Genomic DNA, 57671 nt, shown 5'->3' on the forward strand with positions numbered 1-57671 from the left:
TTAAAGGAACAGTTACAATAACTCAACCAACAGCAATCGCAGTATCTGCGGCTCTAGTAAGTCCTAAATGTAATGGAGGAACCGATGGTTCAATCACTATTACGGCTTCAGGCGGCACAGGAATACTAATGTATTCTGCTAATGATGGTGAAACTTACCAAGCATCGAATGTATTCAGCGGCTTAGCTGCAGGAGAGTACAAATGGGCGGTAAAAGATGCCAATAACTGTATACTTAAAGGCACAGTTACTATCACACAACCAACAGCAATCGCTGTATCAGCTGCGCTATTAAGTCCTAAATGTAATGGAGGAACTGATGGTTCAATCACTATTACGGCTTCAGGCGGGACAGGAATACTAATGTATTCCGCTAATGATGGTGAAACTTACCAAGCATCCAATGTATTCAGCGGCTTAGCTGCAGGAGACTACAAATGGGCGGTAAAAGATGCTAATAATTGCGCGTTGAAAGGCACAGTTACTATCACACAACCAACAGCAATCGCAGTATCTGCAGCTCTGGTAAATCCTAAATGTAATGGAGGAACCGATGGTTCAATCACTATTACGGCTTCAGGCGGGACAGGAATACTAATGTATTCCGCGAATGATGGTGAAACTTACCAAGCATCGAATGTATTCAGCGGCTTAGCTGCAGGAGACTACAAATGGGCGGTAAAAGATGCCAATAACTGTATACTTAAAGGCACAGTTACTATCACACAACCAACAGCAATCGCAGTATCTGCGGCTCTAGTAAGTCCTAAATGTAATGGAGGAACCGATGGTTCAATCACTATTACGGCTTCAGGCGGCACAGGAATACTAATGTATTCTGCTAATGATGGTGAAACTTATCAAGCATCGAATGTATTCAGCGGCTTAGCTGCAGGAGAGTACAGATGGGCGGTAAAAGATGCCAATAATTGCGTGTTGAAAGGCACAGTTACAATAACTCAACCAACAGCAATCGCAGTATCTGCRGCTCTAGTAAGTCCTAAATGTAATGGAGGAACCGATGGTTCAATCACTATTACGGCTTCAGGCGGCACAGGAATACTAATGTATTCTGCTAATGATGGTGAAACTTACCAAGCATCGAATGTATTCAGCGGCTTAGCTGCAGGAGAGTACAAATGGGCGGTAAAAGATGCCAATAACTGTATACTTAAAGGCACAGTTACTATCACACAACCAACAGCAATCGCAGTATCAGCTGCGCTATTAAGTCCTAAATGTAATGGAGGAACCGATGGTTCAATCACTATTACGGCTTCAGGCGGCACAGGAATACTAATGTATTCTGCTAATGATGGTGAAACTTACCAAGCATCGAATGTATTCAGCGGCTTAGCTGCAGGAGAGTACAAATGGGCGGTAAAAGATGCTAACAATTGCGTGTTGAAAGGCACAATTACTATCACACAACCAACAGCAATCGCTGTATCAGCTGCGCTATTAAGTCCTAAATGTAATGGAGGAACCGATGGTTCAATCACTATTACGGCTTCAGGCGGCACAGGAATACTAATGTATTCTGCTAATGATGGTGAAACTTACCAAGCATCCAATGTATTCAGCGGCTTAGCTGCAGGAGAGTACAAATGGGCGGTAAAAGATGCTAACAATTGCGTGTTGAAAGGAACAGTTACTATAACTCAGCCAACAGCAATCGCAGTATCAGCTGCGCTAGTAAGTCCTAAATGTAATGGAGGAACCGATGGTTCAATCACTATTACGGCTTCAGGCGGGACAGGAATACTAATGTATTCCGCTAATGATGGTGAAACTTACCAAGCATCCAATGTATTCAGCGGCTTAGCTGCAGGAGAGTACAAATGGGCGGTAAAAGATGCCAATAACTGTATACTTAAAGGCACAGTTACTATCACACAACCAACAGCAATCGCAGTATCTGCGGCTCTAGTTAGTCCTAAATGTAATGGAGGAACCGATGGTTCAATCACTATTACGGCTTCAGGCGGCACAGGAATACTAATGTATTCTGCGAATGATGGTGAAACTTACCAAGCATCGAATGTATTCAGCGGCTTAGCTGCAGGAGACTACAAATGGGCGGTAAAAGATGCTAACAATTGCGTGTTGAAAGGCACAGTTACTATCACACAACCAACAGCAATTGCAGTATCTGCAGCTCTAGTAAGTCCTAAATGTAATGGGGGAACCGATGGTTCAATCACTATTACGGCTTCAGGCGGCACAGGAATACTAATGTATTCTGCTAATGATGGTGAAACTTACCAAGCATCGAATGTATTCAGCGGCTTAGCTGCAGGAGAGTACAAATGGGCGGTAAAAGATGCCAATAACTGTATACTTAAAGGCACAGTTACTATCACACAACCAACAGCAATCGCTGTATCTGCAGCTCTAGTAAGTCCTAAATGTAATGGAGGAACCGATGGTTCAATCACTATTACGGCTTCAGGCGGCACAGGAATACTAATGTATTCTGCTAATGATGGTGAAACTTACCAAGCATCGAATGTATTCAGCGGCTTAGCTGCAGGAGACTACAAATGGGCGGTAAAAGATGCTAACAACTGCGTGTTGAAAGGCACGGTTACTATCACTCAACCAACAGCAATCGCTGCCTCAGCAGTAGCCAATAATCCATCTTGCTTCGGTGTAGCTAATACAGGCTTTACCATCACAGCATCAGGAGGAACAGGTATACTGATGTATTCAAGTGATAATGGAGCTACTTATGTTGCTTCAGGAGTATTCACTGGACTTACCGCTGGAACTTATTCTTGGAAAGTAAAAGACGCAAACGGATGTATGAAATCAGGTACGGTGACAATCACTATTCCGCCAATGATTGCGGCAAATGTTACGCCAGTAAATCCAAAATGTTGTTATGAGCCAGATGGTTCAATTACAATTTCTGCAACTGGAGGTACAGGAACACTGATGTATTCCATCAATGATGGATCTAGTTATCAAACATCTAATGTATTCAGCGGATTACTAGCAGGTACATATAAATGGGTGGTAAAAGATGCTAATAATTGTATTTTGAAAGGTTCGGTTACTTTAACCAATCCTCCATTATTAGTAGCGTCATCAACTCTTGTAAATCCTAAATGTCATGAAGGAACTGACGGTTCGATTACTATTATCGCTTCTGGAGGTACTGGTACTTTAATGTACTCTATAGATCAAGGTGTTACTTATCAAGCTTCAAACGTATTTAATGGCCTTGCGGCAGGAGAATACAAATGGAGAGTGAAAGACGCTAATAACTGTCTGTTGAAAGGTACATTCATTCTGACTACTCCGCCAGCTGTTATCGTTACTGCCAATCTCGTTAGTCCTAAATGTCATGGAGGTAATGATGGTTCGATTACAATTAATGCAGCAGGAGGAAGTTCTCCTTTTATGTACTCTATAAATGATGGAGCTACTTACCAATCGTCTAATGTGTTTAATGCTTTAGTGGCAGGTCAATACAAATGGGCGGTAAAAGAGAACAATGGTTGTATTTCGAGAGGTATGGTTAATTTAATTAATCCTGCGTTAATTGTTGCATCGGCAACACCTACAAATCCTAGATGTAATGGAGGAGCCGACGGTTCATTTGCCATCACAGCAACAGGAGGAAAAGGGGTATTGATGTACTCTGCAGATAATGGATTGAATTACCAATCATCTAATGTATTTACTGCACTTATGGCAGGGGAATACAAATGGATGGTAAAAGATGCCAATGGCTGTATTATGCAAGGAACTGTCAACTTAGTAAATCCGAAATTAATTTCGGTATCTGTTGCGGCAGTAAACCCTTCATGTTGTGAAGCTTTAAGAGACGGTTCGATCACATTGAACGCCTCTGGCGGAACGGGTGCATTCATGTACTCCATCAATGGTGGATCTACGTATCAAACATCTAATTTCTTTGGCAATTTATCTGCTGGAGTTTACAATTGGATGGTAAAAGATGTTAACAACTGTGTTACTAGCGGTACGGTTACTTTACGTAACCCTAGTGATCCTCTAGCTAAACCAGCTGCAACAACTGTAAAAGCTAATTTTACAGCATATCCTGTTCCATTTAAAGATGTTCTTACTATCAAATATGATTTTGATTACATTTCTGATGTAAAAATAGAGATGTTTGATGCACAAGGAAAAGTGGTACTTACTAAATTGGACACAAATAGTTACTTAAACAAAGAAATTACCTTAAGACCTAGCTCTAACATTGAGCAAGAAAAGGTTTATATTGTGAAAGTGACTACAGACAGAGGATACACTACTAAAAAAGTGATGTCTGGAAAATAGTGTAATTCATTAATCTTAATTTAAAAGCATCCGTTTTCACGGATGCTTTTTTTATACAAAAAATTTGGAGTTATTCGATAGTCTAAAAATAGATAAAAGTATCGCAGTATAAAAAGTTTTTTTTTGATTTTACTAATTAGTCTTTCGCCAATTAGAATCAAAATACGAATAGTTTTTAACTGCTTTTTTTTAAAATATATTCTAATAGTAGTCTTTAAAGTAAGGTTATTTTTAAAAAAAATCATGTTAAAGAATAAAACAAATGTTAATTTTATTTGTGTGTTTTTTATTTTAAAATAATGGAATTAACTCAATTTTTCGACTTAATTTATATAGTTGAAGGCAGTTAATACGAATTGTATGAATAATAATTAAACTTTTCATTAACAGTATTATCATAGCTTTTTATGGTATTGTTAATTTAAATTTTTAATGCTGCAAAGTTGATCATAAAATAGTGTCATCATCTATTATTTGATAAAAAAAGGTAAAGTATATGTTCTTCAGAGTTTTTAATTATTAAAAAAACAGTTGTAAATTATTCACTAATAAACTGGAAATAAGGAAGTTAACAAGTAAATTAATGTTATAGTTTTTTATTTGTAAAGGGTTTCTTTATCCATTGTGTTGTTGGTCGGTTTTACTCGTTCGTTGTCTTGTATAGGCCTTTATTCCTCCTTTTTTTTCTGTTTTATATCTAACTTTGAGATAACATTTTACTATTACTAACTACTTTACTTCATAATTTTAAGTAGCTAAAATAGATACCTACTTACTGTTAATATTAAAGTTAGATCTAAATCTCTTCATCAATTTTGAAGATTTCGTTTTACTACAAGTTTTCTTCCCAAGTCTGAAAACATTGTTACAACCTACTTTTAATTTATAATAGAAGCTACCAACTAAAAACTAGTTTAAGAATTGAAATATCAATCAACTATTCAGCCTTTGTACATTATTTTATTCGATCCCGAACTTCAAATTTTTTTGAAGATGAATATTAGTCATTCTCCCAAATTTTTAAAAATTCCTACTTGATATAACTTATGGAATAAAAATACTATTATTATGAAAAAGAATAAAATTTCGAAAAATTTCGATGGTTTTTCTGGTAAAATAATAAGTTACCTTTTGATGAAAAATACTATTTCTAAATTAGATAATTTGAAATCTAATGAGAGAAATGTTATCGAGTTCCTAGCAAGTATGTGGGCCAGTTTTTGGCGCCGGTCACTTGCTATTACTTTTATTATGGCGTTAATATTGCTGGCGGGGTATACAGTGGAGGCACAGAATATAAAAGGAGTAGTTCCTGTACAATTTCCCATTGCAGGTTCTGGAGTTGATGGAGACGCTTGGGCACATGAGCCAAGTAATCCTAGCCCTTCCTTATATTTAAATGTAGGGGATTTGTTTGACAGACAGTTTGGTAATCCTGCTTATCCTTTAGATGTAACGAATAATGGCGTCCTTGACTTTACTACTGGTAATCTTCTTTACCCAGGGTTCACCTTTTTTTTACAAGATAGATATACAGACGATTTAACAATATTTACCTCTTCTAATAAAATAAATGATGACCCCAATACATATACTTGGGGACCAGGATCTTCTCCAAATAAAAATGAGATTCAAAATGCTGGAGCCCATTTCAGTTATGGAAGCGCAGGGGTAACAGGAGGAGAGAGTGTTGACGGAATAACTTTTGTCAGTGGCACTAGTAGACCGGGAAACCCCAATGATTTATGGTGTCTATTTGCAGGTGATCGTCAGGTTACAAACGGTAGTAGCTATATTGATTTTGAGTTTTTACAAAAACCATTAACAATAAATGGCGCTAGTTTTAGTCCCTTTGATCCTACCACAGGTACATCTCAAGTTTCTGGCGGTAGTGGTGGATTTACCAGTTTGGGTACTCAAGGCGGTCGTACAGTGGGAGACATATTGATTACTATAGAATTTACTCAAGGTGGTGGTGAGGCAACTGTGGTTATTCGAACCTGGAAAGCAAAAGCTGGGGGAGGTTATGAATATGTTGTTATCTCTAACAGCTCTTTCCCGGGGAATATTTTTTGTACAAACAACAATGTTACAACAACAGTTCCTTTTGATGCTTACGGTACAATCCCAGGCACTTATGCACCTAATCAATGGGCAGAAGGAGCTATTAATCTGTCTGAAGTATTTAGACAAACTAGTCCTAATGACCCATGCTTTAATGTTAGTACACTATTTATTAGAACAAGGTCTTCAGGAAGTTCTTCTCAATCTGAACTAAAAGATTTTCCAGGAGCACCAATTCAATTAAGTTTGAATTTAATTCCAGTCGCTAATGCAGGAGCAGACTTTACTAAAACATGTACAACAAATCCAAATGGTAAACAAATAGGAGAAACTCCAGAAGCAGGATTTACTTATTCGTGGTCGCCGGCTACTGGTTTGAGTAATGCCTCTATAAGTAATCCAATGGCTAATCCTCTAGTAAATACCACTTATACTGTAACTAAAACTAAGACAGGTACAGTTTGTAGTAATACTGATGAGGTCATGGTTACTGTGAATGTGACACCACCAAATGCAAATGCAGGTGATGATAAAGTGTTGACTTGCGCTATAACTTCAATCGCCTTGAGTGGTTCGTCTACAACAGCAGACGCTACTTTCTCTTGGGTTGCCAGCAATGGCGGAAACATTGTTTCCGGAGCTAATTCAGCTACACCAACAGTTAATGCAGCGGGTACGTATACCTTAACAGTTACTGATCCAGTAAATGGATGTACCGCTACTGATGTAGCCTTAGTGACGTTAAACAATACGCTACCAAATGCAAATGCAGGAGTCGATAAAGTCTTGACTTGTACGGTAACTTCAATCGCCTTGAGTGGTTCTTCCACAACGGCGGGAGCTACTTTCTCTTGGGCAGCTAGTAATGGCGGAAACATTGTTTCTGGAGCTACAACAGCTACACCAACAGTAAATGCAGCTGGTACGTATACCTTAACCGTTACTAATCCAGCTAATGGATGTACTGCTACTGATGTGGCCGTAGTAACTCTCGATGCTAATACACCAAATGCAAATGCAGGAGCGGATAAAGTATTGACTTGTACGGTAACTTCAATTGTCTTGAGTGGTTCGTCTACAACAGCGGGAGCTACATTCTCTTGGATTGCTAGCAATGGCGGATTTATCGTTTCTGGAGCTAATTCAGCAACACCAACCGTAAATGCAGCTGGTACGTATACCTTAACCGTTACTAATCCAGCTAATGGATGTACTGCTACTGATGTGGCCTTAGTAACCTTAAACAATACTGCGCCTAATGCTAATGCAGGAGCCGATAAAGTCTTGACTTGTTCCATCACTTCAATTGCTTTGAGTGGTTCGTCCTCCACAGCAGATGCAACATTTTCATGGATTGCTAGTAATGGCGGATTTATCGTTTCTGGAGCTAATTCAGCTACACCAACAGTTAATGCAGCTGGTACGTATACCTTAACCGTTACTAATCCAGCTAATGGATGTACTGCTACTGATGTGGCCTTAGTAACTTTAAACAATACTGCGCCTAATGCTAATGCAGGAGCCGATAAAGTCTTGACTTGTTCCATCTCTTCAATCGCCTTGAGCGGTTCTTCGACAACAGCGGGAGCTACTTTCTCTTGGGCAGCTAGTAATGGCGGAAATATTGTTTCTGGAGCTAATTCGGCTACACCAACAGTTAATTCAGCTGGTACGTATACCTTAACCGTTACTAATCCAGCTAATGGATGTACTGCTACTGATGTGGCCGTAGTAACTCTCGATGCTAATACACCAAATGCAAATGCAGGAGCGGATAAAGTATTGACTTGCACTGTTACTTCAATTGTCTTGAGTGGTTCGTCTACAACAGCGGGAGCTACATTCTCTTGGATTGCTAGCAATGGCGGATTTATCGTTTCTGGAGCTAATTCAGCAACACCAACCGTAAATGCAGCTGGTACGTATACCTTAACCGTTACTAATCCAGCTAATGGATGTACTGCTACTGATGTGGCCTTAGTAACCTTAAACAATACTGCGCCTAATGCAAATGCAGGAGCCGATAAAGTATTGACTTGTACCATCACTTCAATTGCTTTGAGTGGTTCGTCCTCCACAGCAGATGCAACATTCTCATGGATTGCTAGTAATGGCGGATTTATCGTTTCCGGAGCTAATTCAGCTACACCAACAGTTAATTCAGCTGGTACGTATACCTTAACCGTTACTAATCCAGCTAATGGATGTACTGCTACTGATGTGGCCTTAGTAACCTTAAATAATACTGCGCCTAATGCAAATGCAGGAGCCGATAAAGTATTGACTTGTACCATCACTTCAATTGCTTTGAGTGGTTCGTCCTCCACAGCAGATGCAACATTCTCATGGATTGCTAGTAATGGCGGATTTATCGTTTCTGGAGCTAATTCAGCTACACCAACAGTTAATGCAGCCGGTACGTATACCTTAACCGTTACTAATCCAGCTAATGGATGTACTGCTACTGATGTGGCCTTAGTGACTTTAAACAATACTGCGCCTAATGCAAATGCAGGAGTAGATACTCAGATTTTATGTAGTAGTACTACTGCAATTCTATCTGGTTCATCTACAACAGCAGGAGCAACATTTGCTTGGGTTGCAAGTAATGGTGGAAACATTGTTTCTGGAGCAAATACAGCTACACCTACAGTAAATGCAGCTGGTACCTATACACTGACGGTTACTAATCCAGCTAATGGATGTACTGCCACTGATATAGCTTTAGTAACTGTTCAAATTTGTGCCAAAGCCCTATGTACTTATACTCAAGGGTACTATGGGAATCTTGGAGGAATGTCATGCGCTCCTGATGGAGGTATTTTTAGTAAATACACTACAAAAGAACTAATAGCAAAAGCTTTAGCTTCTTATGGAGGTACTATGACAATAGGTTCCGTAACAAATAATTTAAAATTTCCAAATACTGTTGCTGGTGTACAAGCCATAATAGACCTTCTACCTGGAGGCGGTGGCGGCAGCTACGCATTAACTGGTAGTTATATCGTAAGCGTTGATGTGTTACCTGGTAGTTATTTGACTAAAAAAGGAACTCTAAACAATACTTTATTGGCTCAAACAACAACTTTAGGTCTTAATATAGGAATAAATGGAGCTCTTGGTGGTTTTGTATTGCAAGGAGGTATGTTGGTGACTGCTGATTCTGAAGGTGGTTGCGGTTCAGATATTCCGAAAACGCGTATTTGTAATTACGATGCATTAGGGAATTTTATAGGTGTGACTAATGATTACCATTACACTTCCATTGATGGAGCTGTTGTTACTGCCTTAGGTCCTAATCCAACAATTCAAAAATTATTTATTTTGGCTAATCAATCATTAGGAGGAGCAGAATTACCTGCAGGTGTTTCACTTTCACAAATAGCAAGTGTTGTAGATGCGATCAACAATGCTTTTGATGGTTGTAAAATATTTATGGGTTATAATGTTGAACGTTGTACAGGAGACTTATCTGGTATAAGTGCTAAAATTACAGCTGATAAAACAACAGAACTAGCTGGTTTTACAGCTAATCCAGTGCCTTTTGAAGATAAGTTAACCATCACTTATGGTTTCGATTATGTTTCTAAAGTGAAAATTGAAGTGTTTGATGCTCGTGGTGGTAAAGTGCATTCTCAATTAGATAACAATAGTTATTTAGGCAAAGAAGTTGTACTTAATCTTAATGTAAAAAGAGGTCAAGAACAAGTTTATATTGTGAAATTGGCTACTGATAGAGGAAGTAGTACTAAAAAAGTAATGTCTTCCAAATAAGTAATTTAACGAGTTTTTAATTAAAAGCATCCGTCTAAAGCGGATGCTTTTTTGGTCTTGTTCAGTTTTGAAATGGGTGGTTCCTCCTGAAATTTAATTTATAGTATCACAGTCAATACAATATTTGTCTCTTTTTCGTCTAAAGTCTGGATTCCCAAAAAGGATGAATGTCTTCAAGCGGTTTAGATGATGAAGTTTATTTAGCCAATTTACTTCAGCCCTCCAGTCTCATGAAAGAGGATTTAGTCGCATGGCTTTTAACTACAAATTTTTCATCTGGAAAATCAAATATTTTAGTGAATTACCAATTTCTGAAAAAAAATAGAACTACTTTGTAAGTCGATAATCCTTTGTAAAGACTAGCTTTAGCCAGCTTGGTTTGAGTTTTTTATCTATAATTTACAGTTGCATAATAATCACAAAATAAATTTTGGCACAATTCGTGAATATAGGGAAGAAAGGAAACCCATAATATTAAAAACATGAAAAAGATAATTACACTTTTAGCCATTGCAGGGTTGTTGACTTTGCAAAGTTGCACCACATCAGGTAGTTTTGAAATTGCGCCTGTCCCTACGACCGAAGTTTTCGAAGTAACCACTTCATTTAACTCGAATAATAATTTCAGTAGGTTTGTAACCCTTAATCCACCAATTTATTCTTCAGATGTGGTGCTAACGTATCGATTATCTGGATCTAATTCTCAAGGGGATGTATGGCAATTATTACCGGAAACCTATTATTTTAATGATGGAACATTGGATTTTGGGTATCGATTTGATTATACTAATCGCGATGTAAATATTTACATGATTGGAAATGATTTACAGTACGTGTCTACGAATTTTAGACTCAATCAGGTAATCCGAATTGTAATTGTACCGGGAAATTATGCTAAGTCAATCAACAAAAAAAGTTACTCGGATGTGATTACTACCTTAAATATAAAAGATAGTCAAATTCAGAAAATTGATCTTTAATAAAGTAAAAGTAAAAAAAGGGAACTCAAAGGTTTCCTTTTTTACATCATAAAGAAAAGGTAGGCAGGGTTCGTTGTAACTCTCAGTATAAATGCCGGATTAGATATCAGGTAATTGATTAAATAATTAACTTTGGTACAATTAATGAACCATATAATTTATAATAAAAACAACCATTTAAAAAATATAGTTATGAAAAAGATTAGCGCAATATTAGCAGTCATTGGAATGATTTTCATTTCAAGTTGTTCAGGACCAGAAGGTCCTCCAGGATTTGACGGACTTAATGGACAAGATGGATTACTAGCCGAAGTATTCGAACTTAAGAATGTTGATTTTAGTTTTAATGCGACCGACGGATATACGATCTATAGAACATTAACTCCCCAAATATTTGAGTCTGACAATGTACTGATATATAGAATGACTGGTACTGTTGATGTTAATACTCCAATTTGGCAGCTTATACCCAGAACTCTTTTTCTAACCGAAGGCGAATTAGACTACGATTTTGATTTTAGTAAAAAAGATTTTACGATTTATGCAGGTGGTAATTATAACATTAGTACAACACCGCAATACATAAAGAATCAAACCTTTCGAATAGTAATTGTTCCAGGTAGCTTTTCTACTTCAATTAACAAAAATAACTATGCCGATGTCATGGCCGCCTTAAATATAAAGGAAAGCCAAATACAGAATATTAATTTTTAATATTGTGAGTATAACAAAAAAAAGGAAATCCTCGGATTTCCTTTTTTTTATGCTTGTATTAAAAATTGCCAAAGAAAATTTTATTTGTTCTCTTCTACATTCTCCTTTTTACTCATTCTTAGGGAAACTACAATTCCCATAATCAAAGAAACGGCAATAAATGCTAGTGAACCCCATTCTGGGATTTCGATAAAATCATGCAGTAACATTTTAAGACCTACAAAACTTAGAATTGCAATAAGGCTAAACTCTAAATATTTGAATTTCTCCAGCATATTTGCTAAAAAGAAGTACATCGATCGCAAGCCTAGAATCGCAAAAATATTAGAGCTAAAAACTAAAAAAGGATCACTGGTAATCGCTAAGATAGCAGGAACACTATCTAAAGCAAAAATCACATCCATTACCTCAATCACAATTAACGCTACAAATAAAGGCGTGGCTGCCGTGATGTGTTTTCTTTTTACAAAAAAGTGTTCGCCATCTATATGAGTAGTTACAGGAATGACCTTTTTTAATACACGATAAACTAGGGATTTTTTAGGCTCAAATTCTTTTTCGTCGCCGTTAAAAAGCATTTTTACTGCGGTATAAAATAAGAAAGCACCAAAGAGGTAAGTGGTCCAAGCGAATTTGTTAATCAACAAAACGCCAAAGTAAATCATTATACCTCTGAAAACGATTGCCCCAATAATTCCCCAGAATAAAACCCGATGCTGGTATTTTTTAGGGATTTTGAAGGCAGAAAAGATGATTGCGATGACAAATATGTTATCAACACTTAGTGATAATTCGATTAAATAACCGGTAATAAACTTTATTGAGGCCGCTAAAGGTTTTAATTCATCTGGATTTGCAACGTAATTATTGCTGTACAACCAGTAAACTACTCCCGAGAAAAGAAAGGAGATGGTTACCCATATCCCCGTCCATTTACTAGCCTCCTTAGTACTAATAATATGAGGAGTTTTATTAAATACGCCTAAATCTAAGGCTAGAAATAGTAAAATTGCAATGATAAAGCAGATCCAGACAATCATAAATTGAGTTTTTTTATAGATTTACAAAGATACTTTTTGATTGTTAACTGCGATATTTATTTATATAAAGTTGAGTTTTTTTAAATATAAAGATTATTCTTATTTAATTGAAATAGCAATATGAAAATAGGAGAGTGTAAAATTAATAGGTTGTCATTAATTAATAGATATTTTAAGAATATGATAATTTTTCGAATTGCACCCTAAAAAAATGGAGGTAGTATATTATAAAAATCATTTTTAAATTATATTTGCACTATAATGATAGGGGTTTAATTTTATAAATATAATTTTTATGTCAACAATACGTTTCCAAGCTTTGAGAGAAGCATCAACAAGAAAGCCAATTAAATTTGAAGAAGCCGGTAGAAAATCGGAACTTTTCGGCACAAATGTGTTTAATGATAAAGCAATGAGGCAATATTTAACTTCAGATGCTTTTAAAGGAGTTCAAGGTGCAGTTCAGCATGGAACAAAAATAGATAGAAAATTAGCTGATTATGTTGCAATGGGTATGAAAGAGTGGGCCTTATCTAAAGGAGTGACTCATTATACACACTGGTTTCAACCACTTACAGGTACAACTGCTGAAAAGCATGATGCTTTCTTCGAAACTTCTTATGATGGAAGTGATCCTGTAGAGAAGCTAGGTGGAGCACAATTAGTACAACAAGAACCAGATGCATCTAGTTTTCCTAATGGAGGAATTAGAAATACTTTTGAAGCAAGAGGATATACAGCTTGGGATCCTACGTCTCCAGCATTTATTTTTGGAAGTACCTTATGTATTCCAACGGTTTTTATCTCTTACACAGGAGAAGCATTAGATTATAAAACACCTTTGTTGCGTGCATTACAAGTTATTGATGATGCAGCTACAGACGTTTGTAAATATTTCGATAAAAATGTAAAGAAAGTTACTGCAACCTTAGGATGGGAGCAAGAATATTTCTTAATCGATAGTGCGTTGGCACTTTCTCGTCCTGACCTTATGATGACAGGAAGAACATTGTTAGGGCATACTTCTGCCAAAGGACAACAATTAGATGACCATTATTTTGGTTCAATTCCTACACGTGCACTTACTTACATGAGAGATCTTGAGCAAGAATGTATGTTACTTGGAATACCAGTAAAAACCCGTCATAATGAAGTTGCGCCAAATCAATTTGAATTAGCACCTATTTTCGAAGAAACAAATCTTGCTGTAGATCACAACTGTTTGTTGATGGATGTAATGCAAAAAGTGGCGGAACGTCATGATTTTAAAGTGTTGTTCCATGAAAAACCTTTCAAAGGAGTAAATGGTTCTGGGAAACATAATAACTGGTCGCTAGCGACAGATACAGGTGTAAACTTGTTGAGTCCAAGTAAAACGCCAATGAGCAATTTACAGTTTTTGACTTTCTTTATCAATACGATTAAAGCAGTACACGATAATGAATCTTTATTAAGAGGAGCTATTGCAACTGCAGGAAATGACCATAGATTAGGAGCAAATGAAGCGCCACCGGCAATTATCTCTGTATTTATTGGTGAGCAATTGACAAAAGTTTTAGATGAATTAGAAGGTGTAACAGCTGGTAAATTATCTCCAGAAGAAAAAACAGATTTAAAATTAAACGTTGTAGGTAAAATTCCAGACGTTCTTTTAGACAATACAGATAGAAACAGAACTTCACCATTTGCCTTTACAGGAAATAAATTTGAGTTTAGAGCGGTAGGTTCAAATTCTAACTGTTCCAATTCAATGACGACATTGAATGCTATTGTTGGAAAACAATTGCAAGATTTCAAGAAAGAGGTTGATGCTCTGATTGAATCTAAAGACATGAAGAAAGACGATGCGATTTTCAATGTGTTGAGAGAATACATCAAGCATTCTAAAAGAATCCTTTTTGAAGGAGATGGTTATAGTGAAGCTTGGGAAATTGAAGCTGAAAAAAGAGGTTTGAGTAACTTTAAAACCACTCCACTGGCTTTGAAAGCTAGAGCATCCCAACAAGCCTTAGATTTGTTCGCTGGTCTTGGTATTATGAACCATGTTGAGGTAGAAGCTCGTTACGAAATAGAATTAGAAGAGTACACTAAGAAAATTCAAATTGAAGGTAGAGTTTTAGGTGATATAGCAACAAACCACGTAATTCCAACTGCTATTCGTTACCAAAATACCTTGATTGAAAATGTAAGTGGCTTGAAAAATATCTTTGGAGCTGATTTCGAAAAAATCGCTAAAGAACAAATTATTTTGATCAAAGACATTTCTAAGCATATAGAAGGAATCAATTCTAATGTAGTGAAGATGACTAACGAAAGAAAGAAAGCAAATGTATTGACTGATGGTCAGGAAATGGCTGAGGCTTATTGTGATAAAGTAAAACCATATTTTGAGATTATTCGCGAGCATTGCGATAAACTGGAGTTACTAGTTGACAATGAATTATGGACTTTAACTAAATACAGAGAGTTGTTGTTTACAAAATAGTAAGCATCCAATCTTAATAATTAAAAATGCCTATCCGAATCGGATGGGCATTTTTCGTTTCTTTAACTCCTATGAAATTGCAGGATTTGCATTAAACGCTTTCTTAAAGTTAACACCCAAGCTAAACAAAGTTGTCATAGTAAATTGCCTCAAAAAGTTAGGCGCTTTTCTGGGGCATTTTTATGGAAAGAAAGGTCAATTATAATTAAGTATTTAAGTTAGAATGTTTGTAACTAGTATTAAAGGTTTTTTTTACCCAGCAGGTTTTACGAACTTTTTCAGGTTTATTATACGATTTTGTTTTCTTGTACGTTAGTTTATGAATAACGATTAAATTTTCCATATGAAAATAAAGTCCTTTATACTGTTGTTTTTCTTTAATATAATGGCTTTATCAGCACAAGAAAAGCTAGAATTATATTTTGATTTTAGTAAAGACGTTATTAATGAAAAATCGAGTAAGGAATTCGAAAAATGGTTGAAGAATGGAAAAGACAAAGAAGTCGTAAAAATTCATGGATTTTGTGATAGTGTTGATAGTAACTCATACAATAAGGAATTGTCTAAAAGGAGGATTGATAATGTGCTTTCTCTTTTGAATTCGAATCAAGTTCTGATTAATGAAAAATTAGAATTAGTTAGTTATGGGGAAGACTTTTTACATTCCAAAACACAAAGTGAAAACCGAAAAGTTGAAATCTTTTTTAAAACTGTAAAACCGCTAACAACCAAAAAAGAAGATTTAAAAAAGACTGTTATTGAAAAAGTAGTAGAGGGCTCCAAAACAGGAGACCTTTTAAAATTAGAGAATATAAACTTTTTCGACTCCAGTGACATATTACTGCCTGAATCGAGGCCTGCTTTATTTGATTTACTTGCTCTATTAATAAAAAACAAAAATCTGACAATTGAGATTCATGGACATATTTGCTGTCAACCTAAGGAAGCGAATGATATAATTTCTGCTGCACGAGCCAAGAAAATATATGATATTTTAATCAAAAACGGAATCGAAAAAGAACGACTTTCACACATTGGTTTTGGGAGTAGCAGACCAATTTATTTAGTGCCAGAGAGAAATGAGAAAGAAAGAGTTGCGAATAGGAGAGTAGAAATTATGATTGTCAAAAAATAGTAAAATAAATCCTAAACCCTAATTCTGAAATCCTAAATGTAATTAGTATCTTTGCCACACACAACAAAAATTACTACATGAGTTCAGATACTAGCAAACGATATGCACTTCGCGGTGTTTCGGCATCCAAAGAAGATGTGCATAACGCCATAAAAAATATTGATAAAGGATTGTTTCCTCAAGCATTTTGTAAAATTGTGCCTGATTATCTTACCCAAGATGAAGAATATTGTTTGATTATGCATGCTGATGGAGCAGGAACTAAATCCTCTTTGGCTTATATGTACTGGAAAGAAACAGGAGATATCTCAGTATGGAAAGGAATTGCCCAAGATGCTTTAATCATGAATATTGATGATTTATTATGCGTTGGTGCAACAGATAATATATTACTTTCTTCAACAATTGGTAGAAATAAAAACTTGATAACTGCTGATGTAATTTCGGCTATTATTAATGGAACAGAAGAACTTATTAAAGAATTGGATTCTTTTGGGGTGACGATTCATTCTACGGGTGGAGAAACCGCCGATGTGGGAGATATCGTTCGTACAATAATCGTAGATTCTACCGTTACAGCTCGAATGAAACGTTCTAAAGTCATTGATAATGCTAATATCAAAGCAGGTGATGTGATTGTAGGTTTGGCTTCTTTTGGTCAGGCTACTTACGAAAAAAGCTATAATGGCGGTATGGGAAGCAACGGCTTAACATCAGCACGTCATGATGTATTTGGGAAATATTTGGCTACCAAATATCCAGAAAGTTACGATGCGGCAGTTCCCGAAGATTTAATCTATTCAGGACAGGTAAAATTGACTGATGCGGTAGAGAATTCTCCTATCGACGCTGGACAATTAGTACTTTCCCCTACTCGTACTTATGCGCCTATTATCAAGAAAATTTTAGATCAATATGATGCTGAATCGATTCATGGTATGGTACATTGCAGTGGAGGAGCACAGACGAAAATTCTGCATTTTGTAGAAAATCTTCACATTATAAAAGATAATTTATTCCCAGTCCCTCCTTTATTTAAGTTGATACAAGAACAATCTAAAACGGATTGGAAAGAAATGTACCAAGTTTTTAACTGTGGTCACCGAATGGAATTATATGTTCCTGAAGCAGTTGCCCAAGATATTATCGCTATTTCAAAATCGTTCAACGTCGATGCACAAATCGTAGGAAGGGTAGAAGCAGCCAATACTAAAAAATTGACAATCACCAGCGAATACGGAACTTTCGAATATTAATTTAAGCCACTATTTTTTAGGAGCTAATCCCGCTTTTCGTTGCAATCTTTATATTTTTAAAGAAAAAATATAAAGGATTTACACTGCAATCGGGGCTAAAAACACAATGATATGTACGAATTAATTTTTTGGAAATATTTAGAGGAGGTTTACTTAAACCATCAAGAAGTTTATGAAGCTCTCGATGAAGAAACAACTATTGAAGGCCTAGAAGAACTTCCTGTTCAAGTAATTTTGAATAGAATAGCTTCTGTATTTTCAAAGTGGGAAAAGGTAGATGAGAATAGTTGGAAAAACAATAGTGGTCCAGGAGCCTTTCAAGTACTAACAACTCCACAAAGTATTATGATTGATTGCTATGGTACCGAAGGGAAAACAATGGATCAGCTAGTGAATATAATGGAAGAATTTAAATGCCCATTGTATGACCCGCAAGTACCAATGCGCTATGACGAAATGTATAATCCGGAATAGTAGTAGTTTGTAAAATACAAATTCAGAATACATTAATAGAAGTAAAAACTGCAGTCATACTCATATCTGATAATTAGCAAATGAATTTTGATTCTTTCCCTGACTTAATTCTTGAAAATGAAGCGGTTTTACTTCGTCCGCTTCTGGAAACTGATTTCGATAATTTATTAGATTTTTCAATTAATGAGCCTGATACATGGAAGTATTCTTTAGTGCCTGCAAACGGAAAAGAGAATTTAGAAAATTACATTCAAATTGCATTAGCGGCCAAAGAAAGAAAAACAGAGTTTCCGTTTATTGTTATTGATAAAAAGTCTGGGAAATATGCGGGCAGCACTCGTTTTTATGATATTAATATTGCTTATAAAACACTGCAGTTAGGCTATACTTGGTACGGCGCAGCTTTTAGAGGAACAGGATTAAACAAACATTGTAAACTTTTATTATTACAATTTGCTTTTGAAACACTTGAAGTGGAACGTGTCGAGTTTAGAGCTGATAACGATAATAAAAGAAGTATAGCCGCGATGAAAAGCATCGGTTGTAAGGAAGAGGGGATTTTGCGCAATCATATGCCAACTTATAATAGCGATGTGCGACGTGATACTATTATTTTAAGTATTCTTAGAGAAGAATGGTTTGGGAATGTTAAGCAGTGTCTTGTTGACGCTACAAAGAAATTAAACTAATTTCCGAGTTTAGATTCATTTTCTTTACCGTCTTCTTCTTTAGTATCGTCCTCTTTCTTTTCTTCCGTTTTTCTAAAACCGATTAATTGTCGGTACTTTGTTTCTGTTTTTTTTAGTTCTTCTTCTAAGTGCTTGTATTTACTGATGTCTTTTATAGTAACCACGGCGGCAACAACATTATCTTCTAAATCTATTAATGGTCTTCCGCTGATAAGTACTCGTTTTTTTTCGCGTTTGGCAGCGTCCCAAAGCACAATATCAATATCATTTGTAACTTCGCCGTTTAATGCACGTTCCATGGGTAAGTTTTGTGAAGGAAAAATTGTTTTTTCATCTGGGAAGTAAAGTTCAAAATGATCTGAAATATTAGACGATATAAGATCGTCTTTTTCAATTCCAAAGATCTCATTGGCGACATAATTAGCCATGACTACTTTTTTATCAGCATTTGCAACGATAACTCCTTCACCGATATTCTCTAAAATCAATCGCAATTTTTCCTCGTTTTCGTAGAGGTCATCAATGGCTAGTTGTTGCTCTTGTTCTAATTTAATAAGTTCGGTAATATCTCGTGCTACTGCATACATTAAACCAGTAGTTGGTTCCACTACGGCAGACCATACAAGCCATTTAATAGTGCCGTCTTTGCAAATCCATCTGTTTTTAAACTCGAGTGTCAGAGAGCCTTTTCTAAGTGTCTCAATCTCCTTTTGTGTATTCTCCTTATCATCAGGATGTACAAAATCGAGGAAAGGATGTTTTAATAAATCCGCTTCAGCATATCCTAAGGTTTTAACCATCGCAGGATTTATTTTTTCAAATTTTTCTCTCGATGCAATAATCATAATTTCTAGAGAGATATTAAAAAAATTATCGGCTGCTTTTAATGACTCTTCATTTTCTACTAATTGAGTAACATCGCTGGCAACGGCATACAATAATCCTGTCTTTACATCTGGAAAAGTAGACCACTTAATCCATTTGATTGATCCGTCTTTACAGATATATCTATTTTTAAATTGTGTGGTAACAGCACCGCTTTCAAGTTTAATAACCTCACCTTGAGTGTTGTTTTTATCTTCTTGATACACAAAGTTGAGAAAAGGTTGGCTTAAGAGCTCCTCTTCAGAGTATCCTAAAATTTTAATTGTAGCCGGGTTTACTTTAATGAATTTTGTGGAGGTAGCAATAATCATCATTTCTGCCGACATATTAAAGAATTTACCGGATGCATCTAAGGACTCTTCCATTTTTTTTCTTTCGGTTATATCAGTAGATATTCCCCCGATGGCATATATCCTTCCTGTTGAATCATATAACGGGAATTTTACTGCGATGTAGGTATGCGGACCATCTTTTTGCTGTATTGTTTCTTCAGTTTTTAATTCGCGCAGTTTTTTTACCACCTCAATATCTGAGTTTCTGTAGGCGTCAGCAGCAGCTGCGGGTAAAAAATCATGATCTGTTTTTCCTATGATTTGATCATTCGATATTTCAAATAAATCACCAAATTGTTTATTGATCAAAAGATATTCTCCGTTTATTTTTTTTATGAAAATAGGATTGGATGTATTGTCAATAATAGATTGAAGCAATTGTTTATTATCAAAAAGAAGCTTATCCGATATTTTTCTAGCTTTTAATTGCGAATGAATTATAAAGTAGACAACGACTAATAAACTAATCGATAGAACAAATAAAGAAACCTCTATCCACTCTAATAAGGAGTCCATCGCTGGATCTCTATCTTCGTCAAGACGCGAAATAAAAACCCATCCCGAAGCCATGATGACCAACACATTTATGACAAACCCAAGTAAGATTTTTTTTTCAAACGATATTTTCATGAACTAACATTTTAAATTGGTTGTTAAAAAGCTTGACAAGCTCAGATATACTCAGCTTATGAGTATGAAAGTTAGTGAATTATATTTAATTTAGTAGTGGAATATTATTAATTTTAGCCTGAAATACCACACAAAGCAGTTAAGAAGTTAAAAGCATATTGGATTTTGAGTGCTGAAAATTAATTAGTAATTTTTATATAAAATTTGTCGGCTTTAAATCCTAAAATAGAATGCCTTTAAAATAATGATCCAGCTTTATTTATTGTCAAATTTCATCAAGTTTAAACTTAGTAAGATGACTACCAAAGTCACACCAACATCTGCGGCAATAGCTAAAACTAGATTGCTATAACCCATAACAGCTAATGCGATAAATACGACTTTAACGGCAATAGCTCCTATGGTATTTATTTTTATTTGGGACAATGTTTTTTTACTAAGACGGATTAAAAAAGGAATGAGGGAAAGTCTGTCGTTCATCAAGGCAATATTGGCCGTTTCAATGGCGGTATCGCTTCCTGCCGCTCCCATTGCAATACCCACCGTACTAAGTGCCAGGGCTGGAGCATCGTTTATACCGTCACCCACCATAGCAACAGTTCCATATTCTTGTAGCAATTCTTTTATTTTTTCCGACTTATTTTCAGGGAGTAAACCACCAAATACTTTATTAATTCCCACTTGGTTGGCGACATAATGTGCTGCTTTTTCACTGTCGCCAGTAAGCATTACAAGTTCGATTTTTTGTGCTTGTAATTCTTTTATGGCAATACTACTATCCGGTTTGATTTCGTCAGTCAAGCCAATAATCCCCGCTACACCTTGGCCAAAACTAACCACCACGCTTGTCTTTCCTTCTGATGCTAGTTGTTCCACTATTTTTTCGGCTTTCGCAGTTACCGTATGATATTCTTTGATGAATTCTAGTTTGCCTACAAAAACGGTTTCATCCTGGCAAACCAAACATTGAGCAATAGCACCTTTTCCCATGATACTTTTAAAACCTTCGGCTTTGTGAGGTTCAAAACCTTCGGCTTTGCTGGCGTTAACAATGGCTTGCGCCAAAGGATGTTCAGAAAACATTTCGGTTCCAGCAGTGCAGGCCAGTAGTTCTTCACGACTTGTTCCGTTTAAGGGAAAAATATCCGAAACAATAGGTTTTCCATACGTTATTGTTCTGGTTTTGTCTAATGCAATAGCTTTAACACTTGCCATGGATTCAATATATTTTCCTCCTTTTACCAGAGCTCCTTTTGCAGAAGCGTTGCCAATGGCAGCATAAATAGCAACGGGAGTAGAGATCACTAGCGCACAAGGACAGGCAATTACTAATAATGTTATGGCTTGCTTTAACCAAAGATCAAAGTCTAAATGCAGGATGAAAACAGGAATGGTAAAAACTAAAACTGCCATGACAATAACTGCTGGCGTATATAATTTAGAAAAACGTTGAATGAATTTTTGGGTATCACTTTTGGAAGCTGCAGCTTCAAATGTGAGTCGGATGATTTTTGAAAAGGTGCTGTCCACAGAAAGTTTAGTAGTTTCCATTTCGATAAAACTATCTTTATTGAGCGTTCCCGCAAATAATAGGTCGCCGGGATGTTTATCTTTTGGGATAGGTTCGCCTGTAATTGCAGCTTCATCGACAGTAGTTTCTCCTGAGATAATTTTTCCGTCCAGCGGAATCATATCGCCCGATTTTACTTGAATAATCGTTCCTATAACTATTTTGTTCAGGACGACATCCTTGTTTTCTGATTTTACAAAAGCGGTCTGCGGCGCTTTGCGTACCAAATCATCTAATGCTGATTTAGAGTTTTCTAAGCCTATATCTTCCAGTCGCTCGCCTAAAACGTAAAGTACGATTACGACTGCGGCTTCGGGATATTCACCAAGATAGAAGGCGGCAACAACTGCAATAGTCATCAGCAAATTGATACTGCTAAATTGCAGTTTACACATCGCTTTCAGTCCATTTAGCAAAACTCCGTGTCCGATGCCTATAATAAATGCCAGAAAAACAAAAGGTTCATAAGGCATAGGAATATGAATACCAATAAGCGATAAAATTTCTAAGACAATCACAATGCTAATAGCTAGCAGAAGAAACAGAAATTTTTTATCGTTTATTGGTAGTTTCATAATTTTATTTTTTAAACTATTTATTTAAAAGAATCGGAGTTCCAAAACCAATTTGCTCTAGTTTTTTAAGTTGGGTTTCGGCATCACCAACAATTAAATAGATCATTTTGTTAGCGTTTAAATACTTTTCAGAAAGCTTTTTTATATCATCAATTGAAATATTTTTCACGATGTTTTCTCTTTGTTTGGCATAATCATCTGGGAAATTGTAGTTGCTGATATCATAAAGCATATTCAATTTCGATCCCATTGTTTCAAATGCTCTAGCGTTGCTTTTAATCAAATAACTCTTAGTTACTTCAAGATCATTAGCATTAAAAGTAGGGCCGTACTGAGCCACAATATCTTTTATTAAATTTACTGATTCGTAAGTTACATTGGAGCGAACGCCGCTAGAAATCGAAAATGGACCTTTAGTAGTAGAACCGTCAAATGAAGAGGCAATTCCATAGGTATATCCTTTTCCTTCACGTAATTCTTGAGTAAGCTGTGATGTAAATCCACCGCCTCCTAAACGGTAATTCATAATGCTAGCAGGATAAAAATCGGCATCTGTAGCGGCGAGCGCTGGATATCCTATACGTATTACTGATTGCTTTGCGCCAGGAACATCATAAAAATAGATTTTAGAGCTTTGTGGAGCTTCGACAATTTTCATCGTTGGGAATGTTACTTTTTTAGATTTCCAGTTTTTATTTAAATCAGCTAATGAACGGTTTACTTCTGCTTTTGAAACAGCACCTACAATTTGAAAGTCAGTAACAGCTGGTGAGATATTCAGGTTGTAATAGGCTTTTAAATCATCTAGTGTAATGTCGTTGACAGAACTTTCGGTTCCGATGCGATTATTCGATAAAATAGATTCTTTTCCATAAACTAATTTTCGGAATTCATTTCTGGCGATATTGTTTGGATCTGCTTTTTGTTGTTGAATTTGGCTTAAAGTACTTTGCTTGATTAATTCAAATTCTTTGACATCCCAACGTGGCTGTAATAAGATTTCTTGAACTAATTTGATTGTTTCGGCATAGTTTTTTGCTAGTGTATTTCCTTTAATTATAATAGATTCATCAGTTGCCGAAGCTTTGATAGTAGCACCTAGGCTTTCAATGGCGTTTTCTAATTGCTCTGGTGTTTTGTTTTTTGTCCCTTTAGTCATCAATTCAGACAGCATTTTTGAAACTCCAATTTTAGATCTATTTTCTAACAACATTCCACCTTTTAATTGGAATTGAAATTGCACCAAGGGCACTTCTTTATTTTCGATTCCAAAAATACTTAATCCTGATGATAGCTTGCTTTTCCAAACGGATGGTAATACCACACTTGGGCTTTCTCCGTAAGCAGGTTCTGTGCTGCGGTCAAAGCTAGAAGGTGTTTTTGTGTATGTCGCAGCAATGCTGGCGTCAAATGTATCTTCTTTGCCTTCCACTATTTTTTCTTCAACAACTTTGGCAACCACTGAACCTTTCAATACTAAATTAGCTTGTCCTTTTGGTACAAAACTGGTGGCAATGAAATGCTGGTCTTTTAGATATTTTTTATAAACGCGCATTACGTCTTCGGTAGTAACCGCAAGGATTTTTTTTACGTCTTGGTTAATATAATCAGGTGACCCAGCAAAGATTTGGTATTGGGCTAATTGAAACCCTTTTCCTAAAACACTCGAAAGTCCACTGTAAAAAGCAGTTTCTTGTCCGGCTTTAATTCGATTCAAATCTTGTGTAGAAATTCCTTCTTTTTCGAAATTTTTGAAGGCTTCGTTTACGCCGTCCATCACCGAATTTAGGTTCGTTTTGTCAAAAGCTACAATATTTAGGATGTATTGTCCCGCCAGTTCAGAATTGTATTGAGAAAGTTCCACTTCATCAGTCAACTTCTTATCTTCTACCAGTGTTTTATATAAAGGTGCTTTTTTTCCTTTGGCAAGGTAAGTTGCCAAAACTTCTAATGCATAGCTGTCAGGATGGTATTCGTAAACAGATGGCCACGTTAGTGTAAGTTGCGGCAAACGCGCAAAATTATCTTCGTGGTATAACTTTTTAGTTTCGGTTAATGTTACCAGCTGTTTTTCCATCTTTGGAATGGCTTCACCACGTTTTATTTCGCCGAAATATTTTTCGACCCACGCTTTAGTTTGTTTTACATCGATATCACCGGCAATGGTTAATGTTACATTGTTAGGGACATACCAGCGGTTGTAGAATTCTTTTACATCTTGAAGCGAAGCATTTTGTAAATCTTCCAGAGATCCAATTACTTCCCAGTGGTAAGGATGGTTTGCAGGGTATAAATTAGAATTGATTACAGAGAAATTATTTCCATAAGGCTTGTTATCGTAACTCTGTCTTTTTTCGTTTTTAACGACTTGTTTTTCTTTGGCCAGTACAGGATCAGTTACGGTGTTAATGAAATAACCCAATTTATCGGCTTCTGCCCAAATCATTTTTTCTAAGGCATCTTTCGGTACCGTTTGATAATAATTAGTTCTATCTCGGCTTGTGGAACCATTAGCACCAGAGCCTCCAATGCGGGCACTCATCTTATCCAATCCGCCTTTTCCTAAATTTTCTGACTCTAAGAAAAGTAAATGTTCGAATAAATGGGCAAATCCAGTACGACCCGTTTTTTCTCTTGCTGATCCCACATGAGACGTTAAAGCAACAGCAACAACAGGATCAGATTGATCTATGTGTAAAATGACTTTCAGGCCATTGTCTAAAGTAAATTGTTCAAATTCTACTTTGAATTCTTTTGATTCAGTCTTTTTTTTGTCGTTTTGTGCGTGCGAAACAGATACGGTAAGTAAGAGAATGGAGAGAGCTAGAAACTGGAATGATTTCATTTTAAGTGTTTTTGATTAATTTCTTTTGGACTGACTTAATTAAAGCAAGATTGAATAAAAATTCAGGTCTTTTTTTATTGAATAGCTGTTGCTACTTATAAATTGTATCAAATATAATATATATTTTCTTGAATAGGGTAGATTCTAAAACTTAGGAGTTGGAGTCAGGAAGTAATTATAATAGATAAAAGATAGCCTAGATTGCGAAAAACTTTGCGAACTTTGCAGTAAAATAGAATCAGATGAAAATAAACTTAAAGAACGGAATTGATAAACTCATTTTCGGGATGAAACAAAAGGATGTTACCGCAATTTACGGTAAGCCGGATAGAAATTACAAGGACGAAGACGATAATGTAATTTTTGCCTACAATACACTTAAAATCCGTTTGACATTTTACCTTGAAGAAGACTTTAGACTAGGGTATATGGTAGCTTCTAACCCAAATTTAGAGCTTTTCGGGAATAAAGTAATCAATAGAAAAATTGCTGATGTCAAGAAAGATTTGGCGAGCAAATCGATAACAAAATTCACTCAGGAAGAGTTTGATACCTTTGAAAATTACTTCAACGAGGAGAATTGGATTATCTTTCAAACAGAATTTGATGAGGTTGTGAAATTTGAGATTGGAGCTATTTTCAATCAAAAAGACGAATTCGACTGGAAATTCCCTGCCAAAAAATAATTTTTATTCCAAAATAAAGAACAAAACCCGATAGCTTTTAAACTATCGGGTTTTTTGTATATAAATCAGACTGTACTAATTCGGCTTAATTTTCTAGTATTTCATAGATTTTAAAGTCTGTGTTTCCGTTTGAGTTAATCTCTAAGGCAGTCGCTTTTTTTAATTGTTTTGCAGGAATTACAATAAAGTTTTCTGCACCTTTATAGATTGATGATTTTTTATCCCGTTTGTTAATTTGGTAAATTTCGAAAGCTTTATTCGTATTTTGAACAAGTACGCTAATCGTTTTGGTTTGCTTGTTTATAGATAAAGGGACAGTTGCATTTTCCTTATCCTTAAGCGCTAAATAGGTTGTAATTGAATAATCTTGAATATAGACCGTTTGATCGGTATTTTTGTTTTCAGCTTCGACCCCAATTTTAAATTCTTTTAAGAAGAAACTCTTTACATCGGTAGCATTATTTTTAAAACGGATGTATTTTATGCCATGAGCTACTGCTTTTAGGATTCCTTTTCCTTTTTTCTGCTCCACTTTTAAAGCTTCCCAAGTAAGGCCGTCTGTGGATGTTTCAAAAACTCCGTTTTCCAATAAAGTATTCGATTCTAAGTTAAAGTAAAATTCTTTGGCTTTTAGACTTTTATCAATGTGAATCCCTATAAATTCCTGCGGTTTTAAATTGATAACCTCTAAAATAGGGGATATCGCAACACTACTATTATTCAATTGCAGCGGTTGGTTTTTTAATTTCTCCGTATTGTTGATTAGAGCTGTAGTGCTGTTTTTTTCGAAATTACCATTAGTAGGAATAAAATAGTTCTGTGCTTGATCAAAAATAGTTTTGACAAAAGGCATTAAAACTAAAGAGCCCGTTTTTACTCCGGGTTGGTATGGGTTTTGGTTAAACGTTTTATTAATTATTTGAATGCTGTCTAAAAGCGCTTCCATTTTTAAATAACTGTTCCAAGCCAAAGCTTTGTTTTCTGCTTGTTTTGCGCCAAGAAACAAAATCGTTTCTACTCCCACTTTTCCTAATAAGTTAAATTGGGTCAACCAAGGATCGATTTCCTTAATCAGGTTTCTGTTTTTGGATTTGCTGCGAATTTCTTCAGAAACCGGAACAATACTTTCAAATTCTGTTTTTATTTTCGAAGCTAACTCCGCTGAATAATTTCCGTCTTTGTACGATGCCAAAAAAGATTCTATCGTAGGCTTTATTGCAACTGATTCTACTCTTCTGTAACCATGTCCGTTAGGTCCTAAGTCACTATTGTGCTCATTAAATAGCTGAAACGCTACAGCTGCCTCAGGCATTACATATTTTGCCGCTTCGTGCCATGCCGACATTGGTTCGTAATTTTTAAGGTTCCAAGAATACAATGCAACGCTAAATAAGGCCAACTTAGAAGCTTCGGCGCGTTCCATAGGATTCGAAACAAATCCGGACAAATCGGTTTTAATTGTAGTGTCTAAGCCATAAGCCGCTCCCATCAATAAATGATCGCGAACATAATCACTCACTGGAAAGTTCCACCAGATGTAAGCTTTTCGCTTAATTCTTTTGTTGATCCAGTTTAAGTCGTCTTTGCTAACATCATCAATTACTCGGTCTCCTGTCCACATTACATGAATTGAAGGGTGAAGTTTGTCTCCTAAGATGTCTAAATAGGTATCTGGTTTAGGGTTAGACCAAGATTTATTATATTCCGTTGGACACATAATCAAAGGCAAAACATCTTTTTTCTTTTCAATAAATTGACTTTGGATGTAATTCAGTAATTGTGCTTGTTTTTCGGCCTTTGTACCTTCTCCTGAAATATCATCAAAAAATACGGCAAAAGAACGCACGCCCAGATCATACATTCCTTCGAATTTGTTTAAAATCGCTAAACTATCTGTTTTGTTCCATTGAATGTCTAAACCGGGATGAATCGCCCATGTGAAGTCGATTTCATTATTTTTAGCTTCTTGAACAAGTTCTTTAATTTGCTTAGCATTTTCAGTTGGATAGGGTTTTCTCCAGTTCGGCGATGAATGATACGGATCATCTTTTGGTCCGTAGATGTAAGTATTTAATTTTAGCGCTCCATAAAATTTAAATTGCGAAATGCGGTCTTCATGACTCCATGGAGTTCCATAAAATCCTTCAACTGAACCACGAGATAAAACATCTGGAAAGTCTGTGATGTCAACTAATGGTAAAGTCTTGTCTTTTTTTAGTTGCGTTAAAGTTTGTAATGCATAAAAAGTAGCTCTATTGTCAGAAACACAAATTTCTATCGACTGTGGAGTGATTTTTAAAGTATAGGCTCCAGATACATTTAGATTTTTATCGGAACTTTTTAAAGAAGTGATGATTATTGGTAAAGCTTTGTTAGCACTTTTGGTGTTAAACATCTCGTTCAATAGAACCAAACTATTCGGTTTTAATTTAAAATCACCTTGTAATTGATAAGGTGTATCAGTACTTAATTTACCTTCGCTAAAATTAATTTTTTGTGGCGCTGGGAAGATGGTGTAGTTGGTGTTTTGTGCTAGAGCAGTATTTGTGATCATTGAAAATAATGCGATAAAGAGGAAAAGCTTTTGGTTCATTTTTTAGAGTTTATAATAGTAGTAAAAAAGGCGAATATTATTTTTTAAGATTGGGACAATTCAAATTTTACCAAACGTAAAAATATAAGATTTAATTTATAAAATAAAATGCTTTTGAGAATAAAATGTTTTTTTTGTTTGGATTAAGTAAGTGATTTAAGCTTAATTATCAGTAGTTTTTACAAAAAAGAAAACCCAACACATTTTTAAAATGTGTTGGGTTTATTTTTAAAATCTCATTGCTGAGAATCGTTTTATTGTTTTGGAGCAGGTTGCTTTTCAAACATCTCTAATTCAAATACTAGATTGGTATTAGGAGGAATGACACCGCCAGCACCTCTTTCGCCATAAGCTAATTTAGCTGGGATAAAAGCCACAACTTTGTCTCCATAAGACATTAAGGCTAATGCTTCTAAAAAACCAGGAATCATACCATCCTTTTTACCAGCTTCAAATGGAAAAGCTTTATAGCCGTTTTGAGCGGCTCTATTTGCATCAAATTTCCCATATTCTTTAGCGACGTCTTCATAGCTACTGTCAAATAAGGTTCCGTCTTCAAAATACCCTGCATAATGAAAAAAGAAAGTACTGCCAGCTACCGGTTTAATTCCCGCTCCTTTTTGGATAACTTTATAAGCTAATCCTGAAGCAGTAGTTGTTGTGGTTGCTTTTGTAGTCGATAAAAAAGTTACTTTGTCAGCTACAACTTTAGCAAGTTTTTCTATTAAAGCTTTTTTATTTTCGGCATCAATTACTTCTTGTTTCTCTTTTTTTTCTGCTTCAATAAGAGCTTGCTTTTTAGCGTCTTCCTCTTTATTGTCATAATAATTAGCAAATACTTTTGAAGCGTTAAACTTCTTTGCTAATTTTCCTTTACGTTCAATAGTTACTTTTGTGATTACATCATTTTGAGCAATAGTATTCACGATATCCATGCCCTGAGTTACACGACCAAAAATGGTGTGTTTTCCGTTTAGCCACGGTGTATCTTTATGAGTGATGAAAAATTGACTTGAATTGGTTGCTGGTCCAGAGTTGGCCATAGCCAAAACTCCACCTTTGTCAAACACAAGATCAGTAAATTCATCTTTGAAAGAATAGCCAGTACCTCCAGCACCACTTCCTGAAGGGTCTCCTCCTTGAATCATGAAATCATTGATAACTCGGTGAAATTTTAAACCATCAAAAAAAGGTTTTCCTTTTAACTTTTTGTCAGTAATATAAGTGTTTTTTCCTTCGGCAAGTGAAATAAAGTTGGCTACAGTAATTGGTGCTTTATCATATTCTAATTGAAGGATGATATCGCCTTTGTTGGTAGAAATAGTCGCAAAGATTCCTTCCTTTGAAATAGCTTTTTCCGTAGTCGTTTTAGCAGGAGTAAGCTTTGTGGCTTCAACTGGTTTTTTTGCCGTTTGGGCTTGTATATTTAGCATTCCGATGAATGCAAACAATAAAAGTTTGAGTTTCATTTTCTATTTTTTTTAGGTCTAATTTAAAAAGTTCTATACAATTATTGCGGAACTACTTCCATTAATTCTATTTCAAAAATAATATTCGCGTTTGGAGGAATCACGTCTCCCGCACCACCGGCGCCATACGCTAAATGAGAAGGTATAAACAAAATTGCTTTGTCACCAAAAGACAATTTTTCTAATCCTTCAATAAATCCAGGAATCATGCCGTCTTTCTTCCCAGCTTGAAAAGGAATCGGTTGGTATCCATTTTGAGATGCTCTGTCTTGATCAAATTTGCCATAAGTTTGTGCTACATTTTCGATACTAGTGTCAAAAAGATGGCCGTCTTCTAGAAAACCTGCATAGTGAATATATATTGGCGAACCTTTTGCCGGTTTCTTACCAGCTGCTTTATGAGTGATAACGTATCTAAGTCCTGTAGATGTTTTTGTTGCTTTACTTTTTAGCGCATTAAAATATTTTACCTTGTCCTCACGAACATCTTTATATTTCTCATCGTACTTTTTCTTGCTTTGAGCTTCGATTGCTAGTTTTTGCTTTTGATTTTCAGCTTCTAAAGAGAAGTAGTTGAAGAATGTTTTGATGGCATTAAACTTTTTTGCTGCTTCTCCTTTTCTGATTATAGTAACTTTTTTAATAAAGTCATTTTGCTCAATAAGGTTTACAACATCCATACCATTTTCGACAACATGTCCAAAAATAGTGTGTTTGCCATCTAACCAAGGCGTTGCAACGTGTGTAATGAAAAACTGACTGCTATTTGTTGCAGGTCCATTATTAGCCATTGCTAACACTCCAGCTGTATCAAATCGTGCGTCGGTAATTTCATCTTTAAATTTATATCCAGCATCTCCTGAACCAGTTCCTAGCGGATCACCTGTTTGTATCATGAATTCTTTGATTACTCTGTGGAAACGCAGTCCATCAAAAAAAGGTTTTCCCTTCAGGTTGTTATTAGTCACAAAATCATTTTTTCCTTCGGCTAATGTAACAAAATTAGCTACTGTGATAGGTGCTTTTGTGTAGTCTAACTCCACAATAATATCTCCTCTGCTAGTTTCTATTTGTGCATATAAACCATCTGGGAGATTGCTGTTTTCCTCTTTGCAAGAATACAATGTAACAATTGCAAGTAATACGAATGCGATTCTTTTTTTCATAACTATAGTGGTTAACTTATTATTTTATAGTGTCTTTTGGTTTTATTGGTGCTGGTATTGTTTTTTTTATTGGAGCAGCGACTTGTGGTGTAGTGTCTGACACTATTTTTTTTACAGCTGGAATTGATTTAGTTTCCGTTTGTTTTTTGTATTCTTCTTCTGATTTAAAATCATGTAAGCTAACCGAAACAGCTAAAGGTTGGTTTATTCCAATTCTTTTATTGTCTCCATGATAGCCATAACCCATATGTGATGGAAAGAGAAAAGTTACTTTCTCGTTCTTATGCATTTGTTTGATTCCATCTCTTAAACCCATCATTATATCTTCCTTATCTACATAATAGATTTGTGGTCTTAATTCTAGTTGTGAGTAGATGATGGTACCGTCGAGGTCTTTGATTTCGTAGTCAAAGAATACCACGTCTCCTTTTTTTGGAGTAAGGGTGTCCACTTCGTTTTCAGTATCATAGGAATACCAATACCCTTTTGAAGAAGCTATATAATCCACATCGGGATTACTTTTCATCAGTTTTTTGATCAAATCTTCTTCGCCTGCTACTAATTTTTTATTTCTTTCCACTGATTTTTTCATGAAGCTGCCTGAACTTTGAGAAAGTGGTCTTCGGGCCTCCTGATGCTGTTTGCAACTGGAAACCATAAGTGTTAGAAAAAGGATAAATACAACAATAGGATTAATTTTCATAATAGGTTATATCGTTATTTTTGTTACTAAATCTTCAAACTTTTTTATTGTTTCTTCCATCGATATTTCCGATTTTCCACCAGCCGCATTGCGATGTCCGCCACCATGAAAATGATCTCTCGCAAATTGGTTCACATCAAAATCACCTTGTGACCTAAAAGAGATTTTAATAATATTTTCGTCTTTATTTTCGATAAAAATAGCTGTAAAATTAATTCCTTTTATGCTTAAACCATAGTTAACAATGCCTTCAGTATCTCCTTTCACATAATCAAAGGTATTTAATTCCTCTTGAGTTAGTGTAGTATAACTTGTTTGATGTTCTGAAATTACTTTCATATTTTGAAGTGCTCTACCTAATAGCTGCAGGCGACTATAAGAACTATTTTCGAAAAGTAAAGTGGGAATGTTTGTATTCTCGACGCCTAAATCAATTAATTCAGCTACAATTCTATGGGTGTTTCCTGTAGTTCCTGGGAATCTAAAAGAACCTGAATCGGTGAGGATTCCTGTGTAAATACAAGTTCCAATGGTTTTGTCGATAGCTTCTTTTTGACCAAGAAAGGAAATGAAATTATACAGCATTTCGCAAGTAGAACCAAAAGAGGTGTCAGAGTACGTGTACGCTGCATAATCATCTGGTTTTTGATGATGGTCAATCATGATAAATGACGCTTTCATCTTGGACAAAACATTTTCCATGTCGCCACCCACACGGTGTAGCGCATTAAAATCTAAAGTAAAAATTAGATCAGCTGCCTCCAGTATTTTAGTGCAGTTTTCTTTGTCTTTTTCGAATATTTTAACGGTTTCTGAGCCTGGAAGCCAAGCAAGGAAATCTGGAAATTCATTTGGAGCAATCACAATTGGTTCGTGATTGTTTTTTAGCAAAAAGTGATATAATCCTAAGGTAGAACCCATAGCATCTCCATCTGGGCCTCTATGTGGAATGATTGCAATTTTTTTTGGTGTTGCTAATAACAGCTGTATCGCTTGAATGTCTTGTATTTTCATAGTGTGCGAAATTACATTTTTTTACTGTAAAGTTGAAATCATTTAAAAATTAAGCTTGCTTTTCAAGTTAAAAATTGTCTAATCTTCCTCTTTTAAATTTTTGATACAAATTATATTTAGCTCCTTTTACAATTTGAGAGTGATAAATACCCACTGGTCCCGATGCTAAATAAGCTATAAAACAGGCAATTCCGATAAATATCCCGCTTTCTATTCCAAAGAGTTCCATTCCCATAATTGTACAAGCAAATGGAGTATGTGTGGCTCCTGAAAAAACGGCTACAAATCCCATTCCTGCTAAAAGTGCAATTGGCAATGGAACAAAAAGCGACAAAGCACTTCCTAATGTGGCTCCGATGAAAAATAACGGAGTGACTTCACCACCTTTAAATCCGGCGCCTAAGGTAAATCCAGTAAATAATATTTTTAAAAGAAAGTCGTAATATTCACTTGGATTAGTGAAGGAATCGACAATTGTAGGAACTCCTAACCCAAGGTATTTTGTGGTTCCAATGAAATACATCGCAATAGCAAATATAACTCCGCCCACAAACGGGCGTAGCGGAGGATATTTTATAGCTTTCGAAAATACATTTCCCCAAAAATGGGTGCTTCTAGAAAAAAGCATGGCCGCTAATCCAAACAAAATACTAATAGGAATAATCCAAAGTAGCATTGTTAAAGAAAAGGAAGGGACGATAGGAATGGAGTAATGAGTATGTTTTACTTCCCAGAACTCGACGGTGTAGTAAGCTATAAATGCTACAAAAAAAGATAAAACTATGCTTTTAAAGCTGATTTTACTAAAATATAATACCTCCAAAGCAAACAAAGCGCCGGCTAAGGGTGTCCCAAAAACGGAAGCAAATCCAGCGCTAATTCCAAGTATGATCAGCGTTTTCCTGTCGGAATCATCGAGTTTGAATAGTCCCGTAAACTGATCGGCGATTGCTCCTCCCATCTGTACTGCAGTTCCTTCTCGTCCTGCTGATCCACCAAATAAATGGGTGATTATAGTACCAATAAGTACTAAAGGAGCCATGATTATAGGAATAGTTTTTTTTGGCGTTTCATATTCTTCCAGCAATAAATTATTCCCTTTTACAGCTTCTTGTCCATAATAATGATATCCTAAACCTATAAGTAAACCACCTATTGGCAAGAGCCAAATAATCCAATTGTGCTGGCCGCGGTAGGCCGCAGCCCATTCTAATACTACTAATAAAAAGGCAGAAGCCGAGCCAGATAAAATACCTATCAAAACACAGATGGAAGTCCATTTTAGGGAGTCTGCTATAATTTTCTTTAGTTTATCGGTAGTCATTTGTTTCAATAGTGCAATTGTCCAAGCAATTTTTGGCTAAAGTATTACAATCCTTTCTAACTTTTTTATTTTTCAGGAAGTACAGCTGTAATTTCAATTTCTACAAGATACTCGGGAGCGACTAATTTACTTATTTCATAGAAACCAGTAGCGGGTTTAATATCTTTAAAAAATTCAGCATGAGCTTTAGCGACGTCTTCGAAGGAATTGATGTCGGTGGTGAAAATTCGGGTGCGAATGACGTCTTTCATACTCGCATTTAAATCTTCAAGTACTTTTTCTACTCGTTGAAGTATGTTAAAAGTTTGCGAATAAGCATCGTCAGCTTTTACTTTTTCTCCATCTACAATAGCCACGGTTCCAGAAATTTCGATACTATTTCCAATGCGAACAGCACGACAGTAGCCCATTTTTTCTTCCCATGGAGAACCTGTTAATATGTTTTCTCTTTTCATTTTGATTCGTTTTTTTAGATTGTGTCCAATTTTGGTATATTTTTTGCAATTTAGAGAAAATAATAAAATAAAAAACGCTGTTTTTTTATAAAAAAGTTTGATTTTGATTGATGAGTTTTAGTTGTCTTTTATACTATTCAACACACTATTTTCGAAAATTCGAAGTTATAAAAACAAGTTAAAGTTAGCCATTTTTATGTTTTTATAATTTTGGTTTTTTATTTTTAAAAAAATTGAACAAATGACAAATAAATTTACAAGCAGTAGGAATCGTATTTTCTTTTCACTTTTAGTATTTGGGATTATTTCCAATGGATATTCACAGGAAGAATTTAAAGATAAATTTAAAGCGGTTCCTCCAAAACAAAAGGAGTTGAAAAGTAAAGCGGTAGTTTCAAAAATTCCAGACCCTCCAAAAGTTATACCTTATGTTGCTGCTGTCATACCAGAAAATACTTTTGTGGTACCTAAAAATGATGTTATAGTAGCGTCAGATGTGTATCATAGAAACCAAGATTTAGGGACTTTTAAAACGACTTCTAAAACTACAAAAGTAAGATATCGTGATGCAGCTTATGTGGATGGAGATAGAATTAGAACTTATATAAATTATAAGGTTGTAGATTATGAAGTGTTATTAGAAGGAGATTTTAAGGGATTCGAAATAACACTTGAAAAAGGGATTAATAGAATTGATTTTGAAGCATTAAATGAAGGTTTTGCAGCACCAAATACCGCAGAATTTCAAGTTTATGATGACAAGGGAAAATTAATTTCTGCAAGTCAATGGAATATAGGGACAGGATATAAGGCTACTATAATGGTAGAAAAGGAGTAGATTTAACGTAGAACGGGATTTAAGCTTAAAACTAATTCTAATAATTGTTTTAATCCCGTTATGGTTAAAGTTTATTTAATGTTCGGCTCCGGTTTTGTTTTCTAAATACAAAGCACGGTATATTTGTCGCATCTTGATATTTAGAGTATTTAAAAACAAAGTGGTATAATATGAAACAAATATTAGTGGTAATGATGATGTTTTTTGCTGTAAACAGCTATTCTCAAACTGAGTTTAGTTCTAAGTTTAAAGGAATACCACCTTTGGATACAGGTATTAAAACTAAAAAAGCTGTTGCTGCGCCTGTTGCGCAACCGGACATCGTAGCTCCTAATATTTTAAAAAAGCCGGAAACGAAATTCCAAAGTACTAATTTTAAAATAGGTGATCCAGATCCTATTTCGATGACTATAACAAATGATTTTATTAACCCAGGTGATGAAGTGCGGGATAAAATGAATAAGAAAATCGATAAATCATTAGTGAATAACGGATTAAAAGAAGATACATCTTATTTAAATCTAAAAGACTTAGATTTTGGGGTCATACGAACAAAGTCAAGATCCTTAGTGATTCGAGTAAGAGATTACGGTGCAATTGATGGCGATTTGATAAAAGCCACACTTATTCATGATTATAAAGGTACTGTTTTAGCAAATAATTTATTCTTGGATTCCAATTTCAAAGACATCAAGATGGATCTTCAAGAGGGGCTTAATTATTTAGAGTTGGAAGCGCTGAATCGTGGCTCGCTAGGTGGAAATACAGGAGCTTTTTATATTTATGATACCGACGGAAATTTGTTATTATCTGACTTGTGGAATAATTTTGATAAAGGTGTAAAATCTAAATTTACATTTGTAAAAGAATAATAACTACTATAGTTTTTTGTGGACTAGAAAGGATCAGCTGTAACTTTGAACTTCATATCTCCTTTTACAGAAGCCTAATTTTTTTAAAATTAGTAAATTGATAGATGTCAGTTTTTTGTTATTAGAATTGGTCAACTGTCATTACATTGTAATAAACATAAATATAGAAGCTGCTGTTCATAGTTTTGTTTCATCTTCATTTGTATGATTTTTCAGCTTTTATACCGTTTATACTAATCGTGGAAAAATAATTTTCATTTTTTCAAAATTCAATTTTTCAATTCCGAATATAAAAAGTATTTTTGCGCATGCAACACAACGTACTTATTTTAGATTTCGGATCGCAATATACACAGCTTATTGCGCGTAGAGTTCGCGAATTAAATATATTCTGCGAAATTTTCCCATACAATCACATTCCGAGTGATTTATCAAGTTATAAAGCCGTAATTCTTGGAGGTAGCCCCTTTTCTGTTAGAGGAGAAGATGCACCACATCCAGATTTATCTCAAATTAGAGGTAAATTACCTATGCTTGCCGTATGTTACGGAGCACAATACTTAGCTCATTTTAGTGGTGGGGAAGTAGCGGCTTCTAATACGAGAGAATATGGTAGAGCTAATTTAAATTTTATTAAAGAAAATGAAGTGTTCTTTGAAGGAGTTTCAGAGAACAGTCAAGTGTGGATGAGTCATAGCGACAGTGTAAAAGTTTTGCCAACTAATGGTGTAAAGCTTGCTAGCACGCATGATGTAGAATTTGCAGCTTATAAAATTGAAGGCGAAACAACTTATGCTATTCAATATCACCCAGAAGTTTTTCATTCAACTGATGGTTCAAAAATGCTAGAGAATTTCCTAGTGAAAATTGCCGAAGTTCCTCAAAATTTCACGCCAAATGCTTTTGTAGAAGAGATGGTTGCTGAGCTTAAAGAGAAATTACAAGATGATAAAGTAGTTCTAGGACTTTCTGGTGGAGTAGATTCTACTGTAGCGGCGGTTTTATTGCACCAAGCTATCGGTAAAAATCTGTACTGTATTTTTGTAAACAATGGTTTACTTCGAAAAAACGAATTCCAAAGCGTATTAGATCAATACAAAGGAATGGGCTTGAATGTGAAAGGAGTTGATTCTGGAGATCGTTTTTTATCTGAACTTGCAGGTGTAAGTGACCCAGAAACAAAGCGTAAAATTATTGGTAGAGTTTTTATCGAAGTTTTTGATGATGAGTCACATTTAATTGAAGATGTAAAATGGCTAGCGCAAGGAACTATATATCCTGACGTAATTGAGTCGGTTTCTGTAAAAGGACCTTCAGCTACAATTAAATCACATCATAATGTAGGTGGATTACCTGATTACATGAAGTTGAAAATTGTAGAGCCACTTCGTATGCTTTTTAAAGACGAAGTTCGTAGAGTGGGAGCGTCATTAGGAATTGATCCAGAATTATTAGGAAGACATCCTTTTCCAGGACCAGGATTGTCAATCAGAATCTTAGGAGATATTACACCTGAAAAAGTACAAATTTTACAAGATGTTGATAAAGTATTTATTGACGGATTAAAATCTTGGGGATTGTATGACAAAGTATGGCAAGCGGGAGCAATCCTTCTTCCTGTAAATAGTGTAGGAGTAATGGGCGATGAACGTACTTATGAAAAAGTAGTTGCGCTACGTGCTGTGGAATCTACAGATGGTATGACGGCAGACTGGGTACATTTACCATATGATTTCTTAATGAAAGTGTCTAATGATATTATCAATAAAGTAAAAGGAGTAAATAGAGTGGTATATGACATTAGTTCTAAACCACCTGCAACTATTGAATGGGAATAAGAGATATTATTTTCTGTATTAAAATTTTAAATTTTTAATATTCTTTATAGAAACGGTACCAATTTTTTAATTAAAATTTGGTACCGTTTTTGTTATCTTTGAACCAATAATTTATATAAATAATATGATGAAGTATTTTTTTACAATCTACATAGCTGTTTTCTTATTTACTACAAATGTTTTTTCGCAAGAAAAAGTCATAACTCATAAGGTAGAAAAAGGAGAGGCAATTAATCAAATAGCTCAAAAATATAGAGTTACTCCATTTGATATCTATCAATTAAATCCAGATGCACAAAGAGGCTTGAAACCAGATAGTGTTTTGCTGATTCCAAGTAAAGCGGGTGCGAAAATTACGGTTGTTCCAACTAAAATCAATGTACAGACTCAAACTCATGTAGTACTTGCAAAAGAAACTTTGTACGGTATTCAAAAAAAATATGGGGTTTCTGATGAAGACCTAAAAAGCGCGAATCCTTTTCTTGAGAATGATGGCTTACAAATAGGACAAAACCTTACTATTCCTTCAAAAAGCAGCCCGAAAAAACCTGTTTCATATCAAGAAAAATACATTTATCACGATGTGCTTGCCAAAGAAACGAAGTATTCAATCACTAAACAATATGGAATTACTATTGCCGAATTGGAAAAACGCAATCCTGAGGTGGTTACGAGTTTACCTATTGGATACCGATTGGTAATTAAGGGAACGGCGCCAAAAATAGAAAAAGTTGCTGAGAAAACAACAGAAAAAGGAGCGGTGAACGGACAAATTGAAAATCTAAAGAAGGCTTTGACTGTTGTTGACTATGTTGCTTATGAGGTACAGCCCAAAGAAACATTATACAGTTTGTCAAAGATGTTTGAAATGACTCAAGACGAACTTATTGCACTTAACCCTGAGCTTGTGAACGGAGTTGAAATCGGGATGTTATTGAAGGTTCCCTCTAAACTTCAGGCGTCAGCTGATGATAAGAAAGAATATATGGCTTTGTCGAAAAAAGTCACTTATGATAACCGTAAAAGAATGGTAATGCTATTGCCTTTTAATGTTGCTAACATAGAAAGTGATACTGTAAATTCTACCTCTAACCGATTGAAAAAAGATAAGTTTTTAAACATGACCTTAGATTTTTATGCAGGAGCTTTAATCGCTATAGACTCTGCTAAGGTATTAGGTTATCCTATCGATGTCGAAATTTATGACTCTCGTGAAACTAAAAACAATTCGGATGTTGCGTCAATAATTCGAAATAAAAACCTAGTAAATGCCAATGCAATTATTGGCCCGTTTTACCAAAGTAATGCTGAAATAGCGGCGCAATTAGTAGGGATGAATAATGTACCTGTTATTTCTCCGCTTTCAAAAGATATTGGAAAACCGTATGCAAATTTATATCAAACGATTCCAACAAATGAAGCTATTAAAGGAGCAATGTTTGATTACATGCGTTTAAAAAATGGTAATATTATAGCAGTAGTAGACAAGAAAAAAGAATCGATTATTCAATATATAAAACAATATCATAAACAGGTTCCTTTTGTAGCTTTTAAAGAAAATGGAAGTTTGTCTGCCGAAAGTCTAAAAGGAATGTTGGTAAAAGACAAAATGAATTATGTAGTGATGGAGACAGGGAATACTTGGATGATTAAGAGTACTGTAGCTGCGATGGTGAGTTCGATGCCAGCTTATCAAGTGCAATTAGTGATTTTAGAACCTAATGAAACATTGGATACGGATGAAATAAAATTTCAGAATCTTACGAAACTGAACTTAATGTATCCTTCGGTGACTAGTGATTATATTTCTCCCGAAATGGCACTTTTCGAAAAAAAATATAGAAAAGCAAATAATATTTATCCAAGTGATTACGCTACTCGTGGTTTTGATATGACTTTTGATACCATGGTTCGATTAGTTCAAAATAAAAGCTTTGAAGATACTGTGAATTCAGCAGCGACAAAACGAGGAGAGAATAAGTTTGAATACTATAAAAAAGAAGACGGTGGGTATACAAACAAAGGTGTTTTTATTTTGTATTACGATACAGATATGACTATCAAAGAAGCGCACTAAGGAAATGTATTACGGTACTTTTTGTACTATTTTCTTGAGTTTAAATACTGAAATCGAAAAACGAATCACTTTTAATTAGAAATAGTCAAGCGAAGTTAGGGGGAAAGAGTATAGAGTGTAGAAGTGAGCTCTTTTCTGAGAAAAGGTTCTCATATAGTCTCTATATTATATCCTCTTTTTTCTTTGTTCTTTTCTCAAATCTCCTACTTTTACTTCATGGATAAAAATCAACAACAACTTATAAAACTGGCTCATACTAAAATGCCTTTTGGAAAGTATGAAGGGAAATTCTTAATTGATTTACCGGAGTACTATGTAGTATGGTACAGCAACAAAGGGTTTCCAAAGGGAGAATTAGGCGAGCAATTAAAACTTATATATGAGTTAAAGCTCAATGGACTGGAGGAATTGATAAGAAATATTAAAAAACGATATCCGAAACCATAATAATTTAAGAAATTATTGTGGTTTTTTACTTTATAAGGGTTGTATTAAGCAATTGTCAATTTTACAAATTATCTCATTTTCAAATTAGCATATTCTCAATTTATAATCGTATTTTTGCCGAGTTTTTTAGACAACTACAATACAAACAACTACAGCATGAATCAAACGAAATATATTTTTGTTACTGGCGGTGTGACTTCTTCTTTAGGAAAAGGTATAATTGCAGCATCATTGGCAAAATTGTTACAAGCACGAGGATATAGAACGACTATCCAGAAGTTCGACCCCTATTTAAATGTTGATCCGGGGACTTTAAACCCATACGAACATGGAGAATGTTATGTTACGGATGATGGAGCTGAAACTGATTTAGATTTAGGTCATTACGAGCGTTTCTTGAATGTCCCTACTTCTCAAGCAAATAATGTTACCACAGGGAGAATTTATCTTTCAGTTATTGAAAAAGAAAGAAGAGGAGAATTTCTAGGAAAAACGGTTCAAGTTGTTCCGCATATTACCAATGAAATAAAAGACAGAATGCAATTGCTTGGTAATTCAGGTGATTTTGATATTGTTATAACCGAAATAGGTGGAACAGTAGGTGACATCGAATCTTTACCATATATTGAGTCTGTTCGCCAACTTGTTTGGGATCTAGGGGAGCATAATGCAATTGTAATTCACTTGACATTAGTGCCTTATTTAGCTGCTGCAGGAGAATTAAAAACAAAACCTACACAACATTCTGTAAAAACTTTAATGGAAAGCGGAATTAAAGCTGATATTTTGGTTTGTAGAACAGAGCATGAAATTTCAGATGAAATTCGCAATAAATTAGCCTTGTTTTGTAATGTAAAAAGAGAAGCAGTTATTCAATCTATTGATGCTGCAACTATTTATGAAGTACCTAATTTAATGTTAGAAGAAGGTCTTGATGTTGTTGCGTTAAAGAAACTAGACTTGCCTAAAAAAGCAGCTCCAGATTTGAAAAACTGGAATACTTTCTTGAAGAGATTAAAAAACCCTAAGCATTCTATAAATATTGGTTTGATTGGGAAATATGTAGAAATGCAAGATTGTTACAAATCAATTTTAGAAGCGTTTATTCATGCAGGAGCTTCAAATGAGACTAAAGTAAATATAATTTCAATCCATTCTGAATATATTGACGCCTCAAATATCGAAGAGAAATTCAGAAATCTTGACGGTATATTGGTAGCGCCAGGTTTTGGAGAAAGAGGAATTGAAGGTAAAATAGAAGCCGTTCGTTATGCACGTGAGAATAAAGTTCCATTTTTCGGAATTTGTTTGGGTATGCAAATGGCAGTTATAGAATATTCTAGAAATATTTTAGGATTTGCTGATGCCAATTCGACAGAAATGAATGAGCGCACTGCGCATCCAGTTGTTAATTTAATGGAAGAGCAAAAAAATGTGACTGACAAAGGAGGGACAATGCGTCTTGGAGCTTGGAAATGTGATATTAAAGAAGATTCATTAGCTTATAAAATTTACGGACAATCGACTATTTCTGAACGTCACCGTCATCGTTATGAGTACAATAGTGCTTATGTAGAGGCATTGCAAAATGCTGGATTAAAAGCATCAGGAGTAAATCCAGACACTGGATTAGTTGAAATCGTTGAATTAGAAGACCATCCATTTTTCATTGGTGTACAATACCATCCTGAATATAAAAGTACCGTTGCAAACCCACATCCTATTTTTGTGAATTTTGTAGCCGCTGCCGTTAAAGCAAAAAAGAAATAATTTCAGTACATCAATAAGATAATGAAATCTAATTTTTGTTTGTCGGGAAAGGATAAGCAATAAAACATAAATAATTTTTATAATAATGGAACAAAAGAAATTTGACCCGAATTCGATAATTGGTTTTGCATTGATCTTCGGGATATTGATTTGGATAATGTATCAAAATCAACCTGATCCTGTTGCAATTGCTGCTGAGAAAGCGCAGAAGGAATTGGTGATAAAAGAGGCTCAAGCTAAAGAATTGAATGATAAAGTGGTTGCCCAAGCTACGGAAGCGGTTGCTACTACTGGAGATTCTACACAATTAGCTAATTTAGAAAAAAAGCTTGGAAACTTTGCTTATTCAGCGACATTACCGTCTGCTAAAGAAGGTTTTACAACTATCGAAAATGAATTAGTTAAATTAAAAATAGCTAATAAGGGAGGATATATTGTAGAAGCGACTCTGAAAAATTACGAAAGATTTAATAAAGGATCAGGTGAATTAGTTGCATTAATTAAAGACAATAATGCTAATTTGAATGTGCAGTTGATTACAAGTGACAACCGTACTTTAAATACTAAAGATTTATTCTTCGAACCTAATTTAACAAAAGTAGGTTCTGATCAAGTGCTTAGCATGCGATTAAAAGCGGGTGCTAGCGAGTACTTAGAATATAAGTATGTCTTGAAGGCAGATGATTATATGCTTGACTTTGTTATTCATTCTAAAGGTTTAAATAAAGTTTTAAACTCTTCAAAACCTTTAAATCTTGAATGGGATTTAAAAAGCTACACAAACGAGAAAAGTATCAGTTATGAAAATCGCTATGCTGAACTTTACTACGAACATGAAGAAGGGAAAAGTGATTATCTAGGTCTAGGAAATGACGAAGCGGAAACGGTTACAGATGTTTCTTATATTGCTTATAAGCAACACTTTTTCACATCGATTTTATTATCGGATGTACCTTTTACCAAAGCAGAAATATTTTCTAATAATTTAGTTAAGGACGAGCAAATTGATTCGGTTTATACAAAGCAGTTTAAAGCCATTGTTCCATTAGCATTCAAAAATGGTGAGATTGACCAAAAAATGAATTGGTACTACGGACCAACGGATTATACTTTGTTAAAAAAATACGATAGAAACTTAGAGGATATCGTGGCTTTGGGTTGGGGTATTTTTGGATGGATTAACCGTCATGCTTTTATACCAATGTATGGTTTCTTAAGTATGTTTATTCAACATGGTTGGGCTATTATATTGTTTACAATATTGGTAAAATTATTGATGTCTCCTATTACTTACAAATCATTTTTGTCACAAGCTAAGATGAAAGTATTGCGTCCTGAAATTATGGAGCTAGGGGAAAAATTCAAAAAAGATCCAATGAAAAAGCAACAGGAAACAATGAAGCTTTACAATAAAGCGGGTGTGAACCCTATGGCTGGTTGTATTCCCGGATTGATGCAGGCTCCTATTTTCTATGCTTTATTTCAGTTCTTTCCATCGGCAATAGGATTAAGACAACAAGGATTCTTATGGGCAGACGATTTATCTTCGTTTGACTCTATTTATGAACTACCATTTCATATTCCATTTTACGGAAGTCATATTAGTTTGTTTCCTATTCTGGCCTCTATTGCTATTTTCTTTTACATGAAAATGACAACTGGAGATCAACAAATGGCGACGCCTACCCAGGAAGGGATGCCAGATATGGCCAAAATGATGAAAATAATGATTTATGTTTCGCCATTAATGATGTTGTTTTTCTTTAATAGTTATGCTTCTGGATTGAGTTTGTACTATTTTGTTTCGAATACAATTACAATAGGAATCATGCTTATTATTAAAAACTATATTATTGATAGTGATAAGATTCATAATGAAATTCAAGAGAACAAGAAAAAAGAGCCTAAGAAACAAGGTAAATTCCAACGTAAACTTCAAGAAGTGATGGAACAAGCTGAGGCTCAAAAAGCACTTGACAAAAAGAAAAAATAATTTCTATTTCGTAGAAATCCTTTCATATTAAAAATGCCCCCAAAAGTTTTACGCTTTTGGGGGCATTTTATTTGTAGATAATTCAGTTATAATATTGAAGTCTATCAACTTATAGTGAACAAGGTGCTAATAGACTTCGTGCTGGTTTGTGAATTTATGGAATTGTGATAGAGCTAAAGGCTTGTTTAGTGTCTTACTTTGTTGTTAAGGTGTATTCGAAACCTTCTAAATCAGTGGCTAATAAGGTGTGTTTATTAATCCATTCCACTACAACTTCAATATTCGTAGCATTTGTCGTGCTAAGATAACCAACACCAATTTTGCCTTCAATATTTATGTTGCCATGAACATTTTCGCCATTTTCATCAGTTCCTACAACTTTATAGTCATGTTGGCTAAGTTCCGTAGTTTTAAAAGTATTATTAACCTCAAAAGTGGAATGAATGCGCGCGTTTATTGTGTCATCCGTTTTTTTACAAGAGATAAGCCCGATAGACATGAAAAATAGTGTAATAGGTATGGTTTTTATTTTTCTGGTCATCTTGTTTAATTTTTATTTTTTCAAAAGTACAAGTAGTAATGCTAATTTCTTTACGGGATACCTCATTACAAATTGTTTTTAAAGAGCAGGAATAAATTATTTACTTCTAAATTTATAATTGTTATTTGTGTAGAAAGGAATTATAGAGGATTTGAATTATCCGTTTTAGACTGAATTTTATTTACTTTTTTAATTTGTTTTTCGGTCAAAAGATTCTTTTTGCTGGCAGAGATAAGTCGGTTATTTAATGCTTCCCATCTAATTCGCATATACGGATAAATGGCTAAAGAAGCATTATTTCCCTTCTCCGCTTTATTAAAATGCTTGATGTATTCCTTTACATAGTTTTTGTAGTCATCAAGATGTTTGCCCCATTTGTTAGTCGGTTCTTTGTTTTTCCTTAATTTAGTATAATTCAATGCTGCTATTTTCTTCTCCGTTTTCATGACTTCATTGTTTCAATTTTAACTCTTGTTGTTAAAAGCGAAGCGAAATTAAATGTATTAAAAGTGGTATCCTTACGGGAAACCGTAAAGGGCTATTTTTTATAGAGTTTGTCTACTAGAGATTTTAGATCATAAGTGTAAAATAGTGCTATGTAGTAGTTGAGCACAACATTTGAAATGCTTATTAAATATACAGTAGTTTGTGAATTTATATCGAAAGAAGGGTAATTTTTATTTCTTAAACTAGTCCTAGATCTTTTGCGATTGCTATTAAATGCACATTATTATTCGCTTTGAAATAGATTTTCAGTTTGTTAATTCGCTTTTCTATACTACTGCTACCATTAGGAATTATTCCCGTATTTTTGAATGCTATTGAAATTTCATCTAGGATGTATCCATTGGATAATAGCTTTAAAAGTGATATATCGTAGGCCTCAATTTCATGAAATGATTTCTCATTTAAAGCATAAGCTAATTCTGGAGATATATTTTTTTCATTGGATTCAAAAATGCTTTGAACTGCACTCTTAAGTTCCGGAATACTTTGTCTACTTTTTGAAACATAGGCATTAATTCCTAAATTATTAAACAATGATTTTATTCGGTAGGACTTATCTTCTATTGAGAATACAATTGTTTTAATATCAGGTTGTATTTTTTTTACAGCTTCAATAAGTTCTTCGCCGCTAGTGAGTTTGTTTTCGCGATGGTCTGCTTTAAACGATAGGTCACTGATTAGTAGATCATAGGGTTCATTGTCTTGCAGTGCTTTTTTTATTTTTAAAAATGCCTCATCACAATATTTAGAATGTTGAATTTCTTCAACTGAAAGTGTTTCAAGAGCTTGTACAACGGTAATGCTGATACTATCTAAATCTTCGGCAACTAATACTTTTTTGAACATAACGATGTCACTTATTTATGGAATTGCATGTTTGATTGAATTCCGTTACTGGATTTAATATCAAAGGTAAGAGTTCCTTTTATAGAGGGAGTACGGTTTTCCACATTTTGAAGATGTTTAATGAATTTATTCAGTAAATTCTGGTTCCAGTACTGTTATAACGATACTTTAGGACTATATTTTTTTATAATTTTCGAAGAATTTCGTGCTGATTGATCCACTGTATTTTATAAAATAGGACTTTCTGTAAGTATGGTATTTCAGTACGTACTGATTTTAACATTCAAAAAATACCCCAAAAAGCATTTCGCTTTTTGAGGTATCATATTTTATTTATATTACTGTTTTTTAAAAAGTAGGAAGTAGTACTTTGTTTAGTACATGAATAACGCCATTTGAACATTGTACATCAGTGGCAACGATAGTTGAGATTCTACCTCTCGAATCTTTAATTTTGGCACCACCAGCTAGTTCAACAGTAAATGTTTGCGGAGTTTGAAGTGTTGAAACAATTTGGCCTTCTGTTAGACTAGCTGCAAGAATATTTCCCGACACCACATGGTATTGTAATACTTTTGTCAAATTAGCTGCAGAAACAGCTGCGATCCCGCCTGGAGCTAACTCGGTATTTAATGATGTAAAGGCATCATTGGTAGGAGCAAATACTGTAAAAGGCCCAGTTCCTGATAAAATTGTTACGAAATCAGGTTGGCCAGCTCCCGTTAAAGCACCCACCAAGGAAGTGAAATTAGGATTTGCAGTAGCGTGCGTCACAATAGTTGGTAAACCTATCACTTTATCTACGATATGTATAACGCCATTAGAAGCCATTATGTCAGCAGTTGTTACTGTTGCTACACCGTTTAGTTTTACTGCACCAGCTGCTGTATTCACAAACATACTCAAATTGTTAGTGGTAGAAGCAGTCCCTTTAGCCAAAGTTTTGATATAACCAGTAGTTAATGCAGTCGATTTGATGCTACCGGAAATAACGTGATTTAATAAGATTTCTGTTAAAGCAGCTTTTGGAACGTCATTTATCGTTGCATAAGGCGTTGTAGCAAGAAATGCGGTAAACGCAGCATTAGTAGGTGCGAATACGGTATAAGGTCCGCTTCCTTGTAAGGTCGTTGCCAGTTCGGCTTTTGTTAATGCTTGAACAAGAATACTGAAATCAGCTGTTTTTGATGCAATTCCTGTTATTGTATTGTCAACGACAGGAGTATTGTCATCATTACTACAGGAGGTTACAAAGATTGATAGACAGACAATCAAGGCCAGGATTTTGGTTTTAAATAGATTTTTCATGTTTTTTTGTTTTTATTTGTTAAGGCTAAGATAAATCTATTTTGTTTAATTTTAATGCAAAAACAGTAAACAGAACTAAAGTTTATGTTTTTTTTTAAAATTGTTTAGCTTTAATTTTTTTATTATAATTAGTAATCAAGTTAATGATTACTAGTATTTTATGATTTTATGTTAAAAAAGAAATGTTTTTTAGTTATGATTAACGTTAAACAAAAAATCAAATCTATCTTAGTAAAGGTTCTTCTGGCGCTAAATGAAAATAGTGCAAAATATAATACTTACTAAATAATTTGAATTTTTTAAACACTATATACAATTGTAATTGACATTGAACGATTGTATACTAAATAGTAAATCGAGTTAAATATAAAAGCAGTAATTTTGTTAGATAATAATAGCCTTAAATTAGCCAATACAATGAAAAAATATAAATTTTGTTTCTTACTATTTTTACTGTTTTCAACTCATTTTATAATAGCTCAAGCAGATTTTAATAAATTGGATGAAAAAGGAAAAAAGCATGGTGCTTGGAAAGGTTTTTATGCAGATTCCAAAAGACAAAAGTATGAGGGTGCTTTCGAGCATGGAAAAGAAGTTGGAATTTTTAGTTTTTATGATGATACGAAAGCAAAGTCGATAATCGCGACCAGGGAATTTAATGCCACAGACAATTCAGCTTATACCATCTTTTACGATCAGGCAAAAAATAAGGTAAGCGAAGGGAAGGTAATTAATAAATTGTTTGACGGGGAATGGAAGTATTACCATAAAGCTTCGAAAACAATTATGACGGTTGAAAATTATAAAAATGGGAAGTTAGAAGGCCTGCGATCTGTTTATTACCCTAGCGGTAAAATCGCCGAAGAAACAAATTATAGAAATAATGTAAAAGACGGTGTTTATAAGAATTTTTCAGAAAACGGTATTGTGCTTGAAGAATCGATTTATAAAAACAATGAATACAATGGCTTAGCTATTTTTAAAGATACACAAGGGAACATAGCTTCAAAAGGAGCGTTTGTCAACGGGAAGAAATCTGGGATTTGGCAATTCTATACCAATGGAAAACTAGTCAAGGAAGTTAATATGAGTACGCCTGGAAGTGCTTCAAAAGCGATGGGGAATTAAGTTTATTCTTGAACAGCGGTTGTAATAAAAACATTGTAACTTTGCAGTCTTGTAAAAATTATTAAAGAGTATAAAATGAAGCGAGTTGTAGTAGGACTTTCTGGAGGTGTGGATTCAAGTGTTGCCGCTTATTTATTGCAACAACAAGGATATGAAGTGATAGGTCTTTTTATGAAAAACTGGCATGACGATTCGGTTACCATATCTAATGATTGTCCGTGGTTAGAAGACAGCAATGATGCATTGCTAGTTGCTGAAAAATTAGGAATCCCATTTCAAACGGTTGACTTAAGCGAAGAATACAAGGAGAAAATCGTTGATTACATGTTCAATGAATATGAAAAAGGACGAACTCCTAATCCTGATGTGCTTTGCAACCGCGAAATAAAATTTGATGTATTCATGAAAATTGCTTTGAGCCTTGGAGCAGATTATGTTGCTACAGGTCATTATTGCAAAAAAAGCGAAACCGAAGTCAACGGAGAAACAGTTTATCAATTACTTGCTGGTGCTGATACGAATAAAGATCAATCGTATTTTCTGTGTCAATTATCACAAGAGCAATTGTCTAAATCTTTGTTTCCAATAGGTGAATTAACGAAACCTGAAGTACGCGAAATCGCTACTCAAATGGAATTAGTAACAGCCGAAAAGAAAGATTCTCAAGGGTTGTGTTTTATTGGTAAAGTGCGTTTACCTGAATTCTTGCAGCAAAAGTTACAGCCAAAAGAAGGAGCAATAATCCAAATTGACAAAGACGATGCTATTTACAAGGTTGAAAAGCAAGAGGGTTTGTCTCTAGAAGAAGAATTCGCATTAGCTTCTAATAAAATGCAATATACTCCAGATATGGGGAAAGTGGTAGGAAAGCATCAAGGTGCTCATTATTTCACCATTGGTCAACGAAAAGGACTAAACGTGGGAGGTACAAAAGATCCTTTGTTTATAATTGGTACTAATGTAGAGACTAATACAATCTATACCGGTTTGAGCAGTCAACATCCAGGCTTGTTTAGAAAAGGACTATTTATAGAAAAATCAGAAATACACTGGATTCGAACAGATATGACTTTGGCTAAGGGTGAACAAATGGATGTTATGGCAAGAATTCGCTACAGACAACCATTGCAAGCGGCTACTTTACATCAATTTGAAAACGGAATGTATGTGTCTTTCCGCGAGCCTCAATCAGCGATCACAGAAGGGCAGTTTGTTGCTTGGTATGTGGAAGATGAATTAGTTGGTTCGGGAGTTATTTCTTAGATTAGTACTCTATTTCTAAAATAAAGTGTAAAATACCTTCATTTCATTCATTTAAAATAGGAGTTGATTAAAGGATAATATTGTTTTGTCTAATGTAAAAGTTGACTATGAAAAAGTTTTTTCTATTCTTATTATTATCCATCAATGCAACATCCTTTTCCCAGGAAGATGCATGGGTTTATTTTAATGCAAAATCCGATCAGCAGCTGTATTTTGACACGCCTTCAAAAATACTTTCTCAAAGAGCTATAGACAGAAGAACAAATCAAAAGATAGCAATTGATTTCAAAGATGTTCCCCTAGATCCCACATATATAAGTCAAGTAAAATCTGCGACCGGAATTGCTGTTTTGGCAAAATCAAAATGGCTGAATGCAATTCATGTACGAGGGAGTCAATCGGTGATAAACTCATTAAAAAGCTTTGCTTTTGTCGAAAAAGTGGACTTTGCAAACAAGTCCTTAAATCAGGCAGGGAAAACAGCTAAGCGATTTAAGGAAAAAGCGCAAGGCAAGACTCGGAAGACAAAAATTGACTACGCTTACGGTTCGTCTGATAATCAAATTAAGATGCTTCACGGAGATGTTTTACATAAACAAAATTATACGGGTACAGGAAAGATTATAGCGATTCTAGATGCGGGTTTCTTAGGTGTAAATACAACCCAACCTTTTCAAAGACTGAGAGATAATAATCAAATTTTAGGTGGTTATAACTTTGTATTAAGGGATGAAAATTTCTATACTTCAGATTCACATGGTACTTCGGTACTTTCAACCATGGGAGGTTACGCCGAAAATAAATTGGTAGGAACGGCTCCAGATGCTTCTTACTATTTATTTATAACTGAAGATGTAGATAGCGAGAACCCTGTTGAGGAATCACTTTGGGTTGAGGCTGCTGAAAAAGCAGATAGCCTAGGAGTAGATATTATTAATACGTCTTTGGGTTATTTCGAATTCGACAATTCTGCTTATAATCATACTTATTCTGACATGAATGGTAGTACAACTTTTATTTCTAGAGGTGCTGAAATTGCTTTTAGTAGAGGAATGATTGTTGTCGCCTCTGCAGGGAATGAAGGCGGTAGCTCTAAACCTTATATAGGGGCGCCGGCAGATGCGGTTTCTGTACTTGCTATTGGCGCTGTTAATTCATCAGAAACAAGAGCTTCATTCAGTTCTATTGGGCCATCTTCTGACGCGAGAATAAAACCAGATGTAATGGCACAAGGGGTGGCTACCGTTTTATCCGATGAATTTGGCAATATCGTTACGGCAAACGGAACCTCTTTTTCAGGTCCTGTTATGGCCGGTATGGTGGCTTCATTTTGGCAGGCATTTCCCGCTAAAACAAATAAAGAAATCAGAGAATTAATTATCCAATCGGCTGATAGGTATTCTACACCAACAGCTCAATATGGTTATGGTATTCCCGATTTTAGTTTGGCTTTAGCTTCGACCCTTGCAGTAAACGATGTCAATAAAAATTATTTTGTGGCTTATCCAAATCCCACTTCTGACTTTATCTCGGTTCAATTTCCGGAAAGTTTTAATAAAGGAACGGTTGGTTTTTATACGATTTTAGGACAGAAAATTTTCGAACAACCTTTTAGCAGTTCAGGAAATACTTTTTCATTGAAATCATTAAGCAACGGAATTTATATCTATAAAATAGAATCAGAGGCTTTTTCGAAAAGCGGAAAAATAATAAAACAATAACATCCAACCTACTAGATGAATAGAATTACAGAGCTTTTTAATATACAATATCCCATTATTCAAGCTGGAATGATATGGGTAAGTGGTCATAAACTCGCCAGTGCAGTAAGTAATGCAGGCGGATTAGGATTAATAGGAGCGGGATCGATGTATCCTGAAGTATTGCGAGAACACATTCAGAAATGTAAAAGGGAAACGTCTAAACCTTTTGGAGTGAATGTCCCTATGTTGTATCCCAATATAGAAGAAATCATGAAGATTATCGTCGAAGAAGGAGTGAAGATCGTATTTACTTCGGCTGGAAATCCAAAAACATGGACACCGTATTTAAAAGAAAATGGTATCACGGTAGTGCATGTCGTTAGTAGTACTTTATTTGCTTTAAAAGCCCAAAATGCTGGCGTTGACGCTATAGTCGCAGAAGGATTTGAGGCCGGAGGTCATAATGGACGAGATGAAACTACTACTTTTACGCTAATTCCTATGGTAAAAGAGCAAATAGAAATTCCTGTTATTGCAGCAGGAGGTATTGCAAACGGTCGTGGTATGCTTGCCGCTATGGTTTTGGGTGCTGATGGTGTTCAGGTAGGTAGTAGGTTTGCTGCATCGATTGAATCTTCAGCGCATGACAATTTTAAAAATACAATAATAGAGACCAAAGAAGGAGATACTCAACTTACATTAAAAGAATTGGCTCCCGTTCGATTAATAAAAAACAAGTTTTTTCAGGATCTTCAAAATTTATATGAGAAATGTCCAACAAAGGAGGAGTTAGTTGCGTTATTAGGTAGAGCTAGAGCTAAACGAGGCATGTTTGAAGGAGATTTAGTGGAAGGTGAGTTAGAGATTGGTCAGATTGCTGGTTTGATTCACGAAGTAAAATCAGCAGAAGGAATTGTTTTAGAAATAATGGCTGATTATAGTGCAGCAAGAAAAGAATTAGTAGATCTTGATTTTTAATTATTTAGCTAATGATCAAAATTAAATTATATATAATATTACTATTCCTGGGAATTGGATTGCAACAATCTTACAGTCAGAATTATAAATTCAAAACATCAGGTGTTAGTGTTTTGGAAAAAAATGAAAGAGGGAAATGGGGAAAGTGGTCTGAATTACAATTGGTAAATGTTTTGGTTTCGCTGGATACCAATAAAAGCAGAATTGTTATTTACTCCGAAATTATTCAATTGTTTGAAATCATAGAATATCAACCAACGGAGGAAAATGATACCGATGTAGTTTATTCTTTTACTTGTAAGGATAATAATGGTGATGATTGTACACTTTCTATTATAACCAGGAAAAATCAGGACAATAGAAAGCAACTATACATAAATTATGGTGACAGGATAATTGTTTATAATATTTTTAATTTATAGGGTCAAAAGAATACAAATTGAGCTGTCTTAAGGCTAGGGTTGCAGAAGTGAAATTAATGATATAAGCGATTGTTGAATAGAGTAAATTCTATTTAACAATCGCTTTTTTATTTCTGATTTAGTTCGAAAGTAGTAATGACTTTTTCAAAGTCAAAAAGTTTTGATAATTTCTTGAGCACAATAAATACTACTATCGATAAATCAAATATAGCAGCTATTTTAAAAATGGCGTTTAACAAGTTTTTAAAACTATGCTGATTTTTCGACTCCAATTAATCTGTTATTTGATTGTCGTCGTTTTTAACTTTTTCTACCAATAACTGAAAACAAAAATGCATAATTAGATACTTAGAATGAGTAATCTATTCATGTGTTTTTTTTGTGTTCTTTTCTAACTCAAATAGGCTGTTGTAGAATTTTACTATTACTCGATTTTCCTTCCCAAAACACCTCTATAAAATAAAAAGTTAGATGATCTAATTAGAAATTAAGTTACTAAAATAGCTTGGATTTTTAATTTATAAAAAACATTTAAATTATAAACTACCCCCTATTTTGATAGGGTTAAATCTTATGGATTGTATTTTTATGCACTTATTTTTAGTTTTAAGTACAACTTAGTTTTATAATTTAGTAAAAACAAGGGCGTATTTTTAAATTTTCAAATATGTATATGATTTTTTTTAGTGGGCAAAAATAAGTATTTCTTGTTTTTTTGTTGTGATTTTTTCGAATTGATAATTCTTTCAAAATCTAATTAAAAAGTGATAAATTATTGTTCCAGCCATGCAAAAAGTTAATAAATTCGTCTCAACCAAAGTTGGAAATTTGATTGTTAAAGTAACAATTGAAGGCCAAAATAATAAACAACCAAAACAAAATAATGATGAAAAAAGTAATTGGAATTTTAGCTTTTGTGCTAATAGGAAACGCAGGGTTTGCTCAAGACGCTCCATTGGAAATTTCAGGTTCTGCAGATGTGTATTATAAATATGATTTTGCTAAGAAAGAAAATATAAAAACTAGTTTTGCAACAGATCAGAATTCGGTTTCTTTAGGGATGCTTGATATTATGTTAAAAAAAACAACTGGCAAAGCATCTTTTGTAGGTGAGGTTTCTTTTGGTCCAAGAGGTCAATATCAATCGCTTTTAAACGGGGATGGAGAAGATGACAATTCTTTCCATATCCAAAATTTATATGCTACTTATGCAGCTACCGAAAAATTGAGTTTTACAGCTGGTTTTATGGGGACATTTATAGGGTATGAGGTAATTTCTCCAGTAGCGAACTTTCATTATTCAACTTCCTATTTATTTACAAATGGACCATTTCAAAATGCAGGAGTGAAAGCAAATTATGCGATTTCAGATAAAGTGGGCGTTATGGTAGGTGCTTTTAATGACTCTTGGAATATGTATAAAGCAGATCCAATTAAAGGTTTAAATGCAATTGGAGCGCAATTGTCTCTAGCTCCTACCGAAGGTGTAAGTATTTTTTTGAACTTTATGGATGGTTCTGTTAGTGGAACTATAATTGATTTAACAGCCTCTTTCCAGCTTACGGATAAATTTAAATTAGGTTTAAACGCTGCTGACTTTAGAAATGATACTAAAGTAGGTTATACAGGTGTGGCATTATATCCTGCTGTGGATGTAAGTGATAAATTTAGCTTAGGTTTACGTGGCGAGTATTTCAAATTTAAAGAAGGTTCTGGTGATGATTCAGTAACTGCATTAACATTTTCAGCTAATCTAAAAGCGGGAGGATTAACTTTTATTCCAGAGTTTAGATTAGATAATGGTTCTGATGAAATTTTCGAAAAAACCAACGGTGACCCTACAAAATCTGCCTCTCAATTTGCTTTAGCAATGGTGTACGGATTCTAAAAGTATAATTTTTTTTTTTTGACTGTCAAAATACTCTAATAGGTGTTCTGGCAGTTTTTTTTTATTTTAATGACTGAATTGTAACCTCGGCAAGTGAGTTTAATATATAAAAAAAAAACAGTTCTTTAATTTACTAAAGAACTGCGTTTATAATAGTTGTAAGAAGTGATTTACTGCTTTTTATAAATTGAGTAAATTACATTTATAGTGTTTTGATTTAAAATTGAATCAATTTCTGTTTGAATATAATGCAGTTTAAAAGCTCTAACTGCGGCCGAGAGATTTTTGGTATCATATCCTATGATTCGTAGTCCCAGTTCTGGATTAAAATCAAGCGGAGCCGTTTCTAAAATTTCATCTTGCCATACACCAAAGCCGTTTTCGGCTAATGTTTTCCATGGAAAAAGAGCACTCGGATCATTTTTACGCGCTGGAGCGATGTCAGAATGGGCTAGAAAATTTTGAGTAGGAATATTATACTCTTTTTTTAATTTGCTTAATAATGCCATCAAACTAGTAATCTGTCCTTCCGAAAAAGGCTCAGTTCCATTATTGTCAAGTTCGATGCCTATGGAAGATGAGTTGATATCTGTATCTTTTCCCCATGAACCTTTCCCAGCATGCCATGCACGCAAATAGTCATTTAGCATTTGTACCACGCGACCATCATCACCAATCACGTAATGTGAACTTACTTGAGTTCTGGTCAACGTAAACGTTTTTATCGTTTGTTGAATCGAGTCTTGTGCTGTATGGTGAATAATAACAGAATTGGGTTTTCGTAAATTGAAATTTACTGTACTAATCCACTCTGTTTGTCTTCCATTTTCTAAAGCCGTGGTTCCTGTTTTTGAAAGCGTGTCTTTGAACGTGTACAATTGTTTTGTATACGCGTTGTCAATGCTAATCGTTGTTACAGTTACGGCAGGTAGCGGCTCAGGTTCTTTATTAGATATTGTTTCTTTGAAGGTATTAAGCTTCGTATCATATTCTTTTTCGCTTGCCTTGTATGGATTAGTAGAGCAAGACGCGATAACGATAGTCACGACAAGATAGAAATAGAATTTTTGCATATTAAAAATAGATATTAGGGCTTTTTTTTCGAAATAATAATTACCTATTTCTTTTTGATTTCTTTTTGTTGTTACCTTCTTCGTTTAGTGCCTTGTATTTTACTTTTTGATCCTCATTTAGAAAATTATTAATTTTTCTGTCTGTAGATTCAGATAGTGCTTGAATTTCTTTTATTTTTTGGTCTTGGCTACTAGTTTCATCTTTTAATAAAATACCTTGCGATCTCATGCTTTCTATTAAAACATTTGATATTGCAATTTCTTGCAATTGATCAAGAGTGAGTTCTGGAGTTAATTTCTCCATTATTTTCCCCACAGTTACCTCAACAGGTATTTCTTTAGGTTTGTCTTGACCTTGCGCTTGAGGTATTTGGTTCATTCTGTTATTGCCACCATATCCACCATTATTATAACCTCGATTACCATAGCCGTTATTGCCGTAGCCATTGTTTCCGTATTGTGCAGAAACGGTGTCAGCAGCTAATAAGCTAAGTGCCAAAACGAATAAAATTTGAATTGTTTTCATAGTTATTTTTGTAAAATGGTTGTCAAATAGTGTTAGTTAAGAGAATAGATATTACTCAGCAGGCTCTCCGTATAAATCAAATTCAGTTGCTTCGATGATTTTAATCATAGCAAAGTCTCCTGTTTTTAAATAAAATTTAGAAGCATCAATCAGTACTTCATTATCTACATCTGGACTATCAAATTCTGTTCTTCCTACAAAATGACCACCTTCTTTTCTGTCAATGATACATTTAAATATTTTGCCCAGTTTTTCTTGATTTAAATCCCATGAAATTTGAGATTGTAATTCCATTATTTCGTTGGCACGATCTTGCTTCACATCGGCAGGAACGTCATCTTCCAATAAATAAGCATGTGTGTTTTCTTCGTGAGAATAGGCAAAACATCCCATTCTGTCAAATTTCATTTCTTGAACAAAATCTTTCAAAATATTAAAATCTTCTTGTGTTTCACCAGGGTAACCTACAATTAAAGTCGTACGAATCG

Annotated in this window: 42 protein-coding genes (1 of these 42 running past the window's edge); 24 read left to right on the plus strand and 18 right to left on the minus strand. The window is 34.7% G+C overall.

Annotated features, from left to right (window positions below; all coding sequences use genetic code 11):
- The 5 genes from E0F98_RS12920 to E0F98_RS12935 form a co-directional block, all read left to right on the plus strand.
- Nucleotides 1–4307: T9SS type A sorting domain-containing protein (locus E0F98_RS12920; RefSeq protein WP_132112139.1), on the plus strand; the 4307-nt coding region annotated here is incomplete at its 5' end.
- Nucleotides 4308–5375: 1068 nt separating this feature from the next.
- Complete coding sequence (locus tag E0F98_RS12925) at nucleotides 5376–10145, plus strand: hypothetical protein (RefSeq protein WP_132112141.1); 4770 nt, start codon at nucleotides 5376–5378, stop codon at nucleotides 10143–10145.
- 167 nt (nucleotides 10146–10312) lie between these two features.
- Complete coding sequence (locus E0F98_RS16070) at nucleotides 10313–10483, plus strand: hypothetical protein (RefSeq protein ID WP_165929324.1); 171 nt, start codon at nucleotides 10313–10315, stop codon at nucleotides 10481–10483.
- Nucleotides 10484–10627: 144 nt separating this feature from the next.
- The gene (locus tag E0F98_RS12930; RefSeq protein ID WP_132112143.1) at nucleotides 10628–11125 is read left to right on the plus strand and encodes a hypothetical protein; all 498 of its coding nucleotides are present in this window, start codon (nucleotides 10628–10630) and stop codon (nucleotides 11123–11125) included.
- A gap of 192 nt (nucleotides 11126–11317) precedes the next feature.
- Complete coding sequence (locus E0F98_RS12935; protein ID WP_132112145.1) at nucleotides 11318–11839, plus strand: hypothetical protein; 522 nt, start codon at nucleotides 11318–11320, stop codon at nucleotides 11837–11839.
- Nucleotides 11840–11919: 80 nt separating this feature from the next.
- On the opposite strand, the gene E0F98_RS12940 is transcribed toward E0F98_RS12935, so the two are convergent.
- The gene (locus E0F98_RS12940; protein ID WP_132112147.1) at nucleotides 11920–12879 is read right to left on the minus strand and encodes a TerC family protein; all 960 of its coding nucleotides are present in this window, start codon (nucleotides 12877–12879) and stop codon (nucleotides 11920–11922) included.
- Nucleotides 12880–13174: 295 nt separating this feature from the next.
- Between E0F98_RS12940 and E0F98_RS12945 the strand changes: the two genes are divergently transcribed.
- The 5 genes from E0F98_RS12945 to E0F98_RS12965 all read left to right on the plus strand — a co-directional run bounded on the left by E0F98_RS12945 (nucleotide 13175) and on the right by E0F98_RS12965 (nucleotide 18918).
- The gene (locus tag E0F98_RS12945; protein WP_132112149.1) at nucleotides 13175–15364 is read left to right on the plus strand and encodes a glutamine synthetase III family protein; all 2190 of its coding nucleotides are present in this window, start codon (nucleotides 13175–13177) and stop codon (nucleotides 15362–15364) included.
- Nucleotides 15365–15707: 343 nt separating this feature from the next.
- Nucleotides 15708–16499, plus strand: coding sequence for an OmpA family protein (locus E0F98_RS12950; RefSeq protein WP_132112151.1), 792 nt, complete (start codon nucleotides 15708–15710; stop codon nucleotides 16497–16499).
- A gap of 77 nt (nucleotides 16500–16576) precedes the next feature.
- On the plus strand, nucleotides 16577–17755 hold the full coding sequence (locus tag E0F98_RS12955) for an AIR synthase related protein (RefSeq protein WP_132112153.1): 1179 nt from the start codon (nucleotides 16577–16579) through the stop codon (nucleotides 17753–17755).
- 111 nt (nucleotides 17756–17866) lie between these two features.
- Entirely contained in the window at nucleotides 17867–18229 is a 363-nt protein-coding gene (locus E0F98_RS12960) for a hypothetical protein (RefSeq protein ID WP_132112155.1), read from the plus strand.
- Between the two features lie 80 nt (nucleotides 18230–18309).
- Nucleotides 18310–18918, plus strand: coding sequence for a GNAT family N-acetyltransferase (locus E0F98_RS12965; protein ID WP_132112157.1), 609 nt, complete (start codon nucleotides 18310–18312; stop codon nucleotides 18916–18918).
- On the opposite strand, the gene E0F98_RS12970 is transcribed toward E0F98_RS12965, so the two are convergent.
- The 3 genes from E0F98_RS12970 to E0F98_RS12980 form a co-directional block, all read right to left on the minus strand.
- The gene (locus E0F98_RS12970; RefSeq protein ID WP_132112159.1) at nucleotides 18915–20765 is read right to left on the minus strand and encodes a PAS domain-containing protein; all 1851 of its coding nucleotides are present in this window, start codon (nucleotides 20763–20765) and stop codon (nucleotides 18915–18917) included. The two genes, E0F98_RS12965 and E0F98_RS12970, sit on opposite strands and share 4 nt — an antisense overlap.
- Nucleotides 20766–21020: 255 nt before the next feature.
- A complete protein-coding gene (locus tag E0F98_RS12975) occupies nucleotides 21021–22910 on the minus strand; it encodes a heavy metal translocating P-type ATPase (RefSeq protein ID WP_132112161.1) in 1890 nt (629 codons plus the stop codon).
- A gap of 16 nt (nucleotides 22911–22926) precedes the next feature.
- Nucleotides 22927–25755 (minus strand): M16 family metallopeptidase, encoded by a 2829-nt coding sequence (locus tag E0F98_RS12980; protein ID WP_132112163.1) that lies wholly within the window; start codon nucleotides 25753–25755, stop codon nucleotides 22927–22929.
- 242 nt (nucleotides 25756–25997) lie between these two features.
- Here E0F98_RS12980 and E0F98_RS12985 point away from each other — a divergent pair, with 242 nt between their 5' ends.
- Nucleotides 25998–26441 (plus strand): hypothetical protein, encoded by a 444-nt coding sequence (locus tag E0F98_RS12985; protein ID WP_132112165.1) that lies wholly within the window; start codon nucleotides 25998–26000, stop codon nucleotides 26439–26441.
- Nucleotides 26442–26526: 85 nt separating this feature from the next.
- Here the strand turns inward: E0F98_RS12985 and E0F98_RS12990 are convergent, their stop codons facing one another.
- The 7 genes from E0F98_RS12990 to E0F98_RS13020 all read right to left on the minus strand — a co-directional run bounded on the left by E0F98_RS12990 (nucleotide 26527) and on the right by E0F98_RS13020 (nucleotide 35165).
- On the minus strand, nucleotides 26527–29034 hold the full coding sequence (locus E0F98_RS12990; RefSeq protein WP_132112167.1) for a beta-N-acetylglucosaminidase domain-containing protein: 2508 nt from the start codon (nucleotides 29032–29034) through the stop codon (nucleotides 26527–26529).
- Between the two features lie 254 nt (nucleotides 29035–29288).
- On the minus strand, nucleotides 29289–30503 hold the full coding sequence (locus tag E0F98_RS12995; protein WP_132112169.1) for a peptidylprolyl isomerase: 1215 nt from the start codon (nucleotides 30501–30503) through the stop codon (nucleotides 29289–29291).
- Nucleotides 30504–30544: 41 nt separating this feature from the next.
- Nucleotides 30545–31669 carry a peptidylprolyl isomerase gene (locus E0F98_RS13000; RefSeq protein WP_132112171.1) on the minus strand — a complete coding sequence of 375 codons (1125 nt, stop codon included), beginning with the start codon at nucleotides 31667–31669 and terminating at the stop codon, nucleotides 30545–30547.
- A 19-nt stretch (nucleotides 31670–31688) separates the two neighbouring features.
- Nucleotides 31689–32372: a gliding motility-associated peptidyl-prolyl isomerase GldI gene (gene gldI, locus E0F98_RS13005; protein ID WP_132112173.1), complete on the minus strand. Its 684-nt coding sequence runs from the start codon at nucleotides 32370–32372 to the stop codon at nucleotides 31689–31691.
- Nucleotides 32373–32378: 6 nt separating this feature from the next.
- A complete protein-coding gene (locus E0F98_RS13010) occupies nucleotides 32379–33386 on the minus strand; it encodes a DHH family phosphoesterase (RefSeq protein WP_132112175.1) in 1008 nt (335 codons plus the stop codon).
- A 67-nt stretch (nucleotides 33387–33453) separates the two neighbouring features.
- Nucleotides 33454–34710 (minus strand): voltage-gated chloride channel family protein, encoded by a 1257-nt coding sequence (locus E0F98_RS13015; RefSeq protein ID WP_132112177.1) that lies wholly within the window; start codon nucleotides 34708–34710, stop codon nucleotides 33454–33456.
- Nucleotides 34711–34775: 65 nt separating this feature from the next.
- On the minus strand, nucleotides 34776–35165 hold the full coding sequence (locus tag E0F98_RS13020; RefSeq protein ID WP_132112179.1) for a RidA family protein: 390 nt from the start codon (nucleotides 35163–35165) through the stop codon (nucleotides 34776–34778).
- Nucleotides 35166–35406: 241 nt separating this feature from the next.
- Here E0F98_RS13020 and E0F98_RS13025 point away from each other — a divergent pair, with 241 nt between their 5' ends.
- The 7 genes from E0F98_RS13025 to yidC all read left to right on the plus strand — a co-directional run bounded on the left by E0F98_RS13025 (nucleotide 35407) and on the right by yidC (nucleotide 45000).
- Nucleotides 35407–36003, plus strand: coding sequence for a hypothetical protein (locus tag E0F98_RS13025; RefSeq protein ID WP_132112181.1), 597 nt, complete (start codon nucleotides 35407–35409; stop codon nucleotides 36001–36003).
- A gap of 170 nt (nucleotides 36004–36173) precedes the next feature.
- A complete protein-coding gene (locus tag E0F98_RS13030) occupies nucleotides 36174–36875 on the plus strand; it encodes a hypothetical protein (protein ID WP_132112183.1) in 702 nt (233 codons plus the stop codon).
- A gap of 308 nt (nucleotides 36876–37183) precedes the next feature.
- The gene (gene guaA, locus E0F98_RS13035; RefSeq protein WP_132112185.1) at nucleotides 37184–38713 is read left to right on the plus strand and encodes a glutamine-hydrolyzing GMP synthase; all 1530 of its coding nucleotides are present in this window, start codon (nucleotides 37184–37186) and stop codon (nucleotides 38711–38713) included.
- 127 nt (nucleotides 38714–38840) lie between these two features.
- Nucleotides 38841–40790, plus strand: a complete 1950-nt coding sequence (locus tag E0F98_RS13040) for a PBP1 and LysM peptidoglycan-binding domain-containing protein (RefSeq protein ID WP_132112302.1) — start codon at nucleotides 38841–38843, stop codon at nucleotides 40788–40790.
- A 216-nt stretch (nucleotides 40791–41006) separates the two neighbouring features.
- Nucleotides 41007–41237 carry a DUF3820 family protein gene (locus tag E0F98_RS13045; RefSeq protein ID WP_132112187.1) on the plus strand — a complete coding sequence of 77 codons (231 nt, stop codon included), beginning with the start codon at nucleotides 41007–41009 and terminating at the stop codon, nucleotides 41235–41237.
- A 156-nt stretch (nucleotides 41238–41393) separates the two neighbouring features.
- Nucleotides 41394–43007, plus strand: coding sequence for a CTP synthase (locus tag E0F98_RS13050; RefSeq protein ID WP_132112189.1), 1614 nt, complete (start codon nucleotides 41394–41396; stop codon nucleotides 43005–43007).
- An 85-nt stretch (nucleotides 43008–43092) separates the two neighbouring features.
- The gene (gene yidC, locus E0F98_RS13055; RefSeq protein WP_132112191.1) at nucleotides 43093–45000 is read left to right on the plus strand and encodes a membrane protein insertase YidC; all 1908 of its coding nucleotides are present in this window, start codon (nucleotides 43093–43095) and stop codon (nucleotides 44998–45000) included.
- Nucleotides 45001–45193: 193 nt separating this feature from the next.
- Here yidC and E0F98_RS13060 read toward each other — a convergent pair whose 3' ends face one another.
- The 4 genes from E0F98_RS13060 to E0F98_RS13075 all read right to left on the minus strand — a co-directional run bounded on the left by E0F98_RS13060 (nucleotide 45194) and on the right by E0F98_RS13075 (nucleotide 48202).
- Nucleotides 45194–45541, minus strand: a complete 348-nt coding sequence (locus tag E0F98_RS13060; RefSeq protein ID WP_132112193.1) for a hypothetical protein — start codon at nucleotides 45539–45541, stop codon at nucleotides 45194–45196.
- A gap of 140 nt (nucleotides 45542–45681) precedes the next feature.
- Nucleotides 45682–45987, minus strand: a complete 306-nt coding sequence (locus tag E0F98_RS13065; protein WP_132112195.1) for a hypothetical protein — start codon at nucleotides 45985–45987, stop codon at nucleotides 45682–45684.
- 238 nt (nucleotides 45988–46225) lie between these two features.
- Nucleotides 46226–46894 carry a DNA-binding transcriptional response regulator gene (locus tag E0F98_RS13070; RefSeq protein ID WP_132112197.1) on the minus strand — a complete coding sequence of 223 codons (669 nt, stop codon included), beginning with the start codon at nucleotides 46892–46894 and terminating at the stop codon, nucleotides 46226–46228.
- 348 nt (nucleotides 46895–47242) lie between these two features.
- Entirely contained in the window at nucleotides 47243–48202 is a 960-nt protein-coding gene (locus E0F98_RS13075) for a fasciclin domain-containing protein (protein WP_132112199.1), read from the minus strand.
- A gap of 417 nt (nucleotides 48203–48619) precedes the next feature.
- On the opposite strand from E0F98_RS13075, the gene E0F98_RS13080 reads away from it, so the two are divergent.
- From E0F98_RS13080 to E0F98_RS13105, 6 genes are all read left to right on the plus strand, one after another.
- On the plus strand, nucleotides 48620–49330 hold the full coding sequence (locus E0F98_RS13080; RefSeq protein WP_132112201.1) for a toxin-antitoxin system YwqK family antitoxin: 711 nt from the start codon (nucleotides 48620–48622) through the stop codon (nucleotides 49328–49330).
- A 75-nt stretch (nucleotides 49331–49405) separates the two neighbouring features.
- Complete coding sequence (gene mnmA / locus E0F98_RS13085) at nucleotides 49406–50593, plus strand: tRNA 2-thiouridine(34) synthase MnmA (protein ID WP_132112203.1); 1188 nt, start codon at nucleotides 49406–49408, stop codon at nucleotides 50591–50593.
- Between the two features lie 107 nt (nucleotides 50594–50700).
- Nucleotides 50701–52314 (plus strand): S8 family peptidase, encoded by a 1614-nt coding sequence (locus tag E0F98_RS13090; RefSeq protein WP_132112204.1) that lies wholly within the window; start codon nucleotides 50701–50703, stop codon nucleotides 52312–52314.
- 15 nt (nucleotides 52315–52329) lie between these two features.
- Nucleotides 52330–53274: an NAD(P)H-dependent flavin oxidoreductase gene (locus E0F98_RS13095; RefSeq protein WP_132112206.1), complete on the plus strand. Its 945-nt coding sequence runs from the start codon at nucleotides 52330–52332 to the stop codon at nucleotides 53272–53274.
- Between the two features lie 11 nt (nucleotides 53275–53285).
- Nucleotides 53286–53696 carry a hypothetical protein gene (locus E0F98_RS13100; protein WP_132112208.1) on the plus strand — a complete coding sequence of 137 codons (411 nt, stop codon included), beginning with the start codon at nucleotides 53286–53288 and terminating at the stop codon, nucleotides 53694–53696.
- 886 nt (nucleotides 53697–54582) lie between these two features.
- Nucleotides 54583–55584, plus strand: a complete 1002-nt coding sequence (locus tag E0F98_RS13105) for an outer membrane beta-barrel protein (RefSeq protein ID WP_132112210.1) — start codon at nucleotides 54583–54585, stop codon at nucleotides 55582–55584.
- 170 nt (nucleotides 55585–55754) lie between these two features.
- Here the strand turns inward: E0F98_RS13105 and E0F98_RS13110 are convergent, their stop codons facing one another.
- The 3 genes in view from E0F98_RS13110 to rimO are tightly spaced (at most 51 nt apart) and all read right to left on the minus strand, a layout consistent with a single transcriptional unit that may run on beyond the window.
- Nucleotides 55755–56657 carry an N-acetylmuramoyl-L-alanine amidase gene (locus tag E0F98_RS13110; RefSeq protein ID WP_132112212.1) on the minus strand — a complete coding sequence of 301 codons (903 nt, stop codon included), beginning with the start codon at nucleotides 56655–56657 and terminating at the stop codon, nucleotides 55755–55757.
- Nucleotides 56658–56697: 40 nt separating this feature from the next.
- Entirely contained in the window at nucleotides 56698–57183 is a 486-nt protein-coding gene (locus E0F98_RS13115) for a hypothetical protein (protein WP_132112214.1), read from the minus strand.
- Nucleotides 57184–57234: 51 nt separating this feature from the next.
- Nucleotides 57235–57671: the end of a 30S ribosomal protein S12 methylthiotransferase RimO gene (rimO, locus tag E0F98_RS13120; RefSeq protein ID WP_132112216.1), read on the minus strand. Its footprint extends 880 nt past the window's final position; only the last 437 of its 1317 coding nucleotides appear in the window; its start codon lies beyond the right edge, outside the window; the stop codon is at nucleotides 57235–57237.

The organism is Flavobacterium hiemivividum (assembly GCF_004349145.1).
Classification (GTDB): domain Bacteria; phylum Bacteroidota; class Bacteroidia; order Flavobacteriales; family Flavobacteriaceae; genus Flavobacterium; species Flavobacterium hiemivividum.

What these genes read in the sequence shown, in the direction of transcription:
- E0F98_RS12925 (WP_132112141.1), top strand. Translation starts at nt 5,376, where the DNA reads ATGAAAAAGAATAAAATTTCGAAAAATTTCGATGGTTTTTCTGGTAAA.
- E0F98_RS16070 (WP_165929324.1), top strand. Translation starts at nt 10,313, where the DNA reads ATGTCTTCAAGCGGTTTAGATGATGAAGTTTATTTAGCCAATTTACTT.
- E0F98_RS12930 (WP_132112143.1), top strand. Translation starts at nt 10,628, where the DNA reads ATGAAAAAGATAATTACACTTTTAGCCATTGCAGGGTTGTTGACTTTG.
- E0F98_RS12935 (WP_132112145.1), top strand. Translation starts at nt 11,318, where the DNA reads ATGAAAAAGATTAGCGCAATATTAGCAGTCATTGGAATGATTTTCATT.
- E0F98_RS12940 (WP_132112147.1), bottom strand. Translation starts at nt 12,879, where the DNA reads ATGATTGTCTGGATCTGCTTTATCATTGCAATTTTACTATTTCTAGCC.
- E0F98_RS12945 (WP_132112149.1), top strand. Translation starts at nt 13,175, where the DNA reads ATGTCAACAATACGTTTCCAAGCTTTGAGAGAAGCATCAACAAGAAAG.
- E0F98_RS12950 (WP_132112151.1), top strand. Translation starts at nt 15,708, where the DNA reads ATGAAAATAAAGTCCTTTATACTGTTGTTTTTCTTTAATATAATGGCT.
- E0F98_RS12955 (WP_132112153.1), top strand. Translation starts at nt 16,577, where the DNA reads ATGAGTTCAGATACTAGCAAACGATATGCACTTCGCGGTGTTTCGGCA.
- E0F98_RS12960 (WP_132112155.1), top strand. Translation starts at nt 17,867, where the DNA reads ATGTACGAATTAATTTTTTGGAAATATTTAGAGGAGGTTTACTTAAAC.
- E0F98_RS12965 (WP_132112157.1), top strand. Translation starts at nt 18,310, where the DNA reads ATGAATTTTGATTCTTTCCCTGACTTAATTCTTGAAAATGAAGCGGTT.
- E0F98_RS12970 (WP_132112159.1), bottom strand. Translation starts at nt 20,765, where the DNA reads ATGAAAATATCGTTTGAAAAAAAAATCTTACTTGGGTTTGTCATAAAT.
- E0F98_RS12975 (WP_132112161.1), bottom strand. Translation starts at nt 22,910, where the DNA reads ATGAAACTACCAATAAACGATAAAAAATTTCTGTTTCTTCTGCTAGCT.
- E0F98_RS12980 (WP_132112163.1), bottom strand. Translation starts at nt 25,755, where the DNA reads ATGAAATCATTCCAGTTTCTAGCTCTCTCCATTCTCTTACTTACCGTA.
- E0F98_RS12985 (WP_132112165.1), top strand. Translation starts at nt 25,998, where the DNA reads ATGAAAATAAACTTAAAGAACGGAATTGATAAACTCATTTTCGGGATG.
- E0F98_RS12990 (WP_132112167.1), bottom strand. Translation starts at nt 29,034, where the DNA reads ATGAACCAAAAGCTTTTCCTCTTTATCGCATTATTTTCAATGATCACA.
- E0F98_RS12995 (WP_132112169.1), bottom strand. Translation starts at nt 30,503, where the DNA reads ATGAAACTCAAACTTTTATTGTTTGCATTCATCGGAATGCTAAATATA.
- E0F98_RS13000 (WP_132112171.1), bottom strand. Translation starts at nt 31,669, where the DNA reads ATGAAAAAAAGAATCGCATTCGTATTACTTGCAATTGTTACATTGTAT.
- gldI (WP_132112173.1), bottom strand. Translation starts at nt 32,372, where the DNA reads ATGAAAATTAATCCTATTGTTGTATTTATCCTTTTTCTAACACTTATG.
- E0F98_RS13010 (WP_132112175.1), bottom strand. Translation starts at nt 33,386, where the DNA reads ATGAAAATACAAGACATTCAAGCGATACAGCTGTTATTAGCAACACCA.
- E0F98_RS13015 (WP_132112177.1), bottom strand. Translation starts at nt 34,710, where the DNA reads ATGACTACCGATAAACTAAAGAAAATTATAGCAGACTCCCTAAAATGG.
- E0F98_RS13020 (WP_132112179.1), bottom strand. Translation starts at nt 35,165, where the DNA reads ATGAAAAGAGAAAACATATTAACAGGTTCTCCATGGGAAGAAAAAATG.
- E0F98_RS13025 (WP_132112181.1), top strand. Translation starts at nt 35,407, where the DNA reads ATGACAAATAAATTTACAAGCAGTAGGAATCGTATTTTCTTTTCACTT.
- E0F98_RS13030 (WP_132112183.1), top strand. Translation starts at nt 36,174, where the DNA reads ATGAAACAAATATTAGTGGTAATGATGATGTTTTTTGCTGTAAACAGC.
- guaA (WP_132112185.1), top strand. Translation starts at nt 37,184, where the DNA reads ATGCAACACAACGTACTTATTTTAGATTTCGGATCGCAATATACACAG.
- E0F98_RS13040 (WP_132112302.1), top strand. Translation starts at nt 38,841, where the DNA reads ATGAAGTATTTTTTTACAATCTACATAGCTGTTTTCTTATTTACTACA.
- E0F98_RS13045 (WP_132112187.1), top strand. Translation starts at nt 41,007, where the DNA reads ATGGATAAAAATCAACAACAACTTATAAAACTGGCTCATACTAAAATG.
- E0F98_RS13050 (WP_132112189.1), top strand. Translation starts at nt 41,394, where the DNA reads ATGAATCAAACGAAATATATTTTTGTTACTGGCGGTGTGACTTCTTCT.
- yidC (WP_132112191.1), top strand. Translation starts at nt 43,093, where the DNA reads ATGGAACAAAAGAAATTTGACCCGAATTCGATAATTGGTTTTGCATTG.
- E0F98_RS13060 (WP_132112193.1), bottom strand. Translation starts at nt 45,541, where the DNA reads ATGACCAGAAAAATAAAAACCATACCTATTACACTATTTTTCATGTCT.
- E0F98_RS13065 (WP_132112195.1), bottom strand. Translation starts at nt 45,987, where the DNA reads ATGAAAACGGAGAAGAAAATAGCAGCATTGAATTATACTAAATTAAGG.
- E0F98_RS13070 (WP_132112197.1), bottom strand. Translation starts at nt 46,894, where the DNA reads ATGTTCAAAAAAGTATTAGTTGCCGAAGATTTAGATAGTATCAGCATT.
- E0F98_RS13075 (WP_132112199.1), bottom strand. Translation starts at nt 48,202, where the DNA reads ATGAAAAATCTATTTAAAACCAAAATCCTGGCCTTGATTGTCTGTCTA.
- E0F98_RS13080 (WP_132112201.1), top strand. Translation starts at nt 48,620, where the DNA reads ATGAAAAAATATAAATTTTGTTTCTTACTATTTTTACTGTTTTCAACT.
- mnmA (WP_132112203.1), top strand. Translation starts at nt 49,406, where the DNA reads ATGAAGCGAGTTGTAGTAGGACTTTCTGGAGGTGTGGATTCAAGTGTT.
- E0F98_RS13090 (WP_132112204.1), top strand. Translation starts at nt 50,701, where the DNA reads ATGAAAAAGTTTTTTCTATTCTTATTATTATCCATCAATGCAACATCC.
- E0F98_RS13095 (WP_132112206.1), top strand. Translation starts at nt 52,330, where the DNA reads ATGAATAGAATTACAGAGCTTTTTAATATACAATATCCCATTATTCAA.
- E0F98_RS13100 (WP_132112208.1), top strand. Translation starts at nt 53,286, where the DNA reads ATGATCAAAATTAAATTATATATAATATTACTATTCCTGGGAATTGGA.
- E0F98_RS13105 (WP_132112210.1), top strand. Translation starts at nt 54,583, where the DNA reads ATGAAAAAAGTAATTGGAATTTTAGCTTTTGTGCTAATAGGAAACGCA.
- E0F98_RS13110 (WP_132112212.1), bottom strand. Translation starts at nt 56,657, where the DNA reads ATGCAAAAATTCTATTTCTATCTTGTCGTGACTATCGTTATCGCGTCT.
- E0F98_RS13115 (WP_132112214.1), bottom strand. Translation starts at nt 57,183, where the DNA reads ATGAAAACAATTCAAATTTTATTCGTTTTGGCACTTAGCTTATTAGCT.